General features: G+C 67.2%; 45 protein-coding genes and 1 other RNA gene. 19 read left to right on the top strand and 27 right to left on the bottom strand.

The genetic code is table 11. From position 1 onward, the window contains the following. Positions 1-344: 344 nt before the first annotated feature. The 3 genes from arsC to AAC997_RS21160 all read right to left on the bottom strand — a co-directional run bounded on the left by arsC (position 345) and on the right by AAC997_RS21160 (position 3,973). The gene (gene arsC, locus AAC997_RS21170) at positions 345-695 is read right to left on the bottom strand and encodes an arsenate reductase (glutaredoxin) (protein ID WP_340647691.1); all 351 of its coding nucleotides are present in this window, start codon (positions 693-695) and stop codon (positions 345-347) included. 23 nt (positions 696-718) lie between these two features. Further along, positions 719-3,121, bottom strand: a complete 2,403-nt coding sequence (locus AAC997_RS21165; protein ID WP_340647690.1) for a M20/M25/M40 family metallo-hydrolase — start codon at positions 3,119-3,121, stop codon at positions 719-721. Positions 3,122-3,277: 156 nt separating this feature from the next. Further along, positions 3,278-3,973 (bottom strand): response regulator transcription factor, encoded by a 696-nt coding sequence (locus AAC997_RS21160; RefSeq protein ID WP_340647689.1) that lies wholly within the window; start codon positions 3,971-3,973, stop codon positions 3,278-3,280. Between the two features lie 621 nt (positions 3,974-4,594). Between AAC997_RS21160 and AAC997_RS21155 the strand changes: the two genes are divergently transcribed. The 4 genes from AAC997_RS21155 to AAC997_RS21140 all read left to right on the top strand — a co-directional run bounded on the left by AAC997_RS21155 (position 4,595) and on the right by AAC997_RS21140 (position 7,851). Further along, a complete protein-coding gene (locus tag AAC997_RS21155; protein ID WP_340647688.1) occupies positions 4,595-4,993 on the top strand; it encodes a hypothetical protein in 399 nt (132 codons plus the stop codon). 70 nt (positions 4,994-5,063) lie between these two features. Further along, positions 5,064-6,401, top strand: a complete 1,338-nt coding sequence (fliI, locus tag AAC997_RS21150; RefSeq protein ID WP_340647687.1) for a flagellar protein export ATPase FliI — start codon at positions 5,064-5,066, stop codon at positions 6,399-6,401. Next, positions 6,398-6,811 carry a flagellar export protein FliJ gene (locus tag AAC997_RS21145; RefSeq protein ID WP_340647686.1) on the top strand — a complete coding sequence of 138 codons (414 nt, stop codon included), beginning with the start codon at positions 6,398-6,400 and terminating at the stop codon, positions 6,809-6,811. Before fliI ends, AAC997_RS21145 begins: the two co-directional genes overlap by 4 nt. Beyond that, positions 6,808-7,851, top strand: coding sequence for an endo-1,4-beta-xylanase (locus AAC997_RS21140; RefSeq protein ID WP_340647685.1), 1,044 nt, complete (start codon positions 6,808-6,810; stop codon positions 7,849-7,851). The genes AAC997_RS21145 and AAC997_RS21140 overlap by 4 nt, the downstream gene beginning before the upstream one ends. A 1-nt stretch (position 7,852) precedes the next feature. On the opposite strand, the gene AAC997_RS21135 is transcribed toward AAC997_RS21140, so the two are convergent. From AAC997_RS21135 to AAC997_RS21085, 11 genes are all read right to left on the bottom strand, one after another. After that, positions 7,853-8,239 carry a DUF4282 domain-containing protein gene (locus AAC997_RS21135; RefSeq protein ID WP_340647684.1) on the bottom strand — a complete coding sequence of 129 codons (387 nt, stop codon included), beginning with the start codon at positions 8,237-8,239 and terminating at the stop codon, positions 7,853-7,855. A 93-nt stretch (positions 8,240-8,332) separates the two neighbouring features. Continuing rightward, complete coding sequence (gene flhA / locus AAC997_RS21130; RefSeq protein WP_340647683.1) at positions 8,333-10,432, bottom strand: flagellar biosynthesis protein FlhA; 2,100 nt, start codon at positions 10,430-10,432, stop codon at positions 8,333-8,335. Positions 10,433-10,494: 62 nt separating this feature from the next. Further along, on the bottom strand, positions 10,495-11,865 hold the full coding sequence (locus AAC997_RS21125) for a sigma-54 dependent transcriptional regulator (RefSeq protein WP_340647682.1): 1,371 nt from the start codon (positions 11,863-11,865) through the stop codon (positions 10,495-10,497). Positions 11,866-11,893: 28 nt separating this feature from the next. Beyond that, entirely contained in the window at positions 11,894-12,229 is a 336-nt protein-coding gene (fliN, locus tag AAC997_RS21120) for a flagellar motor switch protein FliN (protein WP_340647681.1), read from the bottom strand. A gap of 5 nt (positions 12,230-12,234) precedes the next feature. Continuing rightward, positions 12,235-12,888: a flagellar assembly protein FliH gene (locus AAC997_RS21115; protein ID WP_340647680.1), complete on the bottom strand. Its 654-nt coding sequence runs from the start codon at positions 12,886-12,888 to the stop codon at positions 12,235-12,237. Continuing rightward, the gene (fliG, locus tag AAC997_RS21110; protein WP_340647679.1) at positions 12,888-13,919 is read right to left on the bottom strand and encodes a flagellar motor switch protein FliG; all 1,032 of its coding nucleotides are present in this window, start codon (positions 13,917-13,919) and stop codon (positions 12,888-12,890) included. Before fliG ends, AAC997_RS21115 begins: the two co-directional genes overlap by 1 nt. Then, complete coding sequence (gene fliF, locus AAC997_RS21105) at positions 13,919-15,580, bottom strand: flagellar basal-body MS-ring/collar protein FliF (protein ID WP_340647678.1); 1,662 nt, start codon at positions 15,578-15,580, stop codon at positions 13,919-13,921. Before fliF ends, fliG begins: the two co-directional genes overlap by 1 nt. Positions 15,581-15,726: 146 nt before the next feature. Further along, positions 15,727-17,889, bottom strand: a complete 2,163-nt coding sequence (locus AAC997_RS21100; protein WP_340647677.1) for a serine hydrolase domain-containing protein — start codon at positions 17,887-17,889, stop codon at positions 15,727-15,729. 205 nt (positions 17,890-18,094) lie between these two features. Further along, positions 18,095-18,877, bottom strand: coding sequence for a C13 family peptidase (locus tag AAC997_RS21095; RefSeq protein WP_340647676.1), 783 nt, complete (start codon positions 18,875-18,877; stop codon positions 18,095-18,097). 1 nt (position 18,878) lies between these two features. Then, on the bottom strand, positions 18,879-19,349 hold the full coding sequence (locus AAC997_RS21090; RefSeq protein WP_340647675.1) for a PaaI family thioesterase: 471 nt from the start codon (positions 19,347-19,349) through the stop codon (positions 18,879-18,881). Between the two features lie 10 nt (positions 19,350-19,359). Then, positions 19,360-19,851: a ClpXP protease specificity-enhancing factor SspB gene (locus AAC997_RS21085; protein ID WP_340647674.1), complete on the bottom strand. Its 492-nt coding sequence runs from the start codon at positions 19,849-19,851 to the stop codon at positions 19,360-19,362. Between the two features lie 154 nt (positions 19,852-20,005). Here AAC997_RS21085 and AAC997_RS21080 point away from each other — a divergent pair, with 154 nt between their 5' ends. Both AAC997_RS21080 and AAC997_RS21075 read left to right on the top strand, forming a co-directional pair. Next, on the top strand, positions 20,006-21,376 hold the full coding sequence (locus AAC997_RS21080) for an MBOAT family O-acyltransferase (protein ID WP_340647673.1): 1,371 nt from the start codon (positions 20,006-20,008) through the stop codon (positions 21,374-21,376). A 12-nt stretch (positions 21,377-21,388) separates the two neighbouring features. Further along, entirely contained in the window at positions 21,389-22,489 is a 1,101-nt protein-coding gene (locus AAC997_RS21075; protein ID WP_340647672.1) for a hypothetical protein, read from the top strand. A gap of 19 nt (positions 22,490-22,508) precedes the next feature. Here the strand turns inward: AAC997_RS21075 and ssrA are convergent. Continuing rightward, positions 22,509-22,871, bottom strand: a transfer-messenger RNA (tmRNA) gene (gene ssrA / locus AAC997_RS21070). Positions 22,872-23,026: 155 nt separating this feature from the next. Between ssrA and AAC997_RS21065 the strand changes: the two genes are divergently transcribed. Further along, complete coding sequence (locus AAC997_RS21065; RefSeq protein WP_340647671.1) at positions 23,027-23,605, top strand: septation protein IspZ; 579 nt, start codon at positions 23,027-23,029, stop codon at positions 23,603-23,605. Here AAC997_RS21065 and AAC997_RS21060 read toward each other — a convergent pair. Continuing rightward, the gene (locus AAC997_RS21060) at positions 23,602-24,261 is read right to left on the bottom strand and encodes a helix-turn-helix domain-containing protein (protein WP_340647670.1); all 660 of its coding nucleotides are present in this window, start codon (positions 24,259-24,261) and stop codon (positions 23,602-23,604) included. The genes AAC997_RS21065 and AAC997_RS21060 overlap by 4 nt on opposite strands. A 556-nt stretch (positions 24,262-24,817) precedes the next feature. Then, positions 24,818-25,366, bottom strand: a complete 549-nt coding sequence (gene ilvN, locus AAC997_RS21055) for an acetolactate synthase small subunit (RefSeq protein ID WP_340647692.1) — start codon at positions 25,364-25,366, stop codon at positions 24,818-24,820. Between the two features lie 438 nt (positions 25,367-25,804). Between ilvN and AAC997_RS21050 the strand changes: the two genes are divergently transcribed. Further along, positions 25,805-26,746 (top strand): IS1595 family transposase, encoded by a 942-nt coding sequence (locus AAC997_RS21050; RefSeq protein ID WP_340647669.1) that lies wholly within the window; start codon positions 25,805-25,807, stop codon positions 26,744-26,746. 47 nt (positions 26,747-26,793) lie between these two features. Continuing rightward, entirely contained in the window at positions 26,794-27,003 is a 210-nt protein-coding gene (locus AAC997_RS21045) for a hypothetical protein (protein WP_340647668.1), read from the top strand. A 323-nt stretch (positions 27,004-27,326) separates the two neighbouring features. On the opposite strand, the gene AAC997_RS21040 is transcribed toward AAC997_RS21045, so the two are convergent. Next, complete coding sequence (locus AAC997_RS21040; protein ID WP_340647667.1) at positions 27,327-27,581, bottom strand: hypothetical protein; 255 nt, start codon at positions 27,579-27,581, stop codon at positions 27,327-27,329. Positions 27,582-27,762: 181 nt separating this feature from the next. Between AAC997_RS21040 and AAC997_RS21035 the strand changes: the two genes are divergently transcribed. From AAC997_RS21035 to AAC997_RS21010, 6 genes are all read left to right on the top strand, one after another. Continuing rightward, on the top strand, positions 27,763-28,401 hold the full coding sequence (locus AAC997_RS21035) for a hypothetical protein (protein ID WP_340647666.1): 639 nt from the start codon (positions 27,763-27,765) through the stop codon (positions 28,399-28,401). 159 nt (positions 28,402-28,560) lie between these two features. Next, positions 28,561-29,778: an RtcB family protein gene (locus AAC997_RS21030; protein ID WP_340647665.1), complete on the top strand. Its 1,218-nt coding sequence runs from the start codon at positions 28,561-28,563 to the stop codon at positions 29,776-29,778. A 132-nt stretch (positions 29,779-29,910) separates the two neighbouring features. Beyond that, on the top strand, positions 29,911-30,432 hold the full coding sequence (locus AAC997_RS21025) for a DUF1993 domain-containing protein (protein WP_340647664.1): 522 nt from the start codon (positions 29,911-29,913) through the stop codon (positions 30,430-30,432). Between the two features lie 39 nt (positions 30,433-30,471). Further along, complete coding sequence (locus tag AAC997_RS21020; protein WP_340647663.1) at positions 30,472-31,077, top strand: CoA pyrophosphatase; 606 nt, start codon at positions 30,472-30,474, stop codon at positions 31,075-31,077. Between the two features lie 65 nt (positions 31,078-31,142). Then, entirely contained in the window at positions 31,143-31,649 is a 507-nt protein-coding gene (locus AAC997_RS21015; protein WP_340647662.1) for a MaoC family dehydratase N-terminal domain-containing protein, read from the top strand. 4 nt (positions 31,650-31,653) lie between these two features. Continuing rightward, positions 31,654-32,076, top strand: coding sequence for a MaoC/PaaZ C-terminal domain-containing protein (locus tag AAC997_RS21010; RefSeq protein ID WP_305338173.1), 423 nt, complete (start codon positions 31,654-31,656; stop codon positions 32,074-32,076). Between the two features lie 42 nt (positions 32,077-32,118). On the opposite strand, the gene AAC997_RS21005 is transcribed toward AAC997_RS21010, so the two are convergent. Together AAC997_RS21005 and miaA are read right to left on the bottom strand one after the other, a co-directional pair. Then, entirely contained in the window at positions 32,119-33,912 is a 1,794-nt protein-coding gene (locus AAC997_RS21005) for an acetolactate synthase 3 large subunit (RefSeq protein ID WP_340647661.1), read from the bottom strand. A 173-nt stretch (positions 33,913-34,085) separates the two neighbouring features. After that, a complete protein-coding gene (gene miaA / locus AAC997_RS21000; protein WP_340647660.1) occupies positions 34,086-35,069 on the bottom strand; it encodes a tRNA (adenosine(37)-N6)-dimethylallyltransferase MiaA in 984 nt (327 codons plus the stop codon). Here miaA and serB point away from each other — a divergent pair. Next, positions 35,014-35,907: a phosphoserine phosphatase SerB gene (gene serB, locus AAC997_RS20995; RefSeq protein WP_340647659.1), complete on the top strand. Its 894-nt coding sequence runs from the start codon at positions 35,014-35,016 to the stop codon at positions 35,905-35,907. The genes miaA and serB overlap by 56 nt on opposite strands. Positions 35,908-35,956: 49 nt before the next feature. Then, positions 35,957-36,634 (top strand): HAD family phosphatase, encoded by a 678-nt coding sequence (locus AAC997_RS20990; RefSeq protein WP_340647658.1) that lies wholly within the window; start codon positions 35,957-35,959, stop codon positions 36,632-36,634. Between the two features lie 148 nt (positions 36,635-36,782). Here the strand turns inward: AAC997_RS20990 and AAC997_RS20985 are convergent, their stop codons facing one another. Together AAC997_RS20985 and hflK are read right to left on the bottom strand one after the other, a co-directional pair. Further along, positions 36,783-37,673: a protease modulator HflC gene (locus AAC997_RS20985; protein ID WP_340647657.1), complete on the bottom strand. Its 891-nt coding sequence runs from the start codon at positions 37,671-37,673 to the stop codon at positions 36,783-36,785. Then, entirely contained in the window at positions 37,670-38,866 is a 1,197-nt protein-coding gene (gene hflK / locus AAC997_RS20980; RefSeq protein WP_340647656.1) for an FtsH protease activity modulator HflK, read from the bottom strand. The genes AAC997_RS20985 and hflK overlap by 4 nt, the downstream gene beginning before the upstream one ends. Before the next feature lie 125 nt (positions 38,867-38,991). Between hflK and AAC997_RS20975 the strand changes: the two genes are divergently transcribed. Continuing rightward, a complete protein-coding gene (locus AAC997_RS20975; protein WP_340647655.1) occupies positions 38,992-40,110 on the top strand; it encodes an Mrp/NBP35 family ATP-binding protein in 1,119 nt (372 codons plus the stop codon). Between the two features lie 69 nt (positions 40,111-40,179). Here the strand turns inward: AAC997_RS20975 and AAC997_RS20970 are convergent, their stop codons facing one another. The 4 genes from AAC997_RS20970 to AAC997_RS20955 form a co-directional block, all read right to left on the bottom strand. After that, positions 40,180-41,580, bottom strand: coding sequence for an MFS transporter (locus tag AAC997_RS20970; protein WP_340647654.1), 1,401 nt, complete (start codon positions 41,578-41,580; stop codon positions 40,180-40,182). A gap of 80 nt (positions 41,581-41,660) precedes the next feature. Further along, positions 41,661-43,088 (bottom strand): MFS transporter, encoded by a 1,428-nt coding sequence (locus AAC997_RS20965; protein ID WP_340647653.1) that lies wholly within the window; start codon positions 43,086-43,088, stop codon positions 41,661-41,663. Between the two features lie 142 nt (positions 43,089-43,230). Further along, the gene (locus AAC997_RS20960; protein ID WP_340647652.1) at positions 43,231-44,655 is read right to left on the bottom strand and encodes an MFS transporter; all 1,425 of its coding nucleotides are present in this window, start codon (positions 44,653-44,655) and stop codon (positions 43,231-43,233) included. A gap of 155 nt (positions 44,656-44,810) precedes the next feature. Then, positions 44,811-45,716: an SDR family NAD(P)-dependent oxidoreductase gene (locus tag AAC997_RS20955; RefSeq protein ID WP_340647651.1), complete on the bottom strand. Its 906-nt coding sequence runs from the start codon at positions 45,714-45,716 to the stop codon at positions 44,811-44,813. Between the two features lie 106 nt (positions 45,717-45,822). Between AAC997_RS20955 and AAC997_RS20950 the strand changes: the two genes are divergently transcribed. Further along, positions 45,823-46,284: an SRPBCC domain-containing protein gene (locus AAC997_RS20950; protein ID WP_340647650.1), complete on the top strand. Its 462-nt coding sequence runs from the start codon at positions 45,823-45,825 to the stop codon at positions 46,282-46,284. A gap of 14 nt (positions 46,285-46,298) precedes the next feature. On the opposite strand, the gene AAC997_RS20945 is transcribed toward AAC997_RS20950, so the two are convergent. Next, the gene (locus tag AAC997_RS20945) at positions 46,299-47,057 is read right to left on the bottom strand and encodes a class I SAM-dependent methyltransferase (protein WP_340647649.1); all 759 of its coding nucleotides are present in this window, start codon (positions 47,055-47,057) and stop codon (positions 46,299-46,301) included. Positions 47,058-47,402: the final 345 nt, after the last annotated feature.

Here is a 47,402-nt window from a genome sequence, read left to right as displayed (position 1 = left end):
GGGCGGTGGCCTCGGCGGCGGTCAGCCTCCAGCCCAGGGCCAGGGCGGCGAAACCGGCCACGCCGACGAGCAGGCGCGGGGCCAGTCGCAGGGTCGGACGTCGCGGATCGAACTCGTGCATCGTGCCCCCGTTACTTGTATCGCACTAACCAAGCTTGACCTTGGCTAGTTCAAAATGGCGCATCTGGCAGGTAAGCCAGCAAAACGCAGGCCGGGCCATCGTGACCCCCCTTGGTTAACCGTATGTGACCCGGCCGTGGACTGGTCCTTTTGTCACGGGAGAAGGGTCATCCTACGGGATTGCGGCGACATCTGGTCGCCAGGATTGCTTAGACAGGCCTCCTCTACAGAAGACTAAGCACGAGCTCCGCCGGACGGCACAGGGCGGCTCCCTTGGGCGTGACGACAATAGGCCGATTCACCAGGATGGGGTCGAGGATCATGGCGGCGAACAGCACCTCGTCAGAGGCGGCCGGGTCGCTCAGTCCCAGTTCGTCGGCCCGGGTCCCGCGCACGCGCAGGATGTCGTGGGCGCCGACCCCCATGGCCTTGGCCAGGTCGTGGAGCTGATCTCGCGTCCAGCCGACCTTCACATACTCCACCACAGTGGGCTCCAGGCCCTTCTCGCGCAGCAGGGCCAGCGTGTTGCGCGAGGTGCCGCATCCGGGGTTGTGATAGATGGTGATGTCGCTCATCGGAGCCTTTTAGACCTTCCGCGTCACCAGGTGAACCGTTGCTCGCCCGTGACGATGGTGGAACCGGAGATGGCGTTGCCCGACACCTTGGCCGGCATCTTCGCCAGCGGCTTGGCGTCGGAGGGCCAGCGATCTGTGACGGTGGCGTAGCGGGCGTCGATCACGCCAGGCCCCTTGGCCCGGAAGCCGATGGCCACGCCCTCGGCGGCGCCTTGCCAGTGGATGCGGGTCCATTGGCCTGGTTTGGTCAGAATCTTGGCGGGGCGGCCGTTGACCGTCGCATCGGTCAATTTGCCGGTGGGCCGAAGGTCCAGGGTGATCGCGCGCGCGCCGGGCGGCGGGACGATCTTGACCTCCAGCGAGCCGTCGATCACGCGGTTCAGCACGACAGCTGGGGGTGTCGGGTTCACCGGCTTAGCCCAGGCCGACAGGGCGCCGCCCGCCGCGCCGCGCCATCCGATGGGGGGATCGTCCTTCACGATATGCCCCCCGTCAGCCTTCAAGGCCGCGCGCGCCCAGTCGGGCGGGTTGGGGGCCAGGCTGAAGCGTTTGGCCTGTCCGGTGGCCCCCTGGACCACATAGGCGACGATGGCCGGCTGCGGGTGGCGGGCGCTCCAGGGCGGGATCACCCGGACCAGCCCGACAAGGGCGAAGCCCACCAGGAGCACAATCAGCGCCACCGTGCGCGGCCGGGTCTCCTCCGGATCGGCCTGGATCAAGGGCCAGAGCAGCAGGGCGGCGAGCCAGACGAACAGCGCCTGTATCTCCACCATGTCGATACCGATGAAGACGCCGTGGGCGAAGGACAGCACCCACTGCAGGGCGAGCGCCGCCAGCACGGCCACGACGACCGGGACGGCCACGGGCCGCCAGGTTCCCATGGCGCTGATCGCGCCCGCCAAGGCGGCGATACCCAGGGGCCAGGCGATCAGGAAGGCGGCGGTCGGCGCCATGATCTGCAGCGCAAGAGCGGCGAGGAAGGCCAAGGCCAGAACGCCTGTCCAGGTTCCCGCCACGCCGGCGGGACGTCCGAAGGCCAGTAGCGCGACCACGGCGCCGGCGCCGCCGACGCCCAGTCCGATGAGGTTCCAGCCGGAAACGGCGGTGCACAGGAGGCCGGCCAGCAACGCCAGGCCCGCCGCGGCCAGCCGCATCCGGCCCCGACCGACGGCGGCGGCTGAGAACAACAGCGCCCCGATCCCCACCACCAGCAGGGCCAGCTCCCAAAGATGGACGTTTGCCAGCAGCTTGGCCTGTTCATAGAATCCGAAACCAGCGCCCGTGATCCGGCGGGCCAGCATCAACAGGGTCGCCGACGTCAACAGCAGGTAGAGGGCAGCGCCGGCCCCCTTGGCCACATCTGGCCAGGCGAACGCGTCGACCTGTCGGGCGCGCCACGCCCCCAACGCCACAAGGGCGAGCGTCAAGGCCAGCACACCCCAGCCGGCCAGCGGCGGATAGGCCAGGAGGTGCGAGCCGATGGTGTTGGCGTAGACCTTGTCTGGCGTCTTGCCGGGCAGGGCCGGCGCGAAGGCCACCTCGCGCGCCGTGGCCAGCACCTGGTCGCCCAGATGCTGCACGCTGCCCTGGCTAAGGTTCTCGGGCGTGGAGACCGGGGAGTGATAGTCGAACTGACGGGCGATGAAGGCGTAGTTCATGCCCGCGATTCCGGCCTTGCGGGGCACGGTGAAGTCGGTGTCGTTGGGAAGCTGCTTGTAGAGATAGACCGTCAGGGAGCTGGAGGTCGGCGAGGTCGAGACCCTGCGGAACATGTCGATCACCGCGCCGTTCGCCGCCGAGGTCTCGAACATGTTGGCCTGGCCCCCACCGCCACGGCTTTCCATGTTGATCACGAACCCGATGCGGCCAGCCAGGGGATGGCTCTGGAAGAAGGCCGTGGCGCCCAGAAGGCCCGCCTCCTCGCCGTCGGTGAGCAGCAGGACCACGTCGCGGGCGGGCGTTCCCTCCGCCTTGAGGATGCGCATGACCTCCAGGGCGGCCGAGACGCCAGCCGCATCGTCGGCCGCGCCGGGAGAGCCTGGGACGCTGTCATAGTGGGCCATCAGGGCCAGGGCGGGCGCGCTTCGATCCTTGCCGGGCAGGACGCCGATGATGTTTTCCACCACCCCGCCGATCACCAGCGGCTCCTTGCTGGCGAGCTCCTGGAAGGCGTCGACGCGCTGGATCTGGGGCGAGAGGCCAAGTTGGGTCATCCGGGCGGTCAGATAGTCGCGGACTGCGTAGTTGGCCGGCGAGCCCACGGGATGAGGCGCCTTGGCGATCACCCGGTCGTCAACCATCGCGCGTCCGGCGGAGAAGACCCCAGCCGGAGCGTCGAGCCCCAGGGGCTTGGGCGTCATGCTGGCTATGGCCGCCGCGATGAGGGCGACCACGAACACCACGGCCACCAGGATATCTTTTCTCAACGCAACGCCCCCCGAGCTCAGGCGGCGGACGTTAGCGGCTAGGGGGCCTAGGACGCAAACCCCGGCACGCGTGAGGCGCAAACAGAAACGCCCGCCGATGAGGGCGGGCGCTCTGCCGAATTCCTGGACGTGGAGTGCTTGGCGGTATCCTGCCTGTTAGGCGGCGACAGCACTCTCTTGCGGGTCGCGCAGCACGTAGCCGCGGCCCCAGACAGTTTCGATGTGGTGCTTGCCGTCGGCGGCCGCGGCCAGCTTCTTGCGCAGCTTGCAGATGAACACGTCGATGATCTTCAGTTCCGGCTCGTCCATGCCGCCGTAGAGATGGTTGAGGAACATCTCCTTGGTGAGCGTGGTGCCCTTGCGGAGCGAGAGCAGCTCCAGCATCTGGTATTCCTTGCCGGTCAGGTGGACGCGGCTGGCGTTCACTTCAACGGTCTTGGCGTCGAGGTTCACGGTGATGTCGCCGGTCTTGATGACCGATTGCGCGTGGCCCTTGGAGCGGCGGACCACGGCGTGAATGCGGGCGACCAGTTCGTCCTTGTGGAAGGGCTTGGTCATGTAGTCGTCGCCGCCGGCGCCGAAGGTCTTAACCTTGGTGTCGATCTCGGCGGAGCCCGAAAGGATCATGATCGGGGTGTTGATCTTACCGACCCGCAGGGTGCGCAGAACGTCCATGCCGCTCATGTCGGGGAGGTTCAGGTCCAGCAGGATAAGGTCGTAGTCGTAGATCTTTCCGAGATCCACGCCCTCTTCACCCAGATCCGTCGTGTAGACGTTGAAGCCTTCCGACTTGAGCATCAATTCGATGCTCTGCGCGGTGGCGCTGTCGTCCTCGATCAACAGTACGCGCATAAAATTCTCCTGAACCGACCGCGCCTAAATTTGGATTCGTTCGGAATCCACGTCGTCACTCACGGCCATCTTGCCAGTGAGTTAATTTAAGACCGGTTAATGATGAAGGGCCTCTGCCCGAATCGTTAACTCGATTTCGGATTCGCCAGCAAGCGCCGCTTCTGGGCGGCGAGACGCCGGCGGGTTGAATCTTTTGTGATTGGACAGGGTTCGCTCTGCGTCGGGCGGGCCGCCGTCGGCGCCAGGCCAAAACCCTTGAGGCGTATGACGGCGCGGCGCGCGAGCGGAACCTTGAGTCCGTTCAATAGCTTGAGTCTGAGGTTGCGGCCGTCGCGGGCCACCTCAGGGATCGGGTCCCGCGCCACCCACCAGGATCGACGCGGCTGATGGCCTTGGCGGCCGGTGCGCGAGGCCGCGTCCGAAAGCCGCATCAAGATTAATTCCAATCCGGCCGCCGTGCTGGCCGGCCGTCGTGATCCTCCACCTGCCGGCGAACCCTGTTGCGTCCGAAGCGGGCGCGGAGCCGTCGCTCGCCGTCTTCGTCTGGCCCATTTCCAGCGGAACAGCCCCGCGCCCAGGGCGTTTGGAGGAACGAAGCCCTTGTATTTGAAAGCACGCCCCATGCCCGCTCCCTTCGCCAAGTCCGACCGTATCAACCTCGCCCCGGTTCTCACCGATGACCTGGAGGCCGGCGCCGCGCCCCTTGGCAGTGCGGCCAACGACGCTGTGACTGGGGACCGGCTGGCGGACACCGAAGCCAAGACCAGGCCGACCTTCCGTGAACACGTGAAGGCCCACCCGATCCTGGCCATGGCTCTGGGCGGCCTGGCGATCGGGGCCATCGCGGCCATCGCCGGTCGCGGAACCATCGCGCGCACCGCCAAACCCCTGCTGGCCGGCGCCATCCGGCCCGCCCTGATCCGCGCCGCCGCCCGGCGGCCGCTGAGCACGGCCAAGCTCGCCGCGCGGTATCCGCGGGCGGCTGCGCGCATCGCCGCAGGCCTGCGGCGGATGGGGTGATCTTCACCACCGGTTAACGGCGTCGGGCGGAGTCTCTGGGGGCTGAAAAGTTCCCCCGGAGTTCCCCGTTTTGCGCAACCTCGTCGCGGCCGTCGAGCGTATCGATCCGCTGACCGTTTCAGGCCGCGTCGCGGCGGTGAACGGGCTCCTGATCGAAGCCCGCGGCGGGCTTACCCGTCTGTCGGTGGGCGCGCGCGCGGCGATTGAGCGCCGGGCCGACACCCCCCTTCAAGCCGAAGTCGTCGGCTTCCGAGAAACCCGCGCCCTGCTGATGCCTTTCGGCCCGGTCGAGGGCGTGGCGCCGGGCGCCGAAATTCGCATCGATCCCATGGGCTCGGCCGTGCGCCCGACCCGGGCCTGGCTTGGCCGCATCATCGACGCCTTTGGCGAGCCCATAGACGGGCTCGGTCCGCTCCCACAGGGCCCGGCGGCCTATCCGCTTCGCGCCGCGCCGCCCGCCGCCCATGCGCGTGGCAGGGTCGGCGCCCGCCTGGACCTGGGCGTGCGGTCCATGAACGTCTTCACCACCTGCTGCCGTGGCCAGCGCCTGGGCGTCTTCGCCGGGTCCGGGGTCGGCAAATCGGTGCTGCTATCCATGTTGGCCAAGGAGGCCGACTGCGACGTGGTCGTGGTGGGACTGATCGGTGAACGGGGCCGTGAGGTTCGCGAATTCATCGAGGAGACCCTCGGCGAGGAGGGCCTGAAGCGGGCCATCGTTGTGGTGGCCACCTCAGACGAGCCGGCGCTGAAGCGCCGGCAGGCCGCCTATATGACCCTGGCGATCGCCGAGTTCCTGCGCGACCAGGACCTCGAAGTCCTGTGCATGATGGACAGCGTCACCCGTTTCGCCATGGCCCAGCGCGAGATCGGCCTGGCCGCCGGCGAGCCGCCCACCACCAAGGGCTATACCCCCACCGTCTTCACCGAACTGCCCAAACTGCTGGAGCGCGCCGGTCCCGGACCGGTTCGTCCCGACGGCACCACGGCGGGACCGATCACCGGCATCTTCACCGTGCTGGTGGACGGTGATGACCACAACGAGCCCATCGCCGACGCCGTGCGCGGTATCCTCGATGGTCACATCGTCATGGAGCGAGCCATCGCCGAGCGGGGCCGCTTCCCGGCCATCAACGTGCTGAAGTCCATCAGCCGGACCATGCCGGGCTGCCACGAACCCCACGAGCGCCAGATCGTCACCAACGCCCGCCAGACGCTGTCGGCCTACGCCAACATGGAGGAGCTGATCCGCATCGGCGCCTACCGCGCCGGCGCCGATCCCGCCGTCGACAGGGCTATCGCCCTCAATCCGCAACTGGAAGCCTTCCTTGGCCAGGACAAGGACGAGGCCACCAGCCTCGACGAAAGCTTCGCACTCCTGGCCGAGATTCTGATGAGTGAGGCCGCATGAGTTGGGCTGACAGTCTGATCAAGCTCTCGACCTACGAGGTCGAGATTCTGCAGAAGCGCCTGGGCGAGATCGCCGATCGGCGCATGGCCGCCGAGATGAAGCTGGTCCTGCTGGAGGCCGAGGGCGAGGCTGAAGCCGAGCGTGCTCGCGAGGACGCCGAACACGGCTGGTATCAGGTGGGCTTCCTGGAAGGCCTGCGGGTTCGCAAGGCCGCCGCCCAGATCGACATCGACCGGATCGCCGACGAGGAGGCCGGGGCCCGAGACGCGCTCTCCCTGGCCTTCGAAGAGCAGAAGAAATACGAGCAGGTGGCCGAGGGCATCGCGCTCGCCCGCCGGAGGGAAGTGGCCAAGCAGGAAACAGCGGCTCTCGACGAGCTGGGTTTGCGCCGGGCCGTCGGCGCGCGATGACCGCCGGCGTCCACCGCCGGGCCTTCATCGGCTCGGCCCTGGCGCTGGCGGCCTGCAATCCCAAGGCCGACGCCCAGACCGCGCTGGTCAGCATTCCGCCCCTGAAGAGCATCGCGCCCTTCCCGGTGGGCGCCTGCATCCAGTCCGTCCACCTGCAGGACCCGACCCTGGTGCGGCTGCTCACCGAGCAGGTCTCCCAACTCACACCGGAGTGGGAGATGAAGATGGAGTACATCGCCCAGGCGGACGGCTCTTTCCGCTTCGAGGGTCCCGACCAGATCGCCGCCTTCGCCAAGGCTCACGGCCTTCGCCTCTTCGGACATACCCTGGTCTGGTACGATCAAGCCCCGGCGGCCTTTACGGAGCTTGATGAGAGCCGGGTCAGCTTCGCCGACGCCTACCGCAACTACATCCTGGCGGTCGTGGGCCGCTATCGTGGCCAGGCCGTGGGCTGGGACGTGATCAACGAGACTGTCGAGGACGACGGCAGCGGCTGGCGCGATAGTCTCTGGGCCCGCAAGTTGGGCAAGCTGCAACACATGGTCCTGGCCTTCCAGCACGCCCGCGAGGCCGACCCGGGCGCGGTGCTGTTCCTCAACGACTTCTTCCTGGAAACCCATCCGAAGAAGCGCACCGCCTTCCTGAAGCTGGCGGAGGCCTTGCTGAAGGCCGGTGCGCCACTCGGCGGCCTGGGCACCCAGACACATCTGGCGGCCGGCGATCAGAAGGGCCTGATCAAGGCGGCCATCGCCGACCTCGCCTCCCTGGGCCTGCCGATCCACATTTCCGAGATGGATGTCTCCCTGCAGGAGGGCGGCAACCGCAACGAGCGTCTGACCCGTCAGGCCGATCTCTACCGTGAGGCGGCCGAGGCCTTCTCGGCGCTGCCACAGCGCCAGCAGTTCGCCTTCACCACCTGGGGCCTGCGGGACCGGGAGTCCTGGCGGAAACGCGAAGACGGCGCCGACGCGCCGCTGCTGTTCGACATCAATGGGGATCCCAAGCCGGCCGCGCAGGCCTGGGTCCAGGGCCTGGGCTGACCTACCGCTGTTGCGAAGGCGGCGGCGGCGCGCGGACCGAGTGTTCGGCGTCGGCGGCTTGGCGAAGCGCGTGCAGATCGTCGCTGAGGCGGAACAGGGCCACATAGAGTTCGCAGAATGAGCGCCACAGCAGCACCAGGGCGCCCACCACCAGGAACCCGCCCACCAGGACGCTGGCGGCCAGCAACAGGCCCATCAGCAGTTCTTCGCGTAGGGCGACGCCGACGGCGGTGCCGATGACCCCGAAGGCGATCAGGGCGATGACACCCAGGCCCGCCCAATAGATCAGATGGATGACCTGGTTGGTCATCAGGTGCTCAAAGGTCAGCAGGTCCCAGAACAGGCTGGCCCCCGCGCCGCGCCGGGAAGTGGGTTTGGATGGTCGCATGCGATGTCCAAGCTCGGAGCCGACAATCGCCCCGTGGGCGAAACCGCTACCAGTCGAAAAGCGCGCCTGCAACGGCGCACACGTTTAGCGCGCCTAGATCGTCCCGACGGTCTTGAGGCGGGCCTTGGGGTGGACCTCGTTCTGGCTCATCACCGGCGTCTGGCCGCGGAAGCGTTCAATGATCGAGCGGACATAGGGGCGGACCTGAGGGCTGGTGAGCAGCACCGGTGAGTCGCCGTTCAGCGCCGCGCGCTCGAAGCTGTCGCGGACGCCACGGATGAACTCCTGCAGGCGCGAGGGCGCGAGGGCCAGTTGCTTCTCGTCGCCCGAACCGATCAGGGCGTCGGCGAAGGCGTTCTCCCATTCAGCCGACATGGTGATGATCGGCAAGGCGCCGTCCTCGCCACGGTGGGCGAAGGAGAGCTGGCGGGCCAGGCGGCCGCGAACCTGTTCCACCAGCAGGGTGATGGACTGGGTGTGCGGCGCGGCTTCGCCGATGCCTTCCAGGATCGAGGGCAGGTCGCGGATCGAGACCCGCTCCTTGAGCAAGGCCTGCAGCACGCGCTGGATGGTGGTCGCCGAGACCACCTGGGGGACCAGGTCATCCACCAGCTTCTTCTGCTCGGCCGGCAGGTCCTTCAGCATCTTCTGCAGCTCCGCATAGGAGAGCAGATCGGGCATGTTTTCCTTGAGGATCTCGGTCAGGTGCGTGGTCAGCACCGTGGCAGGATCGACGATGGTGTAGCCACGGAAGGTGGCTTCCTCGCGCAGGCTGTCGTCCACCCAGGTGGCGGGCAGGCCAAAGGCCGGTTCGCGGATGTGCTCTCCCGGCAGGTCCACCTGGCCGCCGCGCGGGTCCATCGCCATCAGGGAGCCCAGCCGCACCTCGCCGCCGCCGGCCTCCATCTCCTTGATGCGGATCATGTAGCCCTGAGAGGCCAGCCTCATGTTGTCGAGGATGCGCACCGCGGGCATGACGAAGCCGTAGTCGGTGGCCAGCGTCCGTCGCAGGGCCTTGATCTGGTCGGTCAGGCGTCGGCCCTCAAGGTCGTTGATCAGCGGCAGCAGGCCGTAGCCCAGCTCGATCTTGATCTCGTCGATGGCCAGGGTCTGGCTGATCGGTTCTTCCTGCTCCTCGGCGGTGGGAGCCGCCACGGTCAGCGCATTCTGTTCAGGCGCTATCGGCCGGGCGTGGCCGCGTCTCCAGGCCAGCAGGCCCGCGGCGAGGGACACGATGGCGAAGGGAATGATCGGCATGCCGGGGATCAGGGCGACGATCCCCGACGTCGCAGAGACCATGCCCAACGCGACCGGGTTCATGGCCAACTGGGTGACCAGGGCCTTGTCGGCCGAGCCGTCGACCCCGGCCTTCGACACCAGGAAGCCGGCGGCGATGGAGATGACAAGGGCGGGGATCTGGCTGACCAGGCCGTCGCCGATGGTCATGATGGTATAGGTCGCGGCGGCCTGTCCGATCGGGACCTTGTGCTGGATCACCCCAATCAGGATCCCGGCGATGACGTTGATAGCCACGATAATCAGGCCGGCGACCGCGTCGCCGCGCACAAACTTCGAGGCGCCGTCCATGGCGCCGAAGAAGGTCGATTCCTGCTCCAGCTCCTTGCGGCGCTTCTTGGCCAGGTCTTCGTCGATCAGGCCCGAGGAGAGATCGGCGTCGATGGCCATCTGCTTGCCGGGCATGGAGTCCAAGGTGAAGCGGGCGGCGACTTCGGCGATCCGGCCCGAACCCTTGGTGATGACCACGAAGTTCACGATCACCAGGATGGCGAAGACGATCAACCCGATGGCGAAACTGCCGCCGGTCATCAGTTCACCGAAGGCGCCGATGACCTTGCCGGCCCCGTGCGCACCCTCGTGACCGTGGCCCAGGATAAGGCGGGTCGAGGCGATGTTCAGCGCCAGGCGGAACAGGGTGGTGACCAGCAGCACCGTGGGGAAGGCGGTGAATTCCAGCGGTCGGCTGATCAGCAGCGAAGTCATCAGGATCAGCACGGCGCTGGTGATCGACAGGGCCAGAAGCGCGTCCAGCACGAAGGCCGGGATCGGCAGGATCAGCAGGACGACGACGCCGATGACGCCGATGGCCAGGGCCACCTCACCACGCGCGATCCAGCTCCACACCTCTCCGGCGGAGGGGCGGTTCGTGCCGTAACCTGCGGGGACGTCAGCCATGGATGGAATCCGAAGCGCCCGCCCTCCGGAGAGGACTGGCGGAGAGCGAAGAGGTCAGGCGATCAGGCGGCGTGCGCGCCCATGCCCTGGGGTGCGGGAACCGAAACGCCGGCCTCGCTGTACTCCTTGAGCTTGTTGCGCAGGGTGCGGATGGAGATGCCTAGGATGTTGGCCGCGTGGGTGCGGTTGCCCAGGCAGTGCTCCAAGGTGTCGATGATCAGCTGCTGTTCCATGGTCGCCACCGTCTGGCCTACGAAGTTGCGGGTCGCCGATTCCGCGGCGGTGGCGGCGGCATAGGCCGTGCGCGAGCCGGGGTCGGGGGCGGCCAGGGGCTGGCCGTCCGGCAGTCGGATGGCGGCCTCGTCGATCTCCGGACCGATGGCCAGGAGGACGGCGCGGTGCATGGCGTTTTCCAGCTCCCGAACGTTGCCCGGCCAGCGGTGACCGGCCAGGCGGCGCTTGGCCTCCCCCGACAGCGGACGCTCGGCCACGCCATTGGCGGCGGCGTACTTCTTGACGAAGAATTCGGCCAGGGCGACCACGTCGCCGGGCCGCTCGCGCAGGGCCGGCAGGCGCAGGTTCACGACGTTGAGCCGGTAGAGCAGGTCCTCGCGGAAGCTGTGATCCTTCACGGCCTGAACCAGGTCCCGGTTCGAGGTGGCCAGAATCCGGATGTCCACCTTCACCGGCTTGGAGCCGCCGACCCGGTCGATCTCGCGCTCCTGGATGGCGCGCAGGAGCTTGGCCTGCAGGCGCACGTCCATTTCCGAGATTTCGTCCAGCAGCAGGGTGCCGCCGTTGGCTTCCTCGAACTTGCCGATGCGGCGGGCGAGAGCCCCGGTAAAGGCGCCCTTCTCGTGGCCGAACAGCTCGCTTTCCAGCAGGTTCTCCGGGATGGCCGCGCAGTTGACCGAAATGAAGGGCTTGGACGCCCGGCGCGACTTCTGGTGGACGTAACGGGCGATAACTTCCTTGCCCGAGCCGCTTTCTCCGGTGATCAGGATCGAGGCTTCCGAGCCCGCCACCTGGTCGGCCAACGAGATCACCGCCTGCATGGCGGCGTCGCGCACCACCATGGGCTTGTTGTCGTCGGAGACGGCGGCCAGAACCGCGGCGATCATCTCCGCCTCGGGGGGCAGGGGGATGAACTCCTTGGCGCCCGCCCGGATGGCGTCACCGGCCCGTTTGGGATCGGCGTCGACCCCACAGGCCACCACCGGCACCCGGATCCGCTCGGCCTCGTTGGCCGCGATCAGGGCGGCGATGTCGAGGTCATAGTCCACCAGCAGGAGGTCCGCCCCCTGACCCGCGCGCAGGGCGTGGGTGCAGGCTGCGATGGTCTCCACGTGACTGACCTTGGCGCCCGCCGACATCGCCATCTTCACGGCGGTGGACAGTTGTCCATTCAGTTTTCCGACGACCAGAAGCCGCATATCAAATCTCCTCAGACTCCAGGGGCCGTCAGGCCGCCGAGTCCCCGTCCTTGATGATTTCCGTCATGGTCACGCCCAGGCGTTCGTCGACGATCACGACCTCGCCCCGGGCGACCAGACGGTTGTTGACGTAGATGTCGATGGCCTCGCCGACCTTGCGATCCAGTTCCAGCACGCTCCCGGAACTGAGCTGCAGCAGCTGGGCGACTGACATGGTGGCGCGGCCAAGCACCGCGGAAATGGAGACCGGGACGTCGAAGACCGGCGCCAGGTCGGTGGCGGTCTTGTCCTCCATGTCCATCGACATGTCGGCGAGCGGATCGCCGGGGGCGAATTCGTCGAACTCAAGTCCGTTCTCGGCCATGGGGATTAGCCTTCACTTCCAGGAATAAGGGGTTCGGCGTGCAGACCCTCGGCGGCGAGCGCCGCTTCCAGGACCACCGCCACGCGTTCAGCCGCGGCGGCGGGGTCGTAGGCCGCCGCGCCGTCGCCGAAGTCGAGGGTGAAGGCCGCGCCGCTGAGACCGGCGCCCTCCTTGATGTGGATCGCGCCGGTGTAGCCGATGTTCTGGGCGACATCGGCCAGCAGGGGCTCCAGCACGACAGCGAGATCGGGGGAGGCCGACACCATCAGTCGCGGGGCGGCCTCGATCTCGCGGGCCAGGGATTCCAGGGCGGCCTGAATCGGGGCCTCCGGGAAGCGGGCCAGGGCGGCGTCAGCGATGGCCTTGGCGCAGGCGAGCGCCAGGTGGGCCGAGCCCAGCCGGTGCTCGTGGGCCACCTCCGCCAGGGTCGGCAGAGCCGCGCGGGCGGCGTCGGCGACGCGCGACAGGGCCTGGGCCTGGAGGGCCGCCATCGAGGCCAGGCCCTGGCTTTCGCCGGCGGCGAAGGCGGTCTGGCGCACGGCCTCAACCTCCTCGGCGGTGTAGGCGCGCTTCGGCCTCGGCTGAGCGAAGGCCACCTCGCCCGCGCCGTCGAAGACGGTATCGAAGCCGAACTTTTCGTGGGGAATGTCGCTGGCCATCAGTAGATCAGCTCATCGTCGCTGCCGGCGCCGGCCAGCATGATCTCGCCCTTGGCGGCGAGGTCCTTGGCCACCTGGACCATCGCCATCTGCGCCTGATCGACGTCGCGCAGGCGTACCGGGCCCATGCTTTCCATATCGTCGCGCATGATCTTGGCGGCGCGCTCGGACATGTTGGAGAAGAACATCTCCCGCAGGGAGTCGGAGGAGCCCTTGAGGGCCAGGCCCAGCTGGTCCTTCTCCACGGCCCGCAGCAGGGTCTGGACGCCGCCCGGATCGAGCTTGGAGAGGTCCTCAAAGACAAACATCAGGGCGCGGATGCGTTCGGCGCTCTCACGGTTGCGCTCTTCCAGGGCGGCGATGAAGCGCGCCTCGGTCTGCCGATCAAAGGCGTTGAAGATGTCGGCCATCATCTCGTGGCTGTCGCGCTTGGACGTGCGCGCCAGGTTCGACATGAACTCGGTCCGCAGGGTCTGCTCGATCTTGTCGAGGATCTCGCGCTGGACCGGCTCCATCCGCAGCATGCGGGTGACGCATTCCAATGCGAAGTCTTCCGGCAGGGCGGCCAGCACCCGGGCGGCGTGCTCGGACTTCACCTTGCTCAGCACGACGGCGACGGTCTGCGGATATTCGTTCTTCAGGTAGTTGGCGAGCACCGCCTCGTTCACGTTGCCCAGCTTGTCCCACATGGTGCGACCCGCCGGACCGCGGATCTCCTCCATCAGGGTGTCGACCTTCTCGGCCGGCAGGAAGGCGGCCAGCAGGCGTTGGGTCTGCTCGAACGAGCCCATGATCGCGCCGGCGCCGGACATGCCGGAGATGAAGTCCACCAGCAACTGCTCGACCACCGAGGCCGCCACGTTGCCGAGGCCGGCCATGGCCTGGGAGATCTCCTTGATCTCCTCGTCGTCCAGCTGCTGCCAGATGACGCCGTGGTCCTCGCCCAGCGCCAGCAGGACAACGGCAGCCTTCTCCGGCCCGCTGAGGCGGGACACGTCGGTGATCGCCTTGCCTTTGGAGGCGACGGCCATCAGGTGGTCTCATGCAGCCAGGTGCGCAGCAGCGACACCGACTCTTCAGGATGGCTGTCGACGAACTCGGCGACGCGCTTGACGGAGGAGGCCTTCACCTGGCCCTCGATACGGGCGATGTCGATCCGCTGCTCCAGCTCATTGCCGGGGCCGGGCAGGGCCAGGGGCTGGCCGGTGGACGGATCGACGGCGACCTGCATCGGCTGGCCGTCCGCGGTGGTGACGATGCGGGTCATCTGCGGGGCGCTGGCCATGGTCAGGGCCGGGAGGCCGCCGCCCACCGAGCCGCCACGGCCGCCGCCCGCGCCCAGCATGGGGCGGACCACGAAGATCATCATGGCGAGCGCCACAATGGCCATCACGCCCAGCTCAGCGGCGCGCATGATGTCGTTCTTGTCGAAGCCCATCAACGGGCTGGCGGCCGTCGTCCCATCGGCGTCGACGGTGGAGGGGAAGCGGACGTTGACCACGGTCACCTGATCGCCCCGGGCCTGGTCATAGCCGACCGCGGTGCGCACCAATTGCTCCAGGCGCTGCATCTCCTCGGCGCTGCGAGCGGTATAGGCGCCGGGCTTGCCATCCTTGGCCGGGGCGGTGACGCCATCGACGGCCACCGCGACGGAGATGCGCTTCAGCTGGCCAGGTTCCTTCACCTCGGTGCGGGTGGTCTTGGAGATTTCATAGTTGGTGGTGGATTCGGTGCTGCCGCTGTTGGACACGCTGTTGTCGGTTTCCGCACCGGGCGCGCCGGGGATATTGGCTGTGGCCGAGACCTGGCCCGCCGAACTGGGGCCGTTCTCCTTGGCGTTCTGTTCGGTCGTCGATTCAGACCGGATCACCTGACCGTCCGGGTCGAACTTTTCCTCAGCGATGGTGATGCGTGACAGGTCGAGGTCGGCGGTGACGTTCACGCGGGCCTTGCCGGGGCCGACCATGCCCTCGACCAGAGCCTTGATGGTCTTGGTGATGCGTTGCTCCACGTCACTCTTGCGGCCGTCGGCGGCCATGGCGTCGCCGGCCTCGCCGCCGGAAAGGGTCTTGGCGTGCTGGTCCACCACGGTGACGCGGTCGGGTTTCAGGTTGGGAACGGCGCCGGCCACCAGGTTCTGCATGGCGCGCACCTGGTCGGCGCCGGGTTCACGCCCCCCAACCCCGATGCTGACGGAGGCCGACGGCTGTTCGGCCTCTTCCTCGAACAGTTCGCGCTTGGGCAGGACCAGGTGGACGCGGGCCGAGGTGATGCCGTCCAGGGCCTGAATGGTGCGGGCCAGCTCGCCTTCCAGGGCGCGCTGGCGGTTAAGCTGCTGGACGAAGTCGGTCTGGCCCATGGCGTTGGCGTTGTCGAAGATCTCGTAGCCCACCGAGCCTGAGGTCGGCAGGCCCTTGCCCGAGAGCAGCAGGCGGGTGGAGCCCACCCGGTCGCGGCCCACCAGGATCGTCGAGCCGTCGCCCTTGATTTCGTATTTCACATTGGCCTGGTCGAGGGCGGCGGTGATGGTGCCGGCCTCCTTCAGGTCCAGGTTCGAATAGAGCAGGGACTTGGGCTGACCGAGGTTCATCGAGAGGGCGACGATCGCGGCCACCACCCCGATGCCGACGCCCAGCATGGCGGCGACCCGTCCGAGACCGAACCGTTGCAAGGCGGCGACGAAACTGTTCAACGCGAGGCCGTCCCTGTTTCAAAGCGGGGGGCCGTCACAGAATGCGCCCGCCGCTAGGCAGGATTTACCCAGTGCTTGGTAAATGAGCCGTTTACATTTGAGCGTCGCTGTCGCCGTGAGGGGGACGCAATGTCGCAGGGTGCAGGCTAACCGCCCCAGGGCGCCAGGGCGCCCCAGAGGCCCAGAACCACCGAGAAAGCGGTGTAGAGCGCCACCGTGAAGGTGAAGCCCGCCTTGCGCGCCTGGGTCCAGCTGTCGACCCGGCGGCCGCCGCGCCAGACGGCGGGCAGGATGATCAGGGTGCCGGCGGTCATCAGGGCGGCGACGCAGGCGCAGGCCGAGGCGATGATCAGGGCCGGGCCGGGCCAACCGTACATGACGTTGGCCAGATCGTCGGTCTTGGAGACCCAGACCAGGAACAGCGCCATCGAGGTCAGCCACAGGGTGGCGTGAATGTTGTGGATCAGGCTGGCCAGGCGCTGGATGCCGGTCTCGCGGAATTCCCGGCGATTGCGCAGCAGGACGCCGCCCAGGGTCGCGGCGGCGGCCAGCGCGGTAAGGCCAGCAAGGATCAGCAGGTTTGTCGGCTGATTCCAGAAACCCGTGCGTTCAAAGGTCGAGACGCCGTCGGCTGGAGTGAAGTTGATGGCCTTGCCCGCCCGGACGTCGAAGTTCAATCTTTCAAAGCCGGTGGTGGAGATGAAGCGGCCGCTCCTCGGATCGCCCTGGGGGACCCAGCTGCGGGCTGCCGCACCCATGCCGCCTGAGGTGACCAGGCGACCGTCGTCGGTGACGCTGACCGAGACGCCGCTGATCAACCTGCCGACAAAGGATTCCAGGCCGCGATAGGCCCGGCGCGTTCCCAGATAATAGCCCTGATAGACTTCGCGACTGTCGACCAGCGCCGGCGCGCCCTTGCGGGGGAAGGGCGCCGGCGGGGCGTAGAACTGGGCCACGATGCGGCCAGGCAGACGCGCGGCGAGATCGCCGCCGGTCTCGGTGTTGGTGCTGATGAACACGCCGAGCTTCAGGTCCGGAGCCACCACCATGTTGGACAGGAAGGACAGGGTGCCTCCGGCGTGGCCGAAACCCTTGTGCCCACCCGGCAGGTCATAGGCCGCGAAACCATGTGGCCAGCCGTTGATCCCCGGTGCGGTGCGCCGCAGCGGAGTCCCGAACGCCTTGGCCGCGCGGGGGCCGTAGATCACCGCGCCGTCGAGGCTGCCGCCGTTCAGCAGCATCTGCATATAGCGCGCCATGTCCCCGGCGGTGGAGGACGCGGAGCCGGCGGGCGCGATGTGGCCGATATATTCGTAGGGCCGCGCGGCGTAACCGGTCGGCGTCCAGCGATAGCCTTCGGACAGATCGTCCTGCAGAGCCTCGGGCATCGGGGCCGGCAGACCCGCCTCCGTCGGTCGCGCCTCACGGAAGGTGGTGTGGTTCATGTTGAGCGGCAGGAGGATTTCCTCCTCGATCAGCCGCTCGAAGGGCTTGCCGGAGACGTAGGAGACCGCCTCGCCGGCCAGGGCCGCGCCGTAGTTGGAATAGCTGGAGAGCAAGCCCGCCGCGTGGACCCGACGGGGGCGCTCCTGCCGCAGATAGGCCTGCAGGGGCCGCTCGCGGGCGGGGTTCTTTTCAAAGAGCTGGCCCAAGGCCCGGTCCTCGAAGCCCGCCGAATGGTCGAGGAGATTGCGCACGCGGATCGGCGTGTGGAAACCTTGATCCTTCACCTGCAGTTGTTCCGGCAGATAGAGGTTGATCGGCTGACCCAGGCGGATGCGGTCAGCCTCGACCTCCTTCATCAGGGCGATCCAGGTGAAGGTCTTGGAGATCGAACCGACCCGAAACAGCGTCGTGTCGGGATTGACCCTGCGGGCCGGCGACAGGCTGGCGAAGCCGTAGCCTTTCTTCAGCACCACCTGGCCGTCCTGGATCACCGCCACGGTGACGCCGGCGATGTGCTCCCGGTCCATGGCGTCCTTCACGACGCCGTCGACATAGGCTTCGAGTTCGGCGGCCGGCAAGGCCTGGCCCGGCGCCAGGCGCGCGCCGGAAGCGGCCCGGGGTGCGGCGGGTGCGGTGGCGATCAGACTGGAGACCGCAGGCGCGGTCGCCTCGACCATGGCGGGCTTTGGCGCGGCGGGGCGTGCGACGGCGCGGACGGCGGGCCGCCTCAGGGCCTCATAGGGCACGGGGCCCCGGGGATTGACGTCGGAGGCCGCAGGGAGCGCGGTGGCGTCCTGCGCGGAAGCCGGGGCGGCCAGAAACAGGAGAAGCGCGGCGAAGGCGGCTTTGGCGACGGAAGTCATCAGGTGGATCGGCTTCGGGTGAAGGGCTGGCGCAAGACCTCCTTGTAGAGGCGCCTGCGAGGTCTTCAACCCGGCGCCTGTTCGTAGGGGCAGACAGGTTGTCACCCTTCGGCCGCATCTTGGCGAAGCTGGCGCCGCTTAACCTGTCCGAAGAGCGCGGCGTCTTGAGCTCGCGCCATTCTGACCGGGTCAGATCGATCCGACTCTAGAAGGCCCTCGGCCGCGGGGCCGGTGGGAAGGGGTAAAGCGGCAGCATGGGGCGCAGTTGCGGGCCGATCCAGACCTGGGGTTCGGAGGGCGGCGTCATGCCCTCCTTCTTTTCGCGGGCCGAGACGCAGGCCTGGACCTCCTTGGCGAGGCTCGGGAAGTCGTGGGCGGCGGACGTCGACTGCAGGAAGCATTCGTCGAAGAACGGATATTTGTTGGACTCTCCGCAGCCAAAGGAGGTGCGATCGGGCCGCGCGGCGGTCAGGATCATGCGGTTGGGCTGGGCGAGGTCCGGGATAAAGACGCCGGAGAAGCAGGCCGAGATCACCACGACTGTCGGCCTCTGACCGCAGGTGCGGTCGAGGATCGCCGCCAGCAGGCGCGGCGGCAGGATATCCTGGTCCACCAGCACCCCCTGCGGCGCGCCGTGCGAGGACACATAGAGCAGGCAGCCGCCCTGGGCCCTGGGCGCCACCTCGGTCAGCGCCTCGTAGATGGCCTTGGGGCTCGATTTTCCGGCCTTCACGTCCTTGTAGCGCTCAGGTCGGACGGAGAACTGTCGCAGGTTGGCCTTGTCGAATCCGATCCGTTCCAATTCCTGCGACACGTCACGCCGGGCGTTGTCGAAGGCTTCAGAAGGTCCGCCCGTGTGGGCGTGCCAGTCGCCCGCCACCACGACGGCGGCCCAATCGGAGAAAGGTCCGCCGGCGGCGAGCGCCGGGGCCGTCCAGCCGAGCAGCAGGACCGTCAGGACGCCGAGGAAACCGCGGCGCGGGCCCATGCTACTTCTTGTAGGACTGGAAGGGTGTGGGGACCGCCGTACCCGTGGCCTTGGCCACCAGCCGGCCGTCAGCGTCGTAGAGTTCACCCTCGGTGAAGGCGATGGTCCGACCCCACTTGGCCACGCGCCCGATGCCCTTCAGGGTTCCCGGCATGGCGGGGCGGAAGAAGGTGGTCTTCATCTCGGCGGTGGGCGCCACATGGGTCATGCCCGAGGCCACCATGCAGGCGGTCGACATCGCCTCATCCAGCATGGCGCAGAGATAGCCGCCCTGGATCTGCTTCATGGGATTGAGCAGCAGCTCGGCCTTGGCCTCGAAGGCCACCTCCACCGACTTCTCGGCCTGGCTGACCGCCACCATGCGGAAGCCCAGGGTCTGGGAGCCGGTGGGCTGGTTCTTGGAGCGCAGGAAGCGCGCCAGGATCGCCTCGTCGGTCAGGGCCTCGGGTTCCGGGGCTGCGACGTCGGTCATGGTCGGGGGCTCACTTCTTGCGGAATTGGTCCAGGGAGACGACGTTCGCCGCCTCGGGGTCGACGTCGGGGGCGTCCGTGGCGGGCGCCGGCTTGTCGGCCGCGGCGGCGGGAGCCTCGCCGGCCGCCGGCGTGGTCTCGAAGGACAGCAGGAACTGGACGCTGGGGTCGTAGAACCGGGTCACCGCCGCATAGGGCACCGACAGCCGCTTGGGTGAGCCGCCGAACTTCAGGGTGACGGAGAAGAAGGTCTCGCCGGGCGCCAGGTCCCAGTACTGGTGCTGCAGGACGATGGTCATCTCGTCCGGGTACTTGCCGAGCAGGTCGGCGGGGCCGGAGACGCCAGGCGCCTCGCTCTTGAAGGTGATGTAGAAATGGTGCGCGCCCGGCAGGCCGTCGGGAGCCGCGGCGCGCTTCAGGGCGGCCTTGACCACACCACGCAGCGCTTCCTGAGCCATCGCCTCGTAGTGCATCTGGTCTTGGGCCGGCGGGTCCTGAGCCATGGTGTCTCCGAGGGGCGATAGGCAACTTCCCGAAGGGTAGCGTTTCGCGCCGCGCACGCAAGCGGGCTCACGCGCAAATGGGACCTATGGGGCGTTGGCGCCACGGGCTGCGACAGGCTAGACGGTTCGGCAAGCGGGGGCCGCCTTCAACGACATGCTTTTTGCTTCGCCGACCTTCCTGTTTGTCTTCCTGCCCCTGTGTCTGGCGGCCTATTTCGCCTGTCCCTCGACCCGGCTGAAGAACGCCGTGCTGCTGGCCGCGTCCCTGGTCTTCTACGCCTGGGGGGAGCCGGTCTTCGTGGTGCTGATGGCGGCCATGACCCTGGTCAACTACACGGCCGCCCTGGCCATCGACGCCCGCGACGGCGCGGCCCGAAAGCAGGCCCTGGCCCTGGCCGTCGCCATCAATCTGCTCTCCCTGACCGTGTTCAAATACGCAGGTCTGATCGCGGTCAGCCTGGGCCTCCCCGATCCGGGTATCCCCCTGCCGCTGGGGATTTCCTTCTTCACCTTCCACTGCCTGTCCTACCTGATCGACACCTATCGCCGCCGTTTCCCGGCCAACCACGATCTGACCCAGGTGGCGCTCTATATCGCGCTGTTCCCGCAGCTGATCGCCGGGCCCATCGTCCGCTACAAGACCATCGCGCGCCGGCTGGCCCATCGCCGGCATAGTCTGGGCCGCGCCTCGGCAGGCGTTCGCATCTTCATCATCGGCCTGGCGCAGAAGCTGCTGATCGCCGACCCCATCGCGCCCCTGGCTGACGCCGTCTTCGACCACGCCCGCGCGCCGGGCCTGATCGAGGCCTGGCTGGGCGCCGGCGCCTACGCCCTGCAGATCTATTTCGACTTCGCCGGCTATTCGACCATGGCTATCGGTCTGGCGGTGATCTTCGGCTTCTCCCTGCCGCGCAACTTCCGCACCCCTTATGCGTCAGCATCGATCACCGAGTTCTGGCGCCGCTGGCACATCAGCCTTTCCACCTGGTTCCGCGACTATCTCTACATCCCTCTGGGCGGCAATCGCGGCCCGGCCTGGAAGACCTGGCGCAACCTGATCGTGGTTTTCCTGCTCTGCGGCCTCTGGCACGGGGCGGCCTGGACCTTCGTGCTGTGGGGCGTCTGGCATGGGGCCTTCCTGGTGCTGGAACGGGCCGGGCTTGGTGCTGTCCTGGCCAAGCTGCCGCGCGTGGTCGGCTGGGCCTATGCGCTGGCCGCCGTGACCCTGGGCTGGGTGCTGTTCCGAGCGGCGGACCTGTCCCGTGTCCTCGACCTCTGGACCGGCATGGCGGGTCTGCGCGGCCTGGGTGGCCTGCAGGCGCAGACCCATGCGGCGCTCCAGCCCCTGCACCTCTGGCTGGTCCCCCTGGGCGGTCTGCTGGCGGTGTTCGGCCTGCCGAAGGCCCTGCGGAAGATCCATGGCCTTGCCTGGGCCGACACCGCCGGCGTCGTCCTGCTGCTGGCGCTCTGCCTGCTGAAGGTCGCTTGGGGCGCCTACAGCCCCTTCCTGTATTTCCGGTTCTAGGGGAGGGACGCCATGCTGATGACCCGCCCCCGCCGATACCTCATCCTCGTGGTCTTGGCCGTGCTGATCGCACCGGTGATCGCCATGCCCTTCGTCCCGTTCAAGACGGTGTCGCTCCAGGAAAACCGCCGCCTCGCGCCCGTGCCGGCCATGCCCATGACGGCCGCCGAATGGCGCAAGCTGCCGCGCGCGATCGACGCCTACCTCGCCGACCACTTCGGTTTCCGCGAGCCCCTGATGCAGGCCGCCGCCAGGCTGCAACGCAAGCTGGGGGGGGAGGGGGCGGCCGCCACGGCGGTGACGGGCAAGAACGGCCAGATGTTCCTGGTGGACGGGCTGATCCGCTCCACCGGCCAGGAGGTCGATCGGGCCCGAGCCGCCGACTACGCCGCCTTCGTCTGCGAGGCCAAGGGCAAGCTGTCAGGTGTGACCGTGGTGGCCAGTCTCGCCCCATCGCCCGCCGAGATCGAGCCCGATCTGGCGCCCGACTGGGCGGGGCCGCCCAGGTCCCCCACCGAGTACGACCTGATCCTCAGCGGCCTGGCCAGGTGCGGCGTCACGACGGTCGATCTGCGCCCGACGCTGCGCGCCGCCGGTTCCCACGGACAGGTCTACCGGCGACACGACAGCCACTGGTCTCTGCGCGGATCGCTGGTCGCCTATAACCAGATCGTTCCGGCCCTCGGCCAGCCCGGTTGGCGCATTGATCCGAAGGCGCTGACGTGGGGCATAGTGTCCCTCGACAACGGGGATCTGCCGCGCCTGGCGGGCCAGCCACAGGCCGTCGAGCGGGTGGAGGTCCATGACGCGACCGCCCTGCCGCCCGGCGTCGCCCGCGCTCCGATCGCGGGTCTGAACTCTCGCTCGGCCCCGCCCTTCCTGATCGACACCGGCAAGGCGGGCCCCACGGTGCTGATCATCGGCGACAGCTTCACGGCCGATCCGATGCCGCCCTATTTCGCCCCGTTCGTGGGCAAACTTGCCTGGGTCCACGAGGACCGCTGCACCTTCGACTGGCGGGTGATCGCTCGGGTGAAGCCGGACTACGTCCTCTTCCTGCCGGCCGCCCGCGAAGCCGTTTGCGGCGGCGCCAGACCCGCGCACTTCAACTGAGAAACCGAGATGAGGCAAAGGTGGAGGGCTTCTGTTGCAAGGCGCCCTCCGGGCCCCGCCTAGCGCTGCTAAGACGCTAGGAGTTTAGGTCGAAATCTATCGGGTCGCTTACGCGGCCAAACGGACTTCTTCAGCGAAGTTATCGTTCGCATTTAGATTAAGGCCCGAAACGGTGGGCCAAGCCGGAAGAAAGCAACACCTTTAGACGTCTGTCGATGCTGATCGGCCCCGCACTTGCCCGCGATAACCGGGGGGAAGATTGGTGGAGCCGCCGGGAATCGCACCCGGGTCCAGTCCGCTTATGACGTGCGCGTTTATCCTCATAGTCGAGCCGAAACCCGACCCCCCATATATAGGCGCGATTGGTTCAGGATTGAAGAACCGATGACAAAAACCGGGTCACGCCGTTGGCGATACGTGAAACGGGGGGGCGGGTTCGTGGACGCCCACCGATTCTGCGTGAGCGGGTTAGGCGGAAATCGGGGCCGGCCCTAGCCTCTGGGCGTCAAGTTTCGCACCTCGCCCAAGGGCCTTCTCATGCACCCCCTGATCTACGCCGCTCGCCCCCTGGTCCTGGATTTCCTGGCCACCATCGTCTTCTTGATCCTGGTGGCCCTGAAGGTCGATCCCACCATCGCCGCCGGTGTCGCCATCGCCATCGGGATCGGGCAGGTGGTGGTCCTGAAGATCATGAAGCGTCCCATCGCCCCGCTGCAGTGGCTGGGCCTGGGCCTGGTCCTGGTGTTCGGCACGGCCAGCCTGCTGACCCACGACATGCGCTTCCTGATGGTCAAGCCGACGGTGGTCTACCTGCTGGTGGGCGCCTTCATGCTCAAGCGCGGCTGGATGCTGCGCTACATGCCGCCCATCGCCGCCGGTCACGGCGAGGATGTGATGGTGGTGTTCGGCTATGTTTGGGCCGGGCTGATGTTCGTCAGCGGCGCGGCCAACGCTGTGGTGGCCGTCGCCTTCACCGACCATTGGGTGGCCTTCATGGCGATCTTCCCCACGGTGTCGAAGATCGCGCTCTTCGCCGTTCAGTATCTGACCATGCGCGCGGTCGTGCGGCGTCGCATGATCGCCGCGCGAGAAGCGCCCGCCGGCGCGACGGCCTAGGCCCGGGTGCGAGCCGCCTTGGCGATCAGGCCAGAGATCAGGGTTTCCTTATAGGCCTTGAGGAGCCCGAAGGAGCGCTCCACCTGCGCCCGGTCGCCGGTGACCAGCAGCTCCATGGCCAGGCCGCGCATGGCCGCCATGTGCAGACCCACCATGGCTTCGATGGCTTCGCGGTCGTCGATGCCGATTTCCTGGGCCAGGTCCCACATCCGTTCGCGACGGTTCTGTTCGATGCTGTTGAACATCTCGGGCAACTTGGCGGCCAGCACCTTGTCGGAGCGGGCGGCCATCATGATCTCGAGCTTGGCCATGGCCGGCGCCTGGGTCAGCATCCGCCAGGTCAGGTCGGTGCGCGACATGAAGTAGGCCAGCTTGTCGTCGTCGTCGTTCAGAGCCGGAGGCTGGCTGGACCGCTCGTCGGCGCCCGAGGCGTAGGCCACCACCGCCAGCATCAGGTCCACCTTCGATGGGAATTGATGCAGCATGCCGCCGCGGCTGACGCCGCCGGCCTCCGCGATCGTCGAGAGCGTGGTGGCCGAGTAGCCCAGCCGATTCAGGCAGTCGACGGCGGCGTCGATCAGCCGGGCCCGCATGCTGGCGGTGCGCTCAGCCTGGCTGCGCCGTGCTTCCGGCGCGATGACCGCCTTGCCGCCCATATTCATTGGCCTCCCAACCTGCCGTCATCCTGTGGGTGTTCCGCCACGGGAGGCAAGGTGAAGAAAAGAGGCGCCGACGCGCCTCGCGCGCCGGCGCCAGTGCCCAGACGATCTTCGCGACCGCTTGGGAGGACCTCGGAATGGCGTGAAATCTCGCGCTCGATATCGGAGCGCGGCGCCCATGCGAAACTGCACGGACGCCGGCGCCGAAGGTGAGCCATGACCCCCGCGGCATCCTGGAAGAGCCGCCGGCGCCGAGCCGTCTGAATGTCAAATTCGACCACGTCAAAAACTACTCGCGCGGCTCGACCCCGAAATTGAGCTGAGACGCAAAATTGCGAAATCTATCAATCAACTAAAGGCAGGCTGGCGATGAATGGATCGCCTGTCGTTTCCAAATCCCGTCTGGGCCGGTTCTGGTGCGGGTCCCTTGCGGGCGCGCGCCGATCAGCCACGTTGTTGGCAGGAGGAGACACCCGCACGCCGGCGGCGTCAACAAACAAACCGTCCAAGCGGTCGGTTTTTTGAGACCCTGTTCTGAGGTCTGCTTCGAGGCCTAGAAGACTTCCGAACCACGAGTGATGGAGAGCACGCCGGTGCGCGACAGCTCCACCAGGCCAAGCGGCCGCATCAGGTCGACGAACTTGTCGATCTTGGAGGAGACCCCGGTCAGCTCGAAGATGAAGCTGTCGATGGTGGTGTCGAGAACCTTGGCGCGGAAGATGTCGGCGATGCGCAGGGCCTCGACCCGGTCGCCGCCGGACCCCTTCACCTTCACCAGGGCCAACTCCCGCTCCAGGCCGTTGGGGTCGCGGGTGATGTCCTGCACGTGGCGCGTGGCCACCATCTTTTCGAGCTGCGCCTCGATCTGCATCAACACATGCGGCGTGCCCCGCGTGACGATGGTGACGCGGCTGGTGTGGGCGCGGCGGTCGGTCTCGGCCACCGTCAGGCTCTCGATATTGTAGCCCCGGGCCGCGAACAGCCCCACCAGCCGGTGCAGAACCCCAGGCTCGTTGTCCACCAGGATGGCGAAGGTCGCCAGGCTCTCGGCCTCTTCCGAAGGCGTCAGGTCATAGACGGAGGCGGGCTGGGTGTCGGACATCAGGGTCTCGTCAAAAAGCTTCGGCAAACGACCTCTCACATGCGCCGCCCGCGGGCAACCTCGCCTGCGTCTTTCGCGCCACAGGGGAGGGCGTGCGTGCAATTTCCGGTTGTTCGGTCGAAATGCCGATGTTATCCGCCGCGCCCCGAAAGGAACGTCGTCATGACCTGCATGGTCCTGTCCAATTCGCTCGTCAGTTCGCAGCCCGGTCAAAAGACCGAGCGCGATTTTGCGCGCGTCTGGGAGGGAGCTTCGGTCTAGGTCGATCTGATCTGGAATGTACGAAGGAACCCCTCCCGGCCCGGCCGGGAGGGGTTCCTCGTTTCAGAGGCGCGCTTTCCGAAACCGGAACCGGGAGGGGATGGGAAATAGGGGCAATTATATACGTGACAAAGCAGCGTTGAAACGGTAGGGTTTTCCTACTGAAGGACGCCCGCCATGAACCTGACCGATCCGATCTTCCAAGACGCCGACAAAGCCCGCGCTCACCTTGAGGCGACCCGCTGGCCGAACGGCCCGATCTGCCCCAAGTGCGGCGTCGTCAATGAAGCCACCCAGCTTCAGGGCACCCATCACCGCGCCGGGCTCTATCAGTGCAACGCCTGCCGTTCGCAGTTCACCGCGACGGTCGGGACCGTGTTCGAGCGTTCCAAGGTCGAGTTGAACAAGTGGCTGCTCGCCACCTACCTGCTCTCGTCCTCCAAGAAGGGCATCAGCGCCTTGCAGCTCAGCCGCACCATCGGCGTCACGTACAAGACGGCCTGGTTCATGTTCCATCGTATCCGTGAGGCGATGCGCGTTGATGCGCCCGCGCCCCTCGGCGGCTCCGGCAAAGTCGTTGAAGTCGATGAGACCTATGTCGGCGGCAAAGAGGCCAACAAGCACAAGTCCAAGCGCGCCGCGAAGGGCGACGTTTTCGGCGCCAAGCAGGCCGTCGTGACGCTGGTTGAGCGCAACGGTGAAGCCCGCTCCTTCCACGTCGCCAACGTGACCGCCAAGACCCTGCGCCCGGTGATCGTGAAGAACGCCAGCCGCAAGTCGCACCTGATGACCGATGGCGCCCGCATGTATCCCGCCGTGGGCCGCGAGTTCGACCGTCACAGCGCCGTGGATCACTCCGCTGGTGAGTATGTCCGCGAGGGCTTCCACCACTCCAACACGGTCGAGAACTACTTCTCGATCCTGAAGCGCGGCGTGATCGGCACCTATCACCACATCAGCGAAGCGCACCTCTCGCGCTACCTCGCGGAGTTCGATTTCCGCTACTCCAACCGCTCAGGTCTGGGCGTGGAAGACACCGAGCGCACCAACCGCGCCTTGGTCGGCATCGGCGGTAAGCGCCTCACCTATCGGCGGCCTAGTGAAGGCGCGCACGCGTAAACAGAAAGCGAGGCGTATCCTCGCTAAACGCCGAACTGGACCCCGCAATGGATGACGCAATGGCCGCGGCCTTCACCAGCCTCTTTGTCGGCCTGTTCGGTCGGCTTAAGGCGCGTGGGGTTCTTGATCAGGTGGACCTCAACGAGATTTTCGAGAGCGCAACGCTGGGCTTTGAAGAGATGGGCCTGGACTCATCGGAGACTGCGCGCACGGCCCACGGCTTCCTGCGCAGCCTTCAATCCATCGTTGACCGGTGATCCGCCAGACCGTGGCGGCCAGCTTTAGCAGCTGATCCTCGGGCATCAGATTCGACTCCAAGTAGGCAAGGTGTGAAGCTCGCCGAGCCGGCCGTCCCGCCGGCAGCGGTTGTCTAGCTGGGTCAGTTTGGGGGAGCCGTGGTTAGTCAGATTGCCGCATATTCGAGCTTTTCGCGGGAGGGCGAGGCCGCCGTCCGACATAAGGTCGAGCGGTCGGGCTACAATGATGAATGGTCGGCCCATGCCCTCAAGTGGCTATCCGAGCAGGATCTTCGGCGCGAGGACGACACCAAGACGGCCCAATTCAAGCAAGAGAGGTTGTCTCAGCGGACAGCTTCGGCGGCGGAGCGGGCGGCGGTAGCTGCTGAGGCCGCCGCAGCGGAGGCGCGGGAGGCCAACGCACTGGCCTTGGCCTCCAATGAGATCGCACACGCCGCTAACGCCCTGGCCTTGTCGGCCAACGAACTGGCGGCTTCCGCAAACTCCCTGTCTTCTCGCGCCGTCCACAAAGCTAGGGACGCCAACAAGATCGCAACGGGCGCGATGATCGCGGCGGCGATAAGCGCGGTGATCGCCATTTTGACAGCCCTTCTCAGGGCGCCTTCGCCCTAGCTCTTTGGTTTCGATTTCGTCGGTGCGCTTGGCGCTGGCGGCTTGTGCGGCGTCGGCGGCGTGTTCGCCAGATTGCGGAGCGTCCGCTCAAAGGCCGCGTCGTCGGGCTTTTCGTCTTCAGGGGTCGTCTCAGTGGAAGAACCAGACATGCCGCAGCCGCTCCGAAAGAAATGCCACCTAACCTTCAAGGGGCTCGAAGACCGGCCAGACCATGCCCGCGTAATCGGGCAGATCGTCGCCATCTCCGGTCGCATTGAAAGCCGCCTCGGGTCGCTCTTGGCGATTATGACCGGCGGGCTGACTCACGTCACCATTCCAATGTTCCTCGCCGTCCGCAGCGCCGATGCTCAGCGGTCCATGCTTCAGGCCGCAGCCCAACATGCGCTCGGCCCTGACGACCTGGAACGCTTCACCGCCATCATGGATGACTGGCGCGGGCGCTATGGTGAGCGAAACAAGATCGTCCACAACATCTGGGGACACAGCGACGATCACCCCAAGCTCGCAATTCGGATCGCGGCAGAGGACTTCGCGGAGATATGGAAGACCTCGGCATTCCTGACCAATCCCGAAGTAGCTGAACGCGCCGCTATCACCCTTCGGGACCTATGGAAGAGTTGTGAGGGATGGACCGTGAAGGACCTGGAGGACGTCAAAACGCGCCTTGAGGGTTACGAGACTAGGATCTCGCGACTTTGGGCGGACCTGTACGACCGCCAATTTCCGAGAGTTGCCCCCACCATGACCGGGCAAGCCTCTCGGCTTGATAGGGGGTCAGGCGAGTAGCCTCCCCGTCAAACGGCCCAAACTCGGAAAGCAGCAAGTCGCGAAGGATCGTCTCGCCTCGCGTCGGATCAGTTAGAGCGCCGGCCTGTCCATCCTTGATTCGCATTGGGCGTCTGCTTTGTCACGTATATAATTGCCGAAATAGGAAAGGGGAACCCCATGAGCGGGTTCGAAGTGATCGAGAGCAAGAACGGCCTGATCAAGGCCTGGACCCGAGGGGTTCCCATTGAGGAGTCCGCCCTCAAGCAGCTGCGCAATGTCGCCAGCCTGCCCTTCATCCACAGCCACGTCGCGGTCATGCCCGATGTGCACTGGGGCATGGGGGCGACTGTCGGCTCGGTCATCGCCACCTCCGGCGCCATCATTCCGGCGGCGGTGGGGGTCGATATCGGCTGCGGCATGATGGCTGTGCGGACCTCGATCCGCGCCGAGCATCTGCCCGACAACCTGGCGGGAATCCGTTCGGCCATCGAGGCCGCAGTGCCGCACGGCCGGACCGACAACGGCGGGCGCAACGACAAGGGCGCGCACGCCGACGAGCCGCCGGCCATCGCCATCGCCAAGTGGGCGGAGCTGGAAGCCGGTTACCAGGCGGTTGTGGACAGGCACGCCAAGGCGGCGCACCCGCGCGGCCTGGGGCACCTCGGCACGCTGGGAACCGGCAACCACTTCATCGAGCTCTGCCTCGATGAGGCTGGCGACGTATGGGTCATGCTGCACTCCGGGTCTCGAGGTGTCGGCAACCGGTTCGGAACCTACTTCATCGAACGGGCCAAGGCCGACATGCGGCGGTGGTTCATCAACCTGCCGGACGCCGACCTGGCCTACTTCCCGGAAGGGTCGGAAGGCTTCGTCGACTACATCCGGGCGGTCAGCTGGGCGCAGAAGTACGCCAAGGCCAACCGCGAGGTGATGATGGCGCGCGTGCTCGAAGTGCTCCGGGAAACCTTCCCGGACCTGGCGACGACGGAAGAGGCGGTGAACTGCCACCACAACTACGTCACCAGCGAGAAGCACTTCGGCAAGCAGGTCTTCGTGACCCGCAAGGGCGCGGTGAAGGCAGGCGAGGGCGATCTCGGCATCATCCCCGGCTCGATGGGCGCCCGGTCGTTCATCGTGCGCGGGAAGGGGAACCGGGACTCGTTCTGCACCTGCTCGCACGGCGCCGGCCGGGCCATGAGCCGGACCGAAGCCAAGCGCCGGTTCACGGTGGACGACCACATCGCGGCGACCCAAGGCGTCGAGTGCCGGAAGGACGCCGAGGTGATCGACGAAACGCCGATGGCCTACAAGGACATCGACGCGGTCATGGCCGCCCAAGCCGACCTGGTGGAGATCGTCCACACCCTGCGCCAGGTGGTGTGCGTCAAAGGCTGAGATGGGGCGGGCGGAGCACAGGCGCCGCCCGCCTTTCTGATAAGCGCGCGACGAGTCCGAAAATCGCTGGCCTTCCGTGGGGCCGATGTCAGACAAGCAGCTTAACAACAAGCACGGGAGGCCCGTCCGGCCATGGCGATTTCACTCTATGACGTCAGCGTCACTTCATTCCTGCAGTCGCTGAACGGCGTCGCGAGCTTCTTGGATCGGGGCCTGTCGCACTTCACCGACAACAACGTCGACCCCAACTCCATCGTCGACATCCGCCTCTTCCCCGACATGCTGCCCTTCTGGTTCCAGATCTCCTCGGTGGTCCACCACTCCGCCGAAGCCATCGACGGCGTGCGCGCCGGGACCTTCTCGCCGGGCGGCGCGGCCCCGCCGCTCAGCTACGCCGACCTGCAGAAGCTGGTGGCCGACGCCATCACCTCGCTGAAGGCCCTGGATCCGGCCGAGGTCAACGGCTTCGAGGGCCGCGACATGGCCTTCGTCATGGGCGAGCGGAAAATCCCCTTCACGGCTGAGGGCTTCCTGATGTCCTTCTCCCTGCCCAACCTGCATTTCCACGCCACCACCGCCTACGACATCCTCAGGATGCAGGGCGTGCCGCTGGGCAAGCGCGACTACCTGGGCGGCCTGCGCCTCAAGGCGTGAGCGGCTTGCCCTGACGGCCCAGAGCGTCATGCTGGCGCCATGCACGCAGACCGGGATCGTATCGCCGCCAACCTCGCGGCCTTCCCGCGCATCGCCCTGGAGACGGGCGAGCGCCGGCGGGCGGCTGTGGCCATCGTGCTGTCGGGCAGGGACGGTGAACTCACCTATCTGTTGACCCGCCGCGCCCTGACCATGCGTCGGGGCGCGGGCAACTACGCCCTGCCGGGCGGTAACCTGGAGCCCGGCGAGGACGCGGTCACCGCCGCCATCCGCGAGACCTCCGAGGAACTGGGCGTCGCCATCACCCCGGGCGAGGTGTTGGGGATGCTGGACGATTTCGAGACCCTGGGCGGCCATGTGGTGACCCCTGTGGTGTTCTGGTCCGACGAGGCGTTGATCTTGAACCCCGATCCCACCGAGGTGGACCGCGCCTGGTTCGAGCCTGTGGCCCGCCTCGATCATCCCGGCTCCCCGATGAGTGAGGAGAACCCGAGCGGCGGCGAGCCGATCCAGCGGATGTTCGCCGACGACAACTGGATAAATCCGCCCACCGCCGCCTGGCTCTACCAATTCCGCGAGGTCGGGCTGCACGGTCGCCACATCCGCGTCAGCATGATCGGCCAACCGGAGTGGACGGCGCGCTAGCTGGCCTTAGAGTAGGCGGTATAGAATTTTCAGAGCGGCGAGAGACCGCACAGGAGAGGGAGCCAATGGCCACCAAGACATTTCCCGTGGAAGCGAGCCACATTCTCATGTTCGCCAGATCGGTCGGCGACGACAACCGCGTCTATTCCGACGCCGACTACGCCAAGGGCACCGAGGCCGGCGGCATCCTCGCCCCGCCGACCTTCGCCCAGGCAAGCGCCCAGTTCGATCCCGACTACGGCCTGCGGCCCAAGATCGGCCAGCCTTGGTTCGGCTCAGGCAAGAACGCCACCGGCATCACCCGCGCCCCCGGTGGCGGCGGTGGTGGGGGCGGCGGCCTGCACGCCGAGCAGCACTTCGAGTACCACCGCCCGATGCGGGCCGGCGACGTGCTCACCGCCACCACGACGCCCGGCAAGACCTGGGAGAAGGAAGGCAAGCGTTCCGGCAAGCTGGTCTTCTCCGAGAGCGTCACCGAGTACCGCGACCAGAAGGGCGAACTGGTGATCACCGCCCGCGGCGTCGGTGTGCGCACCGAACGTCCCGTCGAACAACCCGCTGAGAAGGCGTAAGAACATGGCGCTCAGCGCGAAATCACTGAAGGTGGGCGACGCCCACACCGCTCGTCTGGTGGAAGACCTGAAACGCACCCAGATCGTCCAGTACGCGGGGGCCTCGGGTGACTACAACCCGCTGCACACCGACGAGATCTTCACCACCCAGGTGGCCGGCTACCCGTCAGTCTTCGCCCACGGCATGCTGACCATGGGCATGACCGGCAAGATGCTCACCGACTACGTGGGCGATGCGCGGCTGACCAAGTACGGCGTGCGCTTCACCAGCCAGGTCTGGCCCGGTGACACCCTGGAGGCCACCGCCACCCTTAAGGCGATCAGCGAAAAGGACGGCGCCAAGATCGCCGAGTTCGACGTCAAGACCACCAACCAGGCCGGCGTCGAAGTGCTCAGCGGCTACGCCGAGGCCCGCCTCGACGACTAGCGGACAAGAGGCGGAGACCGGCTGCCGGTCTCCGCCGAAGCCTTAGACCAGCCGCTTGCCGGCGTCGTCGATGACGCCGCCCAGGTCGCGGCCGTCATTGGCCAGGATCATCTCGTTGTGGGCCTTGCCCGACGGGATCATCGGGAAGCAGTTCTCTTCCTTGGTGACCCGGCAGTCGAACAGCACGGGCTTGCGAACCGAGATCATCTCCAGGATCTTGTCGTCCAGCTCACCTGGCGTCTCGGCCCGGATGCCGACCCCGCCGAAAGCCTCGGCCATCTTCACGAAGTCGGGCAGGCTGGCCGAATAGGAGTGGCTGTAGCGCTCCCCGTGCAGCAGCTGCTGCCATTGGCGGACCATCCCCATCCACTCGTTGTTGAGGATGAAAATCTTGATCGGCAGGTCGTACTGAATGGCCGTGGCGATCTCCTGCATGGTCATCTGCACGCTGGCGTCGCCGGCGATGTCGATGACCAGGCTGTCGGGATGGGCCATCTGCACGCCCACGGCGGCCGGCAGGCCGTAGCCCATGGTCCCCAGGCCGCCGGAGGTCATCCAGCGGTTGGGCTGCTCGAAGTGGTAGTACTGAGCCGCCCACATCTGGTGCTGGCCGACCTCGGTGGTGATGTAGGTGTCGCGGTCCTTGGTCAGCTCGTACAGCCGCTCGACGGCGTACTGCGGCTTGATCAGCTTTGAGTCGGGCGAATAGGCGAAGCCCTTGCGCGCGCGCCACTGGTCGATCTGGCTCCACCAGTCCTTCAGGGCCGCCGGGTCGGTGGCCATCTTGCGGCCCTTCCAGGCGGCGATCAGGTCCTCGAGCACCGAGCCCGCGTCCCCGACGATGCCGATGTCGGCCTTGACGTTCTTGGAGATCGACGAGGCGTCGATGTCGATGTGGATCTTCTTGGAGCCCGGCGAGAAGGCGTCCAGCCGGCCGGTGACCCGGTCATCGAAGCGCGCGCCGATGCAGACCATCACGTCGCAATCGTGCATGGCGTGGTTGGCCTCATAGGCGCCGTGCATGCCCAGCATCCCCAGCCACTGGGGATCGGAGGCCGGGAAGGCGCCCAGGCCCATCAGGGTGGAGGTCACCGGCGCGCCGGTCAGCTTGGCGAAGTCGCGCAGCAGCTGGGCGGCCTTGGGCCCGGCATTGATGACGCCGCCGCCGGTGTAGAGGATCGGCTTGCGAGCCCCGGCGATCAGGGCCGCGGCCTCGGCCACCTTGCCGGCGTCGCCCTTGGTGCGGGGATTGTACTCGTGGCTGTGCTTGACCGCCTTGGGGCCGTGATAGGCGCCCTTGGAGAACTGCACGTCCTTGGGAATGTCGATGACCACCGGGCCGGGGCGCCCCGACGTCGCGATGTGGAAGGCCTCGTGCATGATGCGCGGCAGGTCCTCGACCGACTTCACCAGATAGTTCTGCTTGGTGATCGGCCGGGTGATGCCCACCGTGTCGCATTCCTGGAAGGCGTCGGTGCCGATCAGGTGGGTGGCGACCTGGCCGGTGATGACCACCATCGGGATGGAGTCCATCAGGGCGTCGACGATGCCGGTGACCGCATTGGTGGCGCCGGGGCCTGAGGTCACCAGGACCACGCCGCATTTGCCGGTGGACCGCGCATAGCCCTCGGCGGCGTGGGTCGCGCCCTGCTCGTGGCGGACCAGGACGTGCTGCAGGCGCTTTTCCTCAAACAGCGCGTCATAGATCGGCAAGACCGCCCCGCCCGGATAGCCGAACAGCACCTCGACGCCCTGGTCGATCAGGGCGCGCACGACGATCTCGGCGCCGGTCAGGGTTTCGGTGTCAGCTTCGATGGTGGTCTGGTGGGCGGTCATTTCGGGGGGCGCCTAGTGTGGGGCAATAAAAAAGGCCCTCTGGGGGCCCGATGCAAGCGACCTTGGACAGACTGACGTGATCGTCAGTCCGCGACAGGTCGCCGTACAAGTACAAGAATCTCGCGCACGAGCATTCTCCAGAAACCAAGGTCCTTGCTGATGCCATGCCCCCGTCAGGGCGTCAACCCGGGGGTCAGCGCAAGAAACTGCCTCCACTGGTCTTCAGGGTCCAAGGCGGTGATCCGTGGCCATTGCGCCATTTGCCCGCGCTGCCAGGTGGATTGGCGCTTGGCGTAGCGACGGGTCTCCTGCTGCGCGGCGGTGAGCGCCTGGGCCGGGGTGAGTTCCCCCTTGAGCTGGGCGGCCAGTTCGCGGACCCCCACCGCCTTCATGATCGGCAGGGCGGGGTCGAGGTCGCGCGCCATCAGCTCGGCCACCTCCTCCAGGGCGCCGGCCGCCAGCATCATCGCCATCCGCGCGTCACAGCGGTCGTACAGCCGCTTCCGGTCGGGCTCCAACGCGACCATTGAATAGCTGCCGGCGGGGAGGACTGGATCGGTGCGGCCCTGCCAGTCGGTGAGCGAGACGCCGCTGGCGGCGAACACCTCCCAGGCCCGCGCCAGCCGCTGCCGGTCGCCAGGACTGATCCGCGCGGCGGCGGCCGGATCGGCCTGCGCCAGCCTGCGGCGGAAGGCGACCTCGCCCAGGGCGTCATAGTCGGCGGCGACCTGGTCGCGCACCTCCGGCGGGGTCGGCGGGATCTTCGCCAGGCCGTGGGTCAGGGCGCGGAAATAGAGCCCGGTGCCGCCTACAACCACCACCGACCGCCCCCGACCGGTGATCTCCGTGATCTCCTGGGCCGCCGCCCGCGACCACGTCCCCACCGACCAGCCGTCGGCCCCGTCGACCGTGCCCACCAGGTGGTGCGGGACCCAGGCCTCCTCCTCGCGGGAGGGCCGGGCGGTCACCACGCGCAGGTCGCGATAGATCTGCAGGGCGTCGGCGCCGACGATCTCGGCCCCGATCTTCTGGGCCAGACGCAGGGCCAGGGCCGACTTGCCGCTTGCGGTGGGCCCGGCGATCAGCCAGATGCGGGGCTCCATGCAGCTCGCCCTTACCCTCGTCAGTCCCACGCCAGATGCGGCCCAGGCCGCCATCGGCCCGATCACCACAGCGCTCGCAGGCGCCCGCGCCCGCGTCAAGGAGCCCCGCGTCCTGGGCCCCGGCGCCTTCGACCTCGCCGTTGAGGCCGAGGCCATCGCCCCGGTCCGCATCGCCGTCGCCAACGCCCTTGAGGGCCTGCCCATCGACGCCTGTGTTCAGCACTGGAACGGCCGCCGCAAACGCCTGCTGATCGCCGACATGGACTCCACCATCATCGGCTGCGAGTGCATCGATGAACTGGCCGATTTCGCCGGCGTGAAGGACAAGGTCTCGGAGATCACCGAGCGCGCCATGCGCGGGGAACTGGACTTCGAATCCGCCCTGCGCGAGCGGGTGGCCATGCTGAAGGGCCTCTCCGTCGACGTCCTGCAGCGCTGCTACGACGAGCGGGTGAAGCTCAATCCCGGCGCCCGGACCCTGGTCCGCACCATGACCGCCAACGGCGCGGGCGCCTTCCTGGTCTCCGGCGGCTTCACCTTTTTCACCGCCCGGGTGGCGGAGGCCGCCGGCTTCCAGGCCAACCGCGCCAACACCCTGATCGAGGCCGCGGGCCTGCTCACCGGCGAGGTCGGCGCTCCCATCCTCGGCCGCGAGGCCAAGCTGGCGGCCCTGCGCGAGGAGACCGCCGCGGCGGGCTTCACGCCCACCGAGGCGCTGGCCGTCGGCGACGGGGCCAATGACCTGGCCATGATCGATGAGGCGGGCCTCGGCGTGGCCTACCGCGCCAAGCCCATCGTCGCCGCCGAGGCCGACGCCAAGGTGGACTTCGCCGACCTGACGGCCCTGCTCTACTTCCAGGGCTATACGGCGGCCGACTTCGTTACAGACTGACGCCATCCTTGATTGGGCGGGCCTGGGCGAACCGCGCTATGGCCAAGCCATGAGTTTGCCCCGCATCCCCAAGGCCGTCGTCTTCGACATGGACGGCCTGCTCTGCGACACCGAGGTCGTCTACCGCGACGCCATGTTCGCCACCGCGGCCGAGCACGGCCACGACATGCCGCTCTCGCTGTTCAAGTCCATGATCGGCCTGCCAGGCCCCATGAGCGATCGCCAGGTGCTCAACCACTTCGGCGAGGACTTCCCCATCGCCGCCTTCAACGCCCGAGTGATGGTCCACGTCGATGCGGCGTGCGAGGCCGGCATCGCCCTGAAGGCCGGTGTTGTCGAACTGCTCGACCTCCTCGACGCCCTGGACCTGCCCCGCGCCATCGCCACCTCCTCCAGCCACCGCGCCGTGGAGGCCCATCTGGGCAAGTCGGGGATCATCCCGCGCTTCCACGCGGTGGTGGCCCGCGGCGACTACGTCAACGGCAAGCCCAACCCCGACCCCTTCCTCAAGGCCGCCGAGCGCCTTGGCATCGCCCCGGAGTTCTGCCTGGCCCTGGAAGATAGCCACAACGGCGTCCGCGCCGGCTCGTCCGCCGGCATGATGACCATCATGGTTCCAGACCTGCTGGACGCCACCGAGGAGATGGACGGACTCTGCGTCCGCATCGCCCGCGACCTGCACGAGGTGCGGGGGCTGCTTGGTTTAAATCCTCCCCCAGGCGCGTAGCGCCGAGGTGGGGGAGGTGGACCGGCGCGTAGCGGCGGGACGGAGGGGGATCGCCGTAGGCGACAACATCGACCCCAAAACAAGAGTCAATGTCCCCCTCAGTCAGCTTTGCTGACAGCTCCCCCAGGAGGGGAGCATCTAGGCACGCCTACTTCGCGTTCGGGCCGCGCTCGAAGTACTTGAAGAAGGCGCTGTCGGGCGACAGCACCATCGTCGTGTCGCCCTGGCCGAGCGAGGCCTCGTAGGCCGACATCGAGCGATAGAAGGCCGCGAAGCTCGGATCGCGCCCGAAGCTCTGGGCGAAGATCCGGGTGCGTTGGGCGTCGCCCTCACCTCGGGTGGTCTCGGCCTCCTCGGTGGCGGTGGCCAGCGTAATGGCCACTTCCTTGTCGGCGCCGGCGATGATCTCGCGCTTCTTCTGTTCGCCCTCGGCCCGCTTCTGGGCGGCCTCCTGCTGACGGCTGGTCTGCATCCGGCGATAGACCGCCGCCTGGTTGGCGGCCGGCAGGTCGGCGCGCTTGATCCGCACGTCGATGATCTCGATCCCCAGGCGCGAAGAGGCGGCGCGCTTGGCGACGTCCACCTTGGTCTGAGCCATCAGGGCCCCGCGTCGGCCCGAGATGATGTCGCTGGAATTGGCCGAGCCGAGAATCTGGCGAAGCGAAGAGTTCAACAGCCGCTCAATGCGGTCGTTGGCCGTCCGTTCGTCACGCAGGGTCCGGTAGTACTGCAACGGGTTGGAGATGCGGTAGCGGACGAAGGCGTCCACCACCAGGCGCTCCTGGTCGGCGGCGATGACCTCTTCCTTGTCGGCCTCGAGCTTCAGGTTGCGCTTGTCCAGCTTGATGACGTTCTCGAGGAAGGGCGCCTTGATCTTCAGGCCCGGCGCGTTCTCGCCCGGCGCATTGATCACGCGGACGGGTTCGCCGAAGCGGACCACGATGGCCTGCTGGCGCTGCTCGACGATGAAGAGAGTGTTGAACAGGACGATCAGGACGCCAAACGCGATGACGCCCCAGGTGGTGAGGCTACGGTTCATCGCGGGGCTCCCGGGCTGGGCGTGACGGTCGCGCCGCCCTCGGCTTGAGGTTCGATACGGGCGGCTGGCGTCCTGGCGCGGAAGACATCCGGCGGCAGGATGATGGGGGCGCTGGCGCCCTTGCCATCGATAACCACCTTGTTGGACCGCGACAGCACCCGCTGCATGGTCTCGATGTAGAGGCGGTCGCGGGTCACGCCCGGCGCACGCTTGTACTCGGTCAGAATCTGGCTGAAGCGTGAGGCCTCACCGATGGCTTCCCGAACCGATTGCTCGCGATAGCCCTGGGCGGACTGGGTCAGCTTGGCTGCGTCACCCTTGGCTTCGTTGATCACGCGGTTGCGGTAGGAGTTGGCCTGGTTCACGGCGCTTTCGGCGTCCTGGCCGGCGTTGGCCACTTCACGGAAGGCGGCGACGACTTCCTGCGGCGGGTTGGCGCTGCGAATCTGCACCTCGACGATGCTGACGCCGGCGCCCCAACCGTCCAGGGTCTTCTGCATGAGCTCGGCGGACTGGATCTGCACCGCGCCCCGGCCGCGCGTCAGGATGGCTTCCAGGCTGGTTTTGCCGACGATCTCGCGCATGGCGCTCTCAGCCACAGCTTTGACGGCGTCTTCCTGGTCGCGGACCGTGAAGACGTACTTGGACGCGTCGGCCACGCGCCAGGTGACACTGAAGTCCAGGTTCACGATGTTCTCGTCGCCGGTCAGCATCAGGCTTTCTTCCGGCACGTCGACGCCGGCGGCGCCCCCGACATCAATCCGGTTCAGGCTGGTGACAGCCACCTTCTCGACCTGCTCGATGGGCGCGGGCAGGTGATAGCGCAGGCCCGGCGATTCAGAGCGTGAATAGGCGCCGAAGGTGGTGACCACCGCCTGCTCGTTGGGCTGGACGATGTAGAGGCCCGAGAGCGCCCAAAGCGCGAAGCCAGCGCCCGCCGCGGCGGCGATCGCGCCAGGTCGGATACGGTCGCCAGGTCCACCGCCGCCGCCGAACAGGCCGCGCAATTGCGCCAGCAGCCGGTCCAGGATCGCGGAGATGTCGGGGCCGCCAGGGCCGCCGCTGCCGGGTCCGCCGGGACGGCGAGGACCGCCGCGTTGCGGGCCGGTGCTCTTGGGGGGCTGCTTGTCGCCGCCCTCACCAGAAGGAGGAGTCCCCCAGGGGCCGGGGTTGGCATTGTCGTTCCAGGGCATATTCGCGTCGTCTGCTTCTTTGTCTCGGCGCGGCAGCGAAGGGCTGCCTGTCGTCGGGCTTGTAAACCGGCGCTGTCAGCCGGATATGAGGCGCGCAAGCCCGCAAAGCAAGACACACGGGTGTCATGAACGCCGAAACCGCCCCCGAACGCGCTGTTATCCTGGCCGCCCTCGACAGGGTCCTGGACCCCAAGACCGGCAAGGGGCTGGTCTCGGCCCGGCTGGTTCACGGCCTGTCCCTGGCGCCCGGCCGCGCCGGTTTCGTGCTGGAGGTGGCGGCCAGGGATATCCCGCTCTATGAGCCGACCCGGGCCGAGGCCGAGCGCGCCCTCATGCACGTCGACGGCGTCGCCGAGGCCAGGGTGATGTTGACCGTCGAGGCGGATCAGCCGCCGCCGCCACCACCCGGTGTGACCCGCGTGGTCAAGGGCGCCCGCGTGACGCAAGACCCCACCGCCGCCCCCAAGCCGCCGGTTGACGCTCAGCGTCCCGATCACGTCCGCCGCGTCATCGCCGTCGCCAGCGGCAAGGGCGGGGTGGGCAAGTCCACCATCTCGGTGAACCTGGCGGCCGCCTTCGCCGCCATGGGCCTGCGCGTCGGCCTGCTGGACGCCGACATCTATGGTCCGTCGGCCCCGCGCATGCTGGGCGTCGACGGCGACCCGGGCTTTGGCCCTGACAAGAAGCTGATCCCGCTGGAAGCCTGGGGGATGAAGGTGATGTCCATCGGCTTCCTGGTGGACGAGGCCGCGCCGATGATCTGGCGCGGGCCCATGGCCTCGTCGGCCGTGCGCCAGATGGCCAACGATGTGGCCTGGGGCACGGAGGCCGAGCCCCTCGACATTCTCGTCGTCGACATGCCGCCGGGCACCGGGGACATCCAGCTGACCCTGGTTCAGAAGATCAAGCTGGACGGGGTGGTCATCGTCTCGACGCCGCAGGAGATCGCCCTGATCGACGCGCGCCGGGCCGTGGCCATGTTCCAGAAGACCGACACCCCGATCCTGGGGTTCGTGGAGAACATGTCCTACTTCCCCGATCCGGCCACCGGCGCCCGCATCCCGATCTTCGGCGAGGGCGGCGGCAAGGCGGAGGCTGCGAAACTGGGCCTGCCGCTTTTGGGGGAGATCCCGTTGGATCAGGCCCTGCGCCAAGCCTGCGACGACGGCAGGCCGGTGACCGCGGCGGCTCCTGCGAGCCCCGCGGCCAACGTCTTCAATCAGATCGCCAAGGCGCTGCTCTAACTCCATGACGATAGAGCGCGTCGGACGGGTTGACCGGCCTCCACTTGACCCTGACGCGCTCTAGCGGTCCTACGCCTTGGTGTCGGGCAGGTTGATGCCTGAGGTGGTGGCCAGAACATCGGCCTCGGCGGCGAGCGCGTCACGGATGTCGAGCTGCCGGCGAACCTCGCCGTGGCGGTTGGCGTCCAGCTTCCAGCCGATGAAGGAGGCCCCTCCGAAGAACACCAGGATGATGGGCGCGAAGACGTAGCAGAGCTCCAGGCCGCGGATGGCCTCAGGGGTGTTCACGGCGCCCTCGGCGGCGTTGTAGCCCACCATGCCGAGCACGGTGAAGCTGACGCCGACGGTGATCGCCGAGCCGATTTTCTGGGTGGTGGTGACCAAGGCATAGAGCAGGCCGGCTCGCTCCTCGCCGGTCTCCAGCCTCACCTCGTCGGCCACGTCGGCGACCATGGCGCGCACGATCAGCACGAAGGCCGAGGAGACGAAGCCCACGGCGAACATGGCCGGGATGGCCAGGGCCATGGTGGCGGGCGGAATGATCATCAGCATCGACTGGGTGATGGCGTAGCAGACCGAGGTCAGCATCAGGGTCCGGTGCTTGCCCATCCTTTGCGCCAGCCAGCTCCAGAACATCGCGCCGGCCAGGCCCGCGGCGATGTAGAAGATCAGCAGGAACGAGGTCTGGGCCGTCGTGTAGCCCCGGGCGTCGTGGAAGAAGAACAGGTAGAGCGCCGCAGTGGTGCCGGGACCGAGCGCCATCACGAAGTCGGCGAAGATCAGCCGGACCATCTCGGGACGGGAGATCAGCTTCCAATAGTCGGAGAAGCTCGCGTGCACGCCCGAGGTCTTGGGGGCGACACGCTCGGGGCTGATCCAGACGCAAAGCAGCACGGTGATCGGCAGCAGCGCGATACAGAACCAGCCCATCGCGTGGACGCTCTCGGCGAAGCTCCCCTTCACCGACAGTTGCACCACCAGGATCAGGACGGCGCCGAGGACACCCACGGCGCTGATCACGCCATACACGCGCGATCGGTCGTTATAGTCGGTGGCGAGCGCCGCGCCCCAGGCCGCCTGGGCCAGGGTGACGATGGAGATCCCCAGATACAGCACCAGCAGCCAGCCGATGACGTAGCCCTCGCTGACCCCCGTATCGGCCATGAACAGCATGTAGACCGCCGCCATCACCAGCGGCGCCCCGACGACCAGCCAGGGACGATAGCGGCCCCAACGCGACTTGGTCCGGTCCATGGCCATGCCCAGCAGGGGGTCCACGGCCAGGTCGATCAGACGCACGATGGTGATCGCCGCGCCCACCGCGACCATGGAGAGGCCCAGGTGCCCGGCGAAGAAACGGGGCAGGAAGACCGCCATCACCAGCCCGATGGCGGCGACAGGCAGAGCCGTCGAGGCGAATGAGAGGGTGACCGGCAGCGATAGCCGCGGGCTTGGGGGCGAAACCGCCATGAAGGACCTCCTAATGGTGTGGCGCTGAAACGCGCCTGTTTTGAAAATTCAGAGTGCGCCTGGAGGGCGCGGAAAAGATCTCAAGTCCTGGGTTCGACCACCACGTTGCCGGGCTCGGCCGCCACGCTCTCGATGATCGCGGCCTCGTCATAGAGGGCGTCGCGTTCCTCAAGCTTGCGCCGGACCTCGGCGTGATTCTTGGCGTCCAGCTTGTAGCCGATGAAGCACGCGCCCCCCAGCATGACGAAGACGATGGGGCCGATCAGATAGGCCAGCTCCAGATTGTGGATCGCCTCGGCGGTGTTGGCGGCGCCCTCCTTGGCGTTGTAGCCGACGCGGGCCAGGACGGTGAACGTCAGGAAGATCGAGAACGCCCCGGCCACCTTTCCGGTCAGGACGGTCAGGGCGTAGATCAGGCCGATCCGCTCCTTGCCGCCGTCCAGCCGCACTTCGTCGCCGATGTCGGCGGTGATCGCCCGGGTCATGACCCCGAAGCCCGCGGCCAGGAAGCCGGCCATGAACATCGCCGGCAGGGCCAGCATCATGCTGCCCTTGGGCAGGAAGCCCACCAGCATCAGCATCAGCGAATAGCCGGTGGTGGCGACCATCACGGCCCGGTGTTTGCTGATCTTGTTCGCCAGCCAGCTGATCGCCGGGGCGCCCGCGAAGCCCGCCAGGATGTAGACCAGCAACAGGATATTGGCCTGCGAGGTGGAGAAGCCCCGGGCGTCCTTGAAATAGAACAGGTAGAGCGCGGCCATCCAGCCCGGACCCAGCGACAGGCACAGGTCGGCCAGCAGGATGCGGATCATGTTGGGCCGCGAAATCAGCGCCCAGTAGTCGTGCAGGTTGAAGTGCTTGGCGCCCACGTCGACGGTGATCTTCTCCGGCGTGCGCCACACCACCAGGGCGACGGCCACCGGGGTCAGGGCGATGATGAACCAGCCCATGGCCTGGACGCCCTGGGCGTCGCTCAGACCCTGCTGTTCCAGCAGGATGGGGATCACCAGCACCAGGACCGCGCCCAGCACCCCCACCGCGGTCATCACCGCGAAGATGCGCGAACGCTCATGATAGTTGGTGGCCAGCGTCGCGGCCCACGCCGAGTGCGAGAGGCCCAGGATCGAGGTGCCCAGGTACATGACCAGCAGCCAGCCCCCGAGATAGAGCTGACCTGAACCCTCGGGCGCCTGGAACAGCATGATCAGGGCGATCATCAGGATCGGCGCGCCGATCACCGTCCAGATCCGATAGCGGCCCCAGCGTGTCCGCGTGCGGTCCATGATCATGCCCAGGGCCGGGTCGAGGGGAATGTCGATGGCGCGGACCAGGGCGAAGACGGCGCCCACCACCGCCAGCTCGACGCCGATGTGGCTGGCGAAGTAGCGGGGAAGATAGACCGATATGGCGATGGCCAGGGCCGAGAGCGGCAGGCTGGTTCCGGCGAAGGCCAGTATGGTCCCGAGCGACAGGCGTCCCGACGGGATCGCCGTGGTGGCTTTGGTCAAGTCTCGCATCCTCCGCGCACACCCAGCACACACGGTCGGAGGCTTGAGTCAGTGGCTTAGGTTACGCGCGATCACCTTGGCGGAAGCAAGCGGTTTCGCAGGCCCGGACGCGACAGAATCGCCCCGGGCCGCGTGGTCGGTGTCAGCGGGCTCCGGGGGGCGTGGGGATGGAGGCCTCGCCCGTCACGCTTTCGACGATCGGCGCCTCGTCATAGAGCGCGTCCCGGGCGTCCAGCTCGCGCCGGATTTCGCCGTGACGCTCGGCCCCCAGCTTGTAGCCGATCATACAGGCGCCCCCCAGCATCACGAACACCACCGGCCCGATCAGGTAGGCCAGTTCCAGATTGTGGATCGCCTCCGGAGTGTTCTTCGCCCCGTCGGCGGCGAGGTATCCCACCTTGGAGAGCACCCAGAAGGTCAGGCCGATGGAGAAGGCCCCGGCGATCTTCGTCGTCATGACGGTGATGGCGTAGAGCAGGCCAGAGCGCTCCTTGCCCTGTTCCAGGCGCACCTCGTCGGCGACGTCGGCGGTCATCGCCCGGGTCAGCACGTTGAAGCCCGCAGCCATGAAGCCGGCCATGAACATCGGGATCGCCCCGATCAGCATGTTGCCCTTGGGAATGGCCATCAGCGAGATCAGCACCAGGGAATAGACGGTGGTCGCCACCATCACCGCGCGGTGCTTGGAGATCTTGGTGGCCAGCCGGCCCATCAAGGGCGCGCCGGCGAAGCCCGCCAGGATGTAGATCGCCAGCAGGATGCTGGCCTGGCCGGTAGTGAACCCGCGGCTGTCGGTGAAGAAGAACAGGTAGAGCGCGCTCATCCAGCCCGGGCCGAGGGACAGGCAGAGGTCGGCCAGCAGGATCCGCAGGAAGGAGGGGCGGGTGATCAGGGCGCCGTAGTCGCGCAGGCGGAAGGCGTGGCCCGGGACTTCCGGCGCGATCTTCTCGGGCGTGCGCCAGACCACCAGGGCCGCGGCGATCGGGGTCAGGACGAAGATGAACCAGCCCATGGTGGCGATATTGCCGGCGTCCGAGGCGCCGCGCGCCTCGTTGATGATCGGGATGGCCAGGATCGAGGCCGCCCCCAGCACGCCGATGCCGGTCATGATTCCGAACAGTCGCGAGCGGTCATCATAGTGGGGGGCCAGCGTCGCGGCCCAGGCGGCGTGCGACAGGGCCAGGATCGAATTGCCCAGGTACATGACCAGCAGGCAGACAATCAGATAGGTCCGTCCCACGCCCTCGGGGGGCATGAACAGGAAGTAGATCCCGGCCATCAGCACCGGCCCGCCCAGGATCGTCCAGAGCCGGTAGCGGCCCCAGCGCGTGCGGGTCTTGTCCATGGTCCAGCCCAACAGGCCGTCCACGGGGATGTCGATCATGCGCACGATGAAGAAGGCCGCCCCCACCAGGGCCAGGTCGATGCCCAGATGGCTCGCATAGTGGCGCGGCAGATAGACCGAGATTGCGATGGCGACCGCCGAGATCGGCAGGCTGGTGGCCGCGAAGGCCAGGGCCGTGGACAGCGGAAGCCGTCGGGCTCGCACCGCCGAAGAGTCGCTCATGAAGATCCCTGCTCCAGATAGGTCACGCCTCTCGCGGGCGGTGTTGCGCTTCAGGTTTCGCTCGATAGTCGGGGGGCGGGCAAGTGAATTCAGCGCAACAAAAAAGGGCGGCCCTCGCGGCGCCGCCCCTTCTGTCGAACCGATGAGGCGTGAGCCTAGCCGCCCTGCATCTTGCGGAAGAACTTCCCGCTCTGCTCGCCGCCGTTCAGATAGGCCTGCTGGCCCGCCGGATCGGAGATCTTGGACCAGTTGTCGCGGACCTCTTCCACCGACAGGCCGCCCTCGCCGAGGTACACACCCTCGGTCTCATAGAGACGGGTCAGGGCGAAGGCGCCGGCGCCGGCGGTCAGGATCGCGCCGGTAGGGGCTTCCTCGGAGGCCAGATAGACGACGCCGGGGGTCACGTATTCCGGCTTCAGCTTTTCCAGGATGGCGGGGGGCATCAGGTTCTCGGTCATGCGCGTGGCGGCGACCGGGCTGATGGCGTTGATGTGGATGTTGTTCTTCTGGCCCTCCAGGCGGATCGTGTTCATGAACCCGATGATGCCCAGCTTGGCGGCGCCGTAGTTGGACTGGCCGAAGTTGCCGTACATGCCCGACGACGAGGTGGTCACCACGATGCGGCCGTAGTTCTGCTCGCGCATGATTTCCCAGACGGCCTTGGTCGGCTTGACCGTGCCCATCAGGTGGACGTTCAGCACCAGCTCGAAGTCTTCCATCGTCATCTTGGCGAAGCTCTTGTCGCGCAGGATGCCGGCGTTGGCGATCAGCACGTCGATGCGGCCCCATTGGTCCATGGTCTGCTTGACCATGTGGGCGACGCCGGCGTCGTCGGTGACCGAGGAGCCGTTGGAGATGGCTTCACCGCCCAGGGCCTTGATCTCTTCGACCACGGCGTCGGCCGCCGAGGACGAGCCGCCCGAACCGTCCATCGAGCCGCCCAGGTCGTTGACCACAACCTTGGCCCCGCGACGCGCCAGTTCCAGAGCGTGCTGCTTGCCCAGGCCGCCGCCCGCGCCGGTGACGATCGCAACTTTGCCGTCGAAGCGGATGTCCGCCATGGAAGTCTCTCCATAAAGAGGGTCAGAATTTCGCGCGGTTTGTGCGGCGCGGGAGAAGGCAGGTCAAGCACTCGCCATGTTCGCCGCGCTGCCTTAATCTCAGTCCATGGCCACCTCGACCCGTACATCCAGGATCATCCGGGCCGCCCCGGAGGCGCTCTACGACGCCTGGATGGACCCGGACATCCTCGTCCAGTGGTTGCCCCCCGCCGAGATGACCGGCCAGCTCCATGCCTTCGAGGGCCGGGTCGGCGGCGGCTACGACATGTCGCTGTTCTACCCGGAGACCGAACAGGCCCATCCCGGCAAGACGTCCGACAAGGAGGATCGCGTCCACGTCCGCTTCCTCGAACTCACCCCGCCGCGCCGCATCCTCCAGGCGGTGACCTTCGACACGCAGGACCCGAGCCTCAAGGGAGAGATGACGATGGAGATCTCCTTTGAGCCCACCTCCGGCGGGACCGACGTCACAATTCTGGCCGCCAACATCCCGCCCGGCATCCGTCCGGCGGACAACGACGAGGGTTCCCGCCTGTCCTTGGAGCAGCTCGCGCAGCGGTTCGAATAGGCCGCGCTTCGACGCTAGTTCCTGCGCCGCAGCACGAAGACTCCCCAGCCCAGGTAGCGGCGGCCGAACGTCAGGTGTGATCGCCGGCCCTTGTCGAGGAAGTCGCGCATGCCCGGCGCCTCCGGGTCGCCGGGATGGTCGCGCAGCCACTGGTCGACGGTCCGCCACTGGCCGGAGACGTAGCGGTCCCAACTGTCGCCGTCGGCCAGCACCATCTCCACCAGCTCCATCCCCGCGGCCTCGAACCGGTCGAGCGTGCCGGCCAGGGTGGCGGCTTGGGTCAAGCCCACGCCCACCGCCTCCGCCACCTGCGCGGATGGCGTCTCGATCCAGTAGACCTCGCCGATCAGCATCAGGCCGCTGGGCTTCAAGGCCGGTGCGATCAAGGCGATGGTCCCCTCGGTTCCGCCGCCGATCCAGGTCGCGCCGACGCAGGAGACGACGTCATAGGCGCCGGGCTCCACCGCGAGTTCCGGCCCGAACAGGTCGCGCGCGTCGCCTCGATGGAAGCCCACCTGGTCCGTCACGCCGAGTTCCGCCGCGCGCAGGACGGCGGCCTCCAGGAACACGTGACTGATGTCGATCCCCATTCCGAGGGTCTGATAGGCCGCGCTCCAACGCGACAGCATTTCGCCCTTGCCGCAACACAGGTCCAGGTGCCGGTCTCCCGGCGCCAGGCGGCAGATCCGTCCCAACAGGTCCAGCTTCTCATCGGTCAGCGGATTGAGAATCCGATGCCCGGCTTCGGCGATCTCGTGCTGGCGCAGGCTCATCGGCGTCCTCCCAAACGACGCTGTCATCCTGGGTCGCGGACCCGCCGACGCAAAGGACTTTCAGGCGTCCTAGGCTCGACGTCCTCAGGCCGGGTGTGGGGGCATCGGCGGGCCGTGAGGTGAATCCACCCTGGACGTGCGCGGCCGAAACGCCAGGATGCTTAACGGTTCCTTGGCGTGCTCACCCCAGAGTTGGCGCCAGTTGTTGAGTACCGGGAATTCGGCATGACCAAGAGCGCCAGCCACAGCCGACACGTCTACACGGCCGTGATCCTTTGCCTCTGCTACGTGATCAACCTGTGGCTGACCAATGTGCTGCGCCAGCAGGCCGGCGGCATCGACACG

The sequence above is a fragment of the Phenylobacterium sp. genome (assembly GCF_037968635.1).
Classification (GTDB): domain Bacteria; phylum Pseudomonadota; class Alphaproteobacteria; order Caulobacterales; family Caulobacteraceae; genus Phenylobacterium.
Note: the sequence above shows the minus strand (reverse complement) of the source record. Positions and strands in the feature narration are given on the sequence as shown.

Excerpts from the sequence above, each read along its gene's own strand:
- AAC997_RS21140 (WP_340647685.1), top strand. The coding sequence starts at position 6,808 with ATGACCGCCGGCGTCCACCGCCGGGCCTTCATCGGCTCGGCCCTGGCG.
- fliN (WP_340647681.1), bottom strand. The coding sequence starts at position 12,229 with ATGGCCGAGAACGGACTTGAGTTCGACGAATTCGCCCCCGGCGATCCG.
- AAC997_RS21155 (WP_340647688.1), top strand. The coding sequence starts at position 4,595 with ATGCCCGCTCCCTTCGCCAAGTCCGACCGTATCAACCTCGCCCCGGTT.
- AAC997_RS21075 (WP_340647672.1), top strand. The coding sequence starts at position 21,389 with ATGCTGATGACCCGCCCCCGCCGATACCTCATCCTCGTGGTCTTGGCC.
- AAC997_RS21145 (WP_340647686.1), top strand. The coding sequence starts at position 6,398 with ATGAGTTGGGCTGACAGTCTGATCAAGCTCTCGACCTACGAGGTCGAG.
- AAC997_RS21090 (WP_340647675.1), bottom strand. The coding sequence starts at position 19,349 with ATGACCGACGTCGCAGCCCCGGAACCCGAGGCCCTGACCGACGAGGCG.
- AAC997_RS21065 (WP_340647671.1), top strand. The coding sequence starts at position 23,027 with ATGCACCCCCTGATCTACGCCGCTCGCCCCCTGGTCCTGGATTTCCTG.
- AAC997_RS21095 (WP_340647676.1), bottom strand. The coding sequence starts at position 18,877 with ATGGGCCCGCGCCGCGGTTTCCTCGGCGTCCTGACGGTCCTGCTGCTC.
- AAC997_RS21040 (WP_340647667.1), bottom strand. The coding sequence starts at position 27,581 with ATGGCGATCACCGCGCTTATCGCCGCCGCGATCATCGCGCCCGTTGCG.
- AAC997_RS21020 (WP_340647663.1), top strand. The coding sequence starts at position 30,472 with ATGCACGCAGACCGGGATCGTATCGCCGCCAACCTCGCGGCCTTCCCG.
- miaA (WP_340647660.1), bottom strand. The coding sequence starts at position 35,069 with ATGGCGGCCTGGGCCGCATCTGGCGTGGGACTGACGAGGGTAAGGGCG.
- AAC997_RS21100 (WP_340647677.1), bottom strand. The coding sequence starts at position 17,889 with ATGACTTCCGTCGCCAAAGCCGCCTTCGCCGCGCTTCTCCTGTTTCTG.
- AAC997_RS20945 (WP_340647649.1), bottom strand. The coding sequence starts at position 47,057 with ATGAGCCTGCGCCAGCACGAGATCGCCGAAGCCGGGCATCGGATTCTC.
- serB (WP_340647659.1), top strand. The coding sequence starts at position 35,014 with ATGCAGCTCGCCCTTACCCTCGTCAGTCCCACGCCAGATGCGGCCCAG.
- hflK (WP_340647656.1), bottom strand. The coding sequence starts at position 38,866 with ATGCCCTGGAACGACAATGCCAACCCCGGCCCCTGGGGGACTCCTCCT.
- AAC997_RS21025 (WP_340647664.1), top strand. The coding sequence starts at position 29,911 with ATGGCGATTTCACTCTATGACGTCAGCGTCACTTCATTCCTGCAGTCG.
- AAC997_RS21060 (WP_340647670.1), bottom strand. The coding sequence starts at position 24,261 with ATGGGCGGCAAGGCGGTCATCGCGCCGGAAGCACGGCGCAGCCAGGCT.
- arsC (WP_340647691.1), bottom strand. The coding sequence starts at position 695 with ATGAGCGACATCACCATCTATCACAACCCCGGATGCGGCACCTCGCGC.
- AAC997_RS21010 (WP_305338173.1), top strand. The coding sequence starts at position 31,654 with ATGGCGCTCAGCGCGAAATCACTGAAGGTGGGCGACGCCCACACCGCT.
- AAC997_RS20970 (WP_340647654.1), bottom strand. The coding sequence starts at position 41,580 with ATGGCGGTTTCGCCCCCAAGCCCGCGGCTATCGCTGCCGGTCACCCTC.
- AAC997_RS20955 (WP_340647651.1), bottom strand. The coding sequence starts at position 45,716 with ATGGCGGACATCCGCTTCGACGGCAAAGTTGCGATCGTCACCGGCGCG.
- AAC997_RS21035 (WP_340647666.1), top strand. The coding sequence starts at position 27,763 with ATGCCGCAGCCGCTCCGAAAGAAATGCCACCTAACCTTCAAGGGGCTC.
- AAC997_RS21015 (WP_340647662.1), top strand. The coding sequence starts at position 31,143 with ATGGCCACCAAGACATTTCCCGTGGAAGCGAGCCACATTCTCATGTTC.
- AAC997_RS20990 (WP_340647658.1), top strand. The coding sequence starts at position 35,957 with ATGAGTTTGCCCCGCATCCCCAAGGCCGTCGTCTTCGACATGGACGGC.
- fliG (WP_340647679.1), bottom strand. The coding sequence starts at position 13,919 with ATGGCCGTCGCCTCCAAAGGCAAGGCGATCACCGACGTGTCCCGCCTC.
- AAC997_RS21115 (WP_340647680.1), bottom strand. The coding sequence starts at position 12,888 with ATGGCCAGCGACATTCCCCACGAAAAGTTCGGCTTCGATACCGTCTTC.
- AAC997_RS21050 (WP_340647669.1), top strand. The coding sequence starts at position 25,805 with ATGAACCTGACCGATCCGATCTTCCAAGACGCCGACAAAGCCCGCGCT.
- flhA (WP_340647683.1), bottom strand. The coding sequence starts at position 10,432 with ATGGCTGACGTCCCCGCAGGTTACGGCACGAACCGCCCCTCCGCCGGA.
- AAC997_RS21045 (WP_340647668.1), top strand. The coding sequence starts at position 26,794 with ATGGATGACGCAATGGCCGCGGCCTTCACCAGCCTCTTTGTCGGCCTG.
- AAC997_RS21005 (WP_340647661.1), bottom strand. The coding sequence starts at position 33,912 with ATGACCGCCCACCAGACCACCATCGAAGCTGACACCGAAACCCTGACC.
- AAC997_RS21135 (WP_340647684.1), bottom strand. The coding sequence starts at position 8,239 with ATGCGACCATCCAAACCCACTTCCCGGCGCGGCGCGGGGGCCAGCCTG.
- AAC997_RS21080 (WP_340647673.1), top strand. The coding sequence starts at position 20,006 with ATGCTTTTTGCTTCGCCGACCTTCCTGTTTGTCTTCCTGCCCCTGTGT.
- ilvN (WP_340647692.1), bottom strand. The coding sequence starts at position 25,366 with ATGTCCGACACCCAGCCCGCCTCCGTCTATGACCTGACGCCTTCGGAA.
- AAC997_RS21160 (WP_340647689.1), bottom strand. The coding sequence starts at position 3,973 with ATGCGCGTACTGTTGATCGAGGACGACAGCGCCACCGCGCAGAGCATC.
- AAC997_RS20985 (WP_340647657.1), bottom strand. The coding sequence starts at position 37,673 with ATGAACCGTAGCCTCACCACCTGGGGCGTCATCGCGTTTGGCGTCCTG.
- AAC997_RS21085 (WP_340647674.1), bottom strand. The coding sequence starts at position 19,851 with ATGGCTCAGGACCCGCCGGCCCAAGACCAGATGCACTACGAGGCGATG.
- AAC997_RS20960 (WP_340647652.1), bottom strand. The coding sequence starts at position 44,655 with ATGAGCGACTCTTCGGCGGTGCGAGCCCGACGGCTTCCGCTGTCCACG.
- AAC997_RS20950 (WP_340647650.1), top strand. The coding sequence starts at position 45,823 with ATGGCCACCTCGACCCGTACATCCAGGATCATCCGGGCCGCCCCGGAG.
- AAC997_RS21125 (WP_340647682.1), bottom strand. The coding sequence starts at position 11,865 with ATGCGGCTTCTGGTCGTCGGAAAACTGAATGGACAACTGTCCACCGCC.
- AAC997_RS20975 (WP_340647655.1), top strand. The coding sequence starts at position 38,992 with ATGAACGCCGAAACCGCCCCCGAACGCGCTGTTATCCTGGCCGCCCTC.
- AAC997_RS21030 (WP_340647665.1), top strand. The coding sequence starts at position 28,561 with ATGAGCGGGTTCGAAGTGATCGAGAGCAAGAACGGCCTGATCAAGGCC.